Below are 55,063 nucleotides of genomic sequence, written 5' to 3'. Positions count from 1 at the left end.
AATAGCTCCCGTATTTCATGATTCTTTTAAAATCAGTTGGTTATAAATCTTCGCTATGTTGATTTTATGACCAATTATTTGGTAGAAATCGTGATGCTGATAAAGTTTTTTATAAACAATAGGTTATAATAAGAGTGTTCCCCGCGTGAGCGGGGATAAACCGCTGCCTGTTGCATCGCGTGCAAGCTGCGTGGAGTGTTCCCCGCGTGAGCGGGGATAAACCGTCTCTGGAAATGAGTTATCAGCGCCAGATTGCGTGTTCCCCGCGTGAGCGGGGATAAACCGGGTTGTTTTTCGAGTGATAACAGTCAGTTAATGTGTTCCCCGCGTGAGCGGGGATAAACCGCGCGATTTCTCCGCCTCTGCCTGTGCGACATAGTGTTCCCCGCGTGAGCGGGGATAAACCAGCTGCAGACTCTGCCGCGTGATTCCAGCCCGTCGTGTTCCCCGCGTGAGCGGGGATAAACCGGAAAATGAGCCAGCAACCAACAGGGCTAGCAGTGTGTTCCCCGCGTGAGCGGGGATAAACCGTGACCTGATGCAGTTCGCCAGTGATGCAGTGAGTGTTCCCCGCGTGAGCGGGGATAAACCGTTTATAGAACCACTCAGCAGTTTTGCGTTTCAGTGTTCCCCGCGTGAGCGGGGATAAACCGAAAAACACCGAGTATCGGTTTCTGCTGGCTGCGTGTTCCCCACACAAGCGGGGATAAATTGCCTGCCGGCGAGGTGTGCATCAGCAGCTTATTTTCGCTTAGGGGATTTCCTGAAAAAGGCGTGCGTGCAGGTATTAGTGCGCGCCGGGGCGGCGTCTGCGCAACACGACAATCAGTGCACCAACTAATCCTGCGGCCAGAAGCACAATCGGCAGCACCATTAAAAACGTCATCACCAGATCTTCGTGGCGCTTAACGAAGGGAATCATGCTGAGCGCATAGCCAAAGCTGGTCACTACGCCGACCCATACCAGTGCGCTTAGCCAGTTAAAAAACTGAAAGCGACGATTTGATAGCCCGGAAATGCCGGCGATAGTTGGCAATAGCGTACGAACAAACGCCAGGAAACGCCCGGCCAGCAGCGCCAGCAAACCGTGGCGATCGAACATGCCGGAAGCCCGGTGGTGATATTGCTCGGGCAACTGCTGCAGCCAGCCGCGAACCGTCTGCGTATTGCCAAGCCAGCGTCCCTGAAGATAACTAAACCAGCAGCCCAGGCTGGCGGCGACGGTCAGTATGAGCATCGTGGGGATAAATTCCATCACGCCGCGAGCGATAAGCGCACCGGCCAGCACCAGCAGGCTGTCACCAGGCAGAAAAGACGCGGGTAGCAGGCCGTTTTCCAACAGCAGCGTCAGAAACATTACGGCATAAACGATCCCAACGACGTGGGGGTCCGCCAGCGCGGAAAAGTCATGCTGCCAGAGTGCAGCAATGATGTGTTGAATGACGGCCATGGATTACCCTATGGAACAAACGACTGCGTGTGCCGCTCTATTGTACCCGGAAAACATTGGGAAACCTTGTTCGGAAACGTAGAAATTGCGCGTTTTCGGCATAAGGCCTCTATTTAACGCTCCATGACCGTCAACTTTACGCGATACGCTGCAATCCTGCTGCTAAATCTGCCCTGAGATCTTCAACATTTTCTAAACCAATATGTACTCGTATAAGCGTTCCGCTGAAGCTAACGTGGCCTTCCGGGCGCATGTTCGCCAACGCTTCTGGCTGAGTCGCCACGATCAGTGATTCGAAACCACCCCATGACCACGCCATGGAAAAATACGCAAAGTTATCCAGAAAATGAGCCATCTCTGCGTCATTCAGCCGCTTACGCAGTGTAAAAGAAAAAAGACCGCTGCTGCCGAGGAAATCCCTTTTCCAAAAAGTATGACCAGGGCATTGTTCCAGCGCAGGGTGAAAAACATGCTCAATTTGCGGTTGCTGAGCCAGCCAGTTTGCCAGCGTAATACTGCTTTCTTCATGCTGGCGCAGGCGCACGGCCAGGGTGCGCAGCCCGCGGCTGGCAAGGTATGCCGTATCGGCATCTACCATTTGCCCCATCAGGTAGGCATTTTCACGAAGCTGCTCCAGGCAGCGCGCGTTGGCAACGGCGGTGCCAATAAGGGCGTCGGAATGGCCAATCAAATATTTGGTACCCGCCTGAATAGAAATATCCACGCCATGTTCCAGCGCCCGAAAAAGCACGCCTGCGGACCAGGTGTTATCAATGGCAATGATGGCATTCGGCGCTTTACCGCGCACGGCGCTAACAATGGCAGGAACATCATGCACTTCCATTGTTAATGACCCCGGTGATTCCAGAAATACCAGCCGTGTATCCGGGCGAACTTTATCAGCGATGCCCGCACCAATGAGCGGATCGAACCATTCCGTCGTCACGCCTAATTTCGTCAATATTTTGGTACATAGCGCCTGCGTGGGCTCATAGGCGGTGTTAGTGACCAGGATATGATCGCCCTGCTCGACAAACGCCAGGATAGTATTCGCTACCGCCGCGGCGCCGCAGGGGAACAGCACGCAGCCAGCGCCGCCTTCAAGCTCGCTCATGGCTTCCTGCAGCGCAAAATGGGTTAGCGTGCCGCGCCGGCCGTAAAATAATGCGCCGCTGGTGCGATTAGCCGTCGCGCGCTGTTTATCCGCGACGGTATCAAAAATAATCGATGATGCGCGCTGGATAACGCTGTTGACCGATCCCTGAGTGTAGCGCCGGCTACGCCCGGCCTGAACAAGGGCTGTTTCGAGTTTTTTGGAGCTCATGGCTTTCCCCGTTTGAACGTCTGGATGTCCAAAGTAGGCCAGGACGGACGGGTTAGCAATAAAAAAGCATTAACTGGAAGGTTAGCTTTACGATTTTTAACGCCATTTAAATTATGAATAGTGGATGTGGCTGATTAAATAGTAATGAGAACTACTATCAATTCGAGCGCTTTTTGTTATTATTACGCGCAGTGTTTCATAAATTCAGTCCTGGAGTACAAACGTGACAGAGAACTTAATGCAGACGGATCTTTCCGTCTGGGGAATGTATCATCATGCCGATATGGTGGTTAAAGCGGTGATGATCGGCCTGATTCTGGCTTCCGTTATTACCTGGGCGCTCTTTTTCAGCAAAGGGGCCGAGCTGCTGGGCCGTAGACGCAGGCTGAAGCAGGAGCAACGCCAGCTGAGCGATGTGCGTTCGCTTAATGAGGCCTGCGAAAAAGCGGCGACATTTAGTGATAAAAGTGTGACGGCGGCGCTGATCCGAGAAGCGCAGGACGAGCTGGCGCTCTCTGAAGGCAGTGATGATAACGAAGGTATTAAAGAGCGTACTGGTTTCCGGCTGGAGCGGCGCGTGGCCGCGATTGGGCGTTATATGGGGCGCGGTAACGGCTACCTTGCAACCATTGGCGCTATTTCTCCGTTTATCGGACTTTTTGGCACGGTATGGGGAATTATGAATAGCTTTATCGGTATTGCGAAAACGCAAACTACCAACCTTGCCGTGGTAGCTCCGGGGATTGCTGAAGCGCTGTTGGCGACTGCTATTGGCTTGGTCGCGGCGATTCCAGCCGTAGTAATTTATAATGTTTTCGCGCGCGCCATTGGTAGTTATAAGGCTACTCTTGGGGACAGCGCAGCGCAGGTACTGCTGCTGCAGAGCCGGCATCTCGATCTGGCCGCCAGCGCGCAGGCGCGTCCGGTATCGCAGGCTGCGCATAAACTGCGCGTAGGATAATGCGCTATGGCAATGCGTTTTAATGAAAATCTCGATGACCACGGTGAGATGCATGAAATTAACGTCACGCCGTTTATCGACGTAATGTTAGTGTTGCTGATTATTTTTATGGTGGCAGCGCCGCTGGCAACGGTTGATGTAAAAGTTAATCTCCCCGCGTCTTCCAGCCAGCCTCAGCCGCGCCCGGAAAAACCGGTTTATCTTTCTGTAAAAGCCGATAAGACCATGTTTCTCGGGAACGAAGCCGTGACGCGGGAAAATATGATAGATGCAATAGAGCGGGTGACGGAAGGAAAAAAAGAAACGACCATTTTTTTCCGGGCGGATAAAACCGTGGATTATGAAACGATGATGGATGTGATGGATGCACTGCATCAGGCCGGGTATCTGAAAATAGGTCTTGTTGGTCAGGAAGTTAGTAAAACGTCGCATTAATATCGGATAAGCGACAGCGATATCTGTGAAAACGCGGTTCTATTTAGAGCCGCGTTTTTTTATGGCCGGCACGCTAGCGTTGAATTCGCAAGGCTCTGTGAAATTATTTGATGTGTCCATGTTAGATAACTCAGGCCGTTTTTTAAAAGTGAGCCATCTATGGTTGCCTGGGGTTAATGAGAGAATGTGCCGAAGAATATAAATATGACTGTATATAACTCTTTGAATTAATAAAGTTGAGTTGGTGAAATGTGATATCGATGGCTTTTTGTTTTTGTCATTTCTTTAAAATCAGTGGGTTAGTAAAATTTATATTGTTTGTTTTATAAGCATTTTTTTGGTGGAAATAATAATGCCAAAAAATATAAATATAAACAATAGGTTACGTTAAGAGTGTTCCCCGCGTAAGCGGGGATAAACCGCTTGCAGCCTTCGAACAGCTTGATCAGAGCAAGTGTTCCCCGCGTAAGCGGGGATAAACCGGCCCATTAAGAAATAAGAATAATCGTCTGAATGTGTTCCCCGCGTAAGCGGGGATAAACCGCGTACCTGCGGGAAGCTGTTGATGGATGGATCGTGTTCCCCGCGTAAGCGGGGATAAACCGATGGGGCGGCGGATGACATTACCCATCTTGCTGTGTTCCCCGCGTAAGCGGGGATAAACCGCATCTTCTTGAGTCTGGTAAAGATGTCCCTGGGTGTTCCCCGCGTAAGCGGGGATAAACCGTCCACGATCGACAGTGGGAACTGGACGATAACGTGTTCCCCGCGTAAGCGGGGATAAACCGGTCAATTTCGTTAACCGCTTTCCATGCCTCATCGTGTTCCCCGCGTAAGCGGGGATAAACCGGCTGTCTACGATGACGGTTTTGCCGAAATTAAGTGTTCCCCGCGTAAGCGGGGATAAACCGTACGGTACGCGCACGGCTGGCAGGTTGCCGATGTGTTCCCCGCGTAAGCGGGGATAAACCGTGACCCGACAGAGCCGTTTTGAGTTGTTCTAAAGTGTTCCCCGCGTAAGCGGGGATAAACCGCCGGTGATCGACTTCAACAACACAGACTGGATGTGTTCCCCGCGTAAGCGGGGATAAACCGCATGTGATTGCATTGTTGCTGGAAGATGCAAAGTGTTCCCCGCGTAAGCGGGGATAAACCGCTGGTCTAACGGCTCAGAACGGCGCTAAGCGGGTGTTCCCCGCGTAAGCGGGGATAAACCGCCCGTTATCACTTAATGCGAGCCGGTGGTGTTTTTCATTTGCAGTTTATGTGAGCCGAAATTTGCGCTGATTGCGAGCCGGGGAGATTTCGGCTGCCAGCTGTTACAACTGGCTTTTAACCATCAGGGCCGCTACAAATGAATGTTCAAATGTGGACACCATCAGGGGAAGGCATGCATGAAGGAAGTGCGCCAGCGTCGAATAGTTCAATTACTTGATAAACATCATCAAATGACCACTGATGACCTTGCGCTGGCTTTATCTGTCAGCCGCGAGACTCTGCGGCGCGATCTGCGCGCATTACAGCAGCAGGGGGCGATTTTACGCACTCACGGTGGGGCGTGCAGTACGCACGACGGTGCGGTGCATATACCGTCATTTCATCAGCGTGTAAAAAGCCATCACGTGCGTAAAGCCGCGGCGGCTGGTCGCGCGCTGGCATGGGTTGATGAAGAAATGACGCTGGCGCTGGATGCCAGCACTACCGGTTGGCACCTTGCGCGCCAGCTTCCGGATATTCCGTTAACGGTGTTTACCAATAGCTATCGTATCTGTTGCACGCTGGCAAAACATCGCCACGTTCGGGTACTTCACAGCGGTGGCTGGCTGGATCGCGAGCAGGGCAGTTATGACAATCCCGCACTGCTGGCGCTGCTGCGTCATATTGATATCGATATGTTTATATTCTCTTGCCTGGGCCTTGCGGCAAATGGGGATATTTGGGAAGCCGACGTTAAGGATGCGCACTATAAAAAGTTGCTATTATCCCGTGCGACGCAGGCGCTGCTATTGGTGGATAAAAGCAAGTGCGGGCGCACAGGCGATGTTTGTATCGGCCATGTTAGCCAGCTTGCGGCGCTGATAGATGAAGATGAAAGTCTGATGATAGAAAATCGGGAGTAATTGTATAGCCTCCCGTTGCAGAGCAGATACGCAATAACGCCCCGGAAACGCCCATGGACTGGCGAAGCGCACTGGCTTCTCAGCGCAAAGACGCGCTATCTCATAACGCTACTGCAGGCGGCAAGCTTAGGGCAATATCTTACCGGCCGGTGAATGCGTGTTGCAGGAGAGAAAATAATCGCTACGGTGATATTCCCGCAAACGTAAGCCGGGTTATTTTCGCTACTGTGTAGCGGCTGAATGCATATTGTGTGGCTTCACTCTGCCAGCGCTAAGAATGCCTCTCCGCCCGCAGGTTCAGGCTGCGGGCGGAGAGGTATGTTCTTACTAACTGTCCGAGGACGCCTGCCACAGATTGATATTCCCGTCGACGACGTGGGTATCTATCTCCCGCAGCTCCTGCGCGCTGAAAGTTAAATTCTCCAGTGCCCGAACATTCTCTTCGAGCTGCTCCGGGCGGCTGGCACCGATTAGCACAGAGGTTACGCGCGTATCTTTAAGCAGCCAGCTTAGCGCCATTTGCGCCATACTTTGCCCCCGGCGCTGCGCCATCTGGTTAAGGAGATGCAGGCTGTGCAGGTTAGCGTCGGTTAACATCTTTTCATTTAGTCCGCGCATTTTATTGGCATCATGCTGCATACGTGATCCGCTGGGTACGCCGGTGAGATATTTGCCGGTCAGTAGTCCTTGCGCCAGCGGTGTAAATGCGATACAGCCAGCTCCGGCCTCATCCAGCACATCCAACAGCCCGCTTTGATCGACCCATCGATTAATCAAATTATAAGATGGTTGATGGATTAACAGCGGAACCCTGCGTTCGCGCAATAATTTCGCCATTTCGCGGGTGCGTGAAGGCGAATAGGATGAGATCCCAACATAAAGCGCTTTGCCGCTGTGTACGGCATGCGCCAGCGCGCCAGCGGTTTCTTCCATCGGCGTGGTTTCATCGACCCGATGCGAATAAAAAATATCGACGTAATCAATTCCCATACGCGCGAGGCTTTGGTCAAGGCTGGCCAGCAGATATTTACGAGAGCTTCCGCTGCCGTAAGGGCCGGGCCACATCTCATACCCGGCTTTGGTAGAAATAATAAGCTCGTCGCGCAGTCCGGGGAAATCTGCTTTCAATAGACGTCCAAAATTTTCTTCGGCGCTGCCCGGCGGTGGCCCATAGTTGTTGGCCAGGTCGAAGTGGGTGATCCCTAAGTCGAAGGCGCGACGCAGCAGCGCGCGCTGAGAATCGAGGGTGTGCTGGTGGCCGAAGTTGTGCCACAGGCCGAGAGACAGGGCAGGAAGCTGCAGGCCGCTACGCCCGCAGCGGCGATACTGCATGCGGGAATAGCGTTCAGGGTTAGGGGTCCAGAGCATGTCGTCTCCTTTATTTTTGTTCTGTTGCCGGATTTCTATAGTAAGGGTAACCCCAGGTACTGTCAGCCGGGCGGTACGCACTTTCGTGAATGAAAAGGGGAAAGGCTTGCTCATTAAAGCAAGCGACGCAGGGAGCGCGGGGGCCGACTCCCTGCGGTCTTATCAGGGGAGGTCGTGGCGTTTATCTTCCGTGCGGGAAGTAAAATCGCTGGCGTCATGGCGTTCGTGCAGCTGTTCTGATAGCGGCCCGGTGAGGCGATTGACCATGCGGCCCCGCTGTACCGCCGGGCGCTCAGCAATATCCTGTGCCCAGCGTATAACGTTCTGATACGTTGCGGCATCCAGGAACTCTGCCGCGCCGTAAACGCTGCCCAATACCAGGTTCCCAAACTAGGGCCATGCGGCGATATCGGCGATAGTGTAACTCTCCCCGGCAATATAGCGATGACGGGCAAGCTGTCTGTCCAGTACGTCAAGCAGACGTTTAGTTTCCATTGTGAAGCGATCGATAGCATATTCGATTTTCACCGGCGCGTAGGCGTAAAAATGTCCAAAACCGCCGCCAAGGTAAGGGGCCGAGCCCTGCAGCCAAAAGAGCCAGTTCAGCGCCTCAGTGCGTTCCGCTATTTCTTCAGGAAGAAACTGCCCGAACTTTTGCGCCAGGTAGAGCAAAATGGCGCCGGATTCAAACACGCGCACCGGGGGCGCATGGGTTTTATCGAGCAGCGCCGGGATTTTTGAGTTGGGATTAACGGCGACAAAGCCGCTGGAAAATTGCTCCCCTTCACTGATACGAATCAGCCACGCATCGTATTCTGCGCCTTCAATACCTTGCGCCAGCAGCTCTTCTAGCATGATGGTAACTTTTTGTCCGTTGGGTGTGGCGAGGGAGTAAAGCTGTAGCGGATGTTTTCCTTGCGGGAGTTCTGCATCGTGGGTGGCGCCCGCGATTGGGCGATTAATTGCGGTCCATTTGCCGCCATTTTGCTGGTTCCAGCGCCAGACTTCCGGCGGTTGATAATCCTGCTGTAACATGGTGCCTGTCTCCTTGCTCGTGAGCGTGAAGTGGATAAGCATTTATGTTAATAAAGTGTAGCAGATAGCCTGGTAGAGGCCGATGCAGGGTCAGGCTTCTTGTAGCGTGATATTTGGATGATCGGCAATGATTTCCATGACTATTTCAAAATAGGTGGCACCCTGGCCGCTTTCCAGGGCGTCTAATTGTTGCTGAATATACCGGGTGTTGTAACGCTCCGGCTGCGCGATTTTGTTCTGTAAAAAACGGCGCGTAGTATCCAGGCCCAGCGCTGCCCGTGAATGGGCAATATCACGCCAAATTAGCGTTGCGGGTTCATTTCCGCGCAGCGCGCCGTAGCCGCCGTATAGCATGTCATTTAACGCATCGAGACTTTCCGCTAATTGCCAGCTTTCGTCGGCCATAAATTCGCGATTGACCTCTTGGTAAAATGAGGAAATATCGTGAATGCGGCTGCCGTGTAGCGTGAAAGTTTGGTTCATCATCACTCCTGATTTATTAAGGACATCCGCGCGAGCCTAAGCCATTGAGGTGCATTTAGCAATTGAGCGGTGGTGCGGTAAATGCCTTTTATTTCCCCCGGTGATAGCGATTAACAGTACCGCTACCCTGCGTTAATTACTCAGCGGCGCTGAGCCAGCAATATTTGTATTTGGAATGACGCATCGCTGCATTTAATTTTATATATGAAACTAAATTGGTTTTAAAAATCTGTTTTGTTTTTATAGCGATAAGCCGTGAGCAGCTTTATAATGGCCGCGGAAAAAGCTTTTCCATCAATCCATTATTCGAGCTAGTCAACCCTTTCCGGCATTTCAGGTGCTGAATGAGGCAAGGAGTCATTTGATGCTTTTCTATGCAATATATCTCTGCGCGTTCGCGCTGTTTTGTTTCTTAATCTACAAAATAAACAAAAAAACAACTTCTATATCGAAAAGCGTCTTTAGCGCAATAGTGATGGGGGCGGGGCTTGGCATTACGCTACATTTTATTCCCGAAGCCCACGGGAATACTATTATCAGTTGGCTGGCAGTGGTCGGCAGTGGCTATATTAGTTTGTTAAAAGTTGTTGCCATGCCGCTTATTTTTATTTCCATCCTTTCTGCCATTAATAAATTAGAAAATGCCGCCGGGGTTGGCAAAATGTCGCTCACCCTTGTTGCCTGCATGATGGGGCTGGTAATGATGGCCGGCTTGGTGGGGGTTGTCACGGCGCGGATGCTTCACCTGGATGCCAGTGCTTTTAGCCATCTTCAGTCAACGCTGACCGATGCCGATGTGGCGAAAACCTCAGGTGTTTCTCTTCCGGCTCTGATAGCATCTTTAGTTCCCTCTAATATCTTTCTCGATTTAACCGGAGCGCGCAGCGTTTCCGTGATCGGCGTAGTTATCTTCGCGCTATTGGCCGGCGTTGCGCTCCTGAAAGTAAAGCATGACGCACCGGAAGCCGGCAGAACGCTGAATGTAGGAATCGATGCCGTTCAGATTTGGGTTATGAAAATGGTCAGGATTGTTATTGCGCTTACGCCCTATGGCGTGATGGCGCTAATGGCGAAGGTTTTCCTCTCCTACCATTTGGCGCAATTTGTTAGCCTGCTTGGATTTATTGTGGCGTGTTATCTGGCGGTGCTGGCGATGTTTGTGGTGCATGGTCTTATTATTGCCCTCACCGGCGGCAACCCGATAGGCTATTTTAAAACGGTTTGGCCGGCCTTAACTTTTGCTTTTGTTTCCCGCAGCAGTGCAGCCTCAATCCCTTTGGCAATAACCTCCCAGGAGAGATTAGGGGTACCTGATACCATTGCGAATATGGCGGCCTCTTTTGGTTTAAATATGGGGCAGAATGGGTGTGCGGGAATCTATCCGGCAATTATGGTGGCGATGATTGCGCCGACACTGGGTATTGATCCGTTATCCCCGCAGTTCTTATTCGCGCTGTTACCAGCGATTGCGCTGGGCTCTATTGGCGTGGCCGGCGTCGGCGGTGGCGGCACATTCGCTGCACTTATCGTTTTATCGACGCTTCACTTCCCAGTTGCGCTGGTAGGGATTTTTATTGCAATTGAGCCTATTGTTGATATGGCGCGTACTGCGCTGAACGTTAACGGCTCGATGATTTCAGGCTTACTTGCGACAAAATTATTATCCCGGCAGAAAAAAACGCTGCAAAAAGCTCCTCAGTAAATATTTACAATGTGAAGTTAACTATTTATTTATTACCCGAGGTCTGTGCCTCGGGTTTTTTATACCGGATACCATATCCGGTTTGGTGTTAGAAACCGCAGTTATATTGCTAATTATAATTCGCGGGAACCTGTAATTTGAGCCGGTCAGATTCGTCATTTCGACGTTGGCGGTGTATAAAACTCTCTCCTGGAGTGTGTTATAACCGATTTATACGCGCTGCCCAACGTCAAACCGGTTTCATCAATAACGCCTGGTGGATCGTCTTTAAGTCATTGATCTCATTTTATTGCAGGCGCTTTCTAATATTATGGAAAACTCAGCCGCTGATAATTATTGATTACGTTTTACGCGCATCATTTCAGGATAATAAGCGCGATTGATAATAATTAGGCCCTCATAAATTAGGCAATCATTGAGTCTGGAGAGTTCACTCGCTGCGGGAAGACATTTTTCATCTAATGATACGTCCATAACCCCGAAAAGTGGAGATGCTGTAAACGTATATAATTTTTCCAGAACAAAAAGAGTCTCATCGTGTAGCCCGTTAAATGTACTCTGTCCTGGCTCGCGCCATTGCCTGTTAAAGGGAATGAGTAAGAATGGGTTTCCTAGCTGTAGAAACGCATTATGCTGACGCTCAATCAGTCTGTTCAGGTTACTGTCAGTATTTTCATAAAGCAGTCCCATAGCAATTTCCATAAATCCTCCACTGGTTGTAACAATAAATAAAATGGATACAACATATATTTTTAAATAAAGATTAAAACTGTATTTTTATCAAGATGCATTTTATAGCATTATATCATTAGCGCATGAATTCTTAGTCCATGCTAGTGGCTAATTACTATAAAATCTATAGGTATATATATCAAAAAGTGTAGTGCTTCGTCCCGACAAAATTTTGAATTGGTACTAAAAATGATAGGGAAAGATAATGATTGATATTGATAGATATCATTTTATATTAGTGATTACATCTATTATTTTAAAGATAGATAAAATTATGCCTGGCAACAAGATAATCCCTTCTTAAGTTATTACCAATAGTGGTAATCTTATAGTTATATCCTGCTTGTTATTTAAGAGCAGGCGCTGTTAAGTTATATGGCTCTGATTGGCTCATTTTCCATTTTCCCCGGAGGACTGTCATAAGGTTATCATTATTGTTATAACTTGTTGTTTTATATGTATTAAATATTGAAAATAAGATGGTTTTAATTTTCATTGTAGTCAATATAAAGTCTTTCTTACATTTTTTCTGTTGCAAAAACTATTTGATTTAAGAGTAATATTTCTCTTTATGTATTATAACTCTTAAAAAGATATTATCGATCAATTTAATAGAAACGATAGGTTATAAAAATTAAGGGAATGAAAAGGTAATCATTTTGTGAGCTTATTCTTTTTATGGATTATCTCATGTGGTATATATGATTGCGTTGGTTAATAATTGCATTTTAAAGGATGCTCTCCATCATAAGAAGGAGGATATTGTGCCTGTAGATATAGGGTTGGGATGCTCATTTTCACTTGAGGATGGCAACATTTATAGAGAGAATGGCGAAGCAATTGCCATCAAAGGTATTCGTCAAGAGGTATTTAAATCCCTGGTCGAAAATAAAGGTAAGTACGTCAGTCGCTGCGATATTATTAAAGCAGTATGGGGGAAAGATGACTTAACGATATATAATGCGTCACTGACTCAACAAATCTATTTACTCCGGAAAGATCTTGAGCCGTTGGGTTTGAAAGAGTATTTGGTATCTAATCCACGCTATGGATATCGTTTGAATACTCCACCAGCTTTAGTCAGGAAAAAGAACCAGGGGGATGATTCTGAGCCTATAGAACGCAGAAAGAGGTCGTTACTACCGGGCAACATATATCATTGTAATTTTAAAGCAATTACATCAATGGTTATCATATTAATATTGGTGTTATTAATGGCCTTTTTTATCTATTGCTAATATTGCAGGAATTCACTTTTCATCAATTATTGAAACTCTCTGTTGTAATACCACTGTGGCTCTAATGCATTAAATATGATGCTTCCCGGCGCGGGTGAATACTTAAAAATTAAACATGGATGATTTCTCGCGCATAGGTTCTGAAAAAAATTAAGCATATAATTGCGCTGGCAATGTGCATTTTTGCATCACTCTTATCAGTTTTCCTGCTTATACTTTTTAGTAGTATAAATATTAGTGGGTAAAGTGAATGCCCGAAACAAATCCTTTGTTAATGATTAACCCATTTCAGCAAAATAATGCCCGGGATATTTCAGAAGGATATGCATAATTTTATCAGACTATTTTCCCACATAAATAGCCTTTAGTTGTTTGCTTGGAAAATATAGATCTGAGTGTAATGATAAGAGAGCGTCTTTGATGATATCAACAGTATGCAAGTGAATAATGACTTATCATAGTAAATCATATTGTTAGTTCTTTACTCCCGAAATTTAAAAAAACATGTTCTACTTTTTATAAGCTTGCCATGGGTAATTAATTTTATGACTAATTAAGGAGGAGTTATGGTTATTAGCGACCGCGGTATATCGTTAATTAAAATGTTTGAAGGATGCCGGCTTGATGCCTATCAGGATTATGGTGGTATCTGGACTATTGGATACGGCTGGACGCAATCCGTCGACGGGGTTCCCGTTGGCAGAGGAATGCGTATCGACCGGGATAAAGCTGAAGAATTACTTCGAGGGGGGTTAGTTAACTATGAACGAGAAGTAACCAGGCTGGTAACAGTCAGCATCAATCAGAATCAGTTCGATGCATTAACCAGCTTTAGCTACAACGTAGGTATAGATGCATTTAGAAAATCGACTCTGCTTGAAAAGTTAAATGCCGGTGATTACTGGGGCGCAGCGGAACAATTTTTAAACTGGAATAAGGTTAAAGGTGTGCCATTGCCGGGATTAACGCGGCGACGGAAAGCAGAAAGCGAGCTGTTTCAGTCATGATGAATTTGCGTGGGAGGCTTGTAATAACCGGGCTGGTTATCGCTGCAGCGTCTCTTCTATTTACCAGCGCAAAATATTATCGCGCACAGTATTTGCAGGAGAAAAAACATAACCAGCTTCTTGGTGCTGAATTGGTCGAGGTAAAACACACCCTTGAAGCGCTGCATCTACGAAATAAAGCATTAGCGGAAGCCGATGCCCGCTATATCAGGGAGCTGGACAATGCAAAAACAACAATTGAAGAGTTGGAGCTTAATGTTGCTACTGGCCGTCAGCGGCTGCAGCTCGCGGCAACCTGCCCGCGAGTGCCGCCAGCCGCTCCCGCCTCCGGCGTGGATGATGGTGCCACCCCGCGACTTACTCATGCCGCTGAACAGGATTATTTTGCCCTCAGAGGCGGCATTACAGCGGCGACAATCCAGATAAAAGCATTACAGGAGTATATTCGTACTCAATGCCTGAAATAATAGAACAGTTTTAAATGCTATTTTCTGATTATTTTATTTTAACTTTTCACAGGCTTCAAAATCGCCATGTAAGTTCAGGGAAATTATATGATTAATATAGTGAATACCCAATTGCTGGGCTATTGTTTACTGGCATCTGCGTGGGGCGGCGGCGTCAAGTTTTTACAAATGATGAAGAGAAAAGGGCGCCAGCCTTTACTCTTGTTATTTATTTGCCAAATCATGACGTCGTGCTTTGTAGGTTTTATTTTTTTTGTTTTTTGTCAGGCGGAATCTATTGCTGCAATGAGTACGCTTTCAATCTGCGCACTGGCAGGGAGTATTGGCGATCGGGTCCTGTCAGAATTATGGAAAAGAGTAGGCACCCTGCGCAATCGAATTAGCTAGCTTTTGATGCTCCCGATAGGAAGCAAACCGTGGCTGGTCTTTTGATATTCACCAACGGCATTGACCGTGCCGTACGGCCTAGGCTTTAAAGGAACTTAATGGCGATGCCCAATGGAGCAGGCCGTATTGGTACTTTATTTTGAGTTAACTTAATCAGACGGGTTGGCGTGATATAAATTGGTATTATTTTCAATTAATAATATTGGCTACTGCGGAGGAGATTGAATAGTTACAGTTAATTAAACTTCATTATGTATTTTTCATCTCTATTATTGCCACACGAAAATGCACGCTGAATAACTTCAGTCCATAATTCACTCCTGCCCGCAGCGGCAAGATCGGCGCTCTTGAGTATTAAACGTTAAGCATTATTGCGTAGAAAGCTTCAAGGAATACCTATTGTGTAATATTACTGGCGCTGACGGTTTTATAATGAATACCTCATTAGGGTAGCTGGCTACCCTAATGAGGGCAGAGGATGCGCGCTATGGCTGATGTTTGAGGTAAGGCTGTCGGCTTTGTCGTGAAAACTGGCAAACTTGGCCAGTCGGATTAATGTCTATTATTGCTTATTGAGCGAGGCAGCGGCTGATTCTCCACCGGGTATTATGAATAAGTAATAAATTTGCAGGCTATTTTTTTGTATTGCTCACTGTCTGGATACAGCGTTTGTTCCCCTTTTGCTGCGCTATGCGGCCACCGTCGCGTATAACAGGGCGGTGAGTATCATCATTAAGGCTCCTCCTGGCATGGTGTTACGGCTTGGTCCAAAAAGCGCAGATAAACTGAAGAGAACTCCTATTATCGCCAGGAGGCAATAGAAAATAATCCCCGCCCTGGTTCAGAGCTTTGGCATGCCGCCAGCAGGGTAACGAGCGTATAAATACACGGCAGCAAAGAGGCGAATATCGATATCAGGATAATAGCCTGCAACTGTGCTGCCGGCATGAATTAAGCGGCGATCGTCAATCCCACGGATATTAATACGCCGATAAAGATTAAACCCTTCATCGGCACATCGTTTTTGTTCACCGTGGCAAATATTTCTGGGTTAGTCTCCGTTTCGCGCCTGCTTTGGGCGCTGCAGACTGTAAAATCAACCTACTATTGCTGTGCTGGATAGCGCTATCTGCAGATGAATACTCTCGGATGTTAATGTGCCAGTAAGGCGAAGATGATGATATACGTTTACTCCAGTTTTGCCTGTCGTAGCATGAGTTTGGCGCCCCACGTTGTCAGCGCGACAATTTCATCCTGATCCAGCCCGAAGGTATCTTTGAGCACCGTCATCGCCTCGGTACCGTAGAGCACTGACATCAGCATAATCAATTTTTGTATTTTCTCGGCAGGGAGCTGGGATTCCAGCGGTGCCAGGGCGTCAGTAAGCGCTTCCCGGCGGTTACTCTTTTTGAGCAAAATCTCGTGCTCTTCACACTCCTTTTCTTCATGTCGGGCCTGCCAGCGTTGCTGTGAAATACGCATTGCATCACGCATTAGCCCTTCATGGGAGTAAAGTTCCCCGTATCCCCAGCTTAGTAATCGGGTGATATTTTCTTCAGCATTATCGCCCATGGCAGGCCTTTCAATAGACCCGATTACCCGTTTGACAACATATTCAACGAACTCGCTGTGAGTCGAAAAGTAGCTTCGCAGGGTGACTTTCGCATACTCGGCTTCGCGGGTTATCTCTTCCGGGGAAGGAAATTTATCTTCCTTATAAAGTTTAAGTGCCGCGTTAACCAACCGTTCAAGGGTTCGGCGTCGCACGGGGGACAAGTTATTTTCGTCGAAAAGCTGCATTTTTTGGCCCGGTTAATAAAAAATATCACAAGTGATAAAAATAGCTTGAATGATATAAAATATTAGCCTAATTTCGTATTGCACGATATCAATCAATATTTCAGCCCTCATCACGGAGTGAGTTGTATGGCCAAGTTTGTGTATGTCATAGGGACTGCGGATACCAAGCTGGATGAGCTAGTCTGGCTGAAAACCCGGCTGCACGCCGCGGGTGTGAATGCGCGTATTATTGATGTATCTACCGCAAGCGCGTCAGCGTTATACGAAAATGGCAAGATAGATATTTCGTCATCGCACATTGCCGGATACCACCCGGAAGGTAGCTCGGCCGTCTTCTGTAATGAACGCGGCCAGGCGATCGCCGCGATGTCTGTGGCGCTAAAGCGCTTTTTACAGAGCACGTCTGAAGATATCTCTGGCCTGATAGGCATTGGAGGCTCTGGCGGCACGGCCCTTATCACCTATGCGATGAGGTCAATGCCGATAGGTATACCTAAACTGATGGTGTCCACTATGGCGTCCGGTGATGTCGGTTGTTATGTCGGTGGCTCGGATATCGCCATGCAGTATACCGTAACGGACCTCAACGGCCTCAACTACTTGTCTCGCACTATTCTAACCAATGCGGCCAATATGATAGCCGGCGCGGTCAGCCATGTTGCTGCCCCGGTGAAGGCCCAAAAACCGGTTCTCGGTGTGACGATGTTTGGGGTGACCACGCCCTGTATCAACCAACTGATACCTGTTCTGAATGAGCAGTACGATCCGCTGGTATTCCATGCTACGGGCAATGGTGGAACATCGATGGAGCAACTGATTGCAGATGGTGAGATAGCGGGGGTTATTGATATCACGCTGACCGAAGTCGCTGACCTGCTATTTGGCGGCGTTCTGGCCTGCCAGGAAACGCGACTTGATAGCATTGCCCGCACTGAAATACCGTGGATTGGCAGCGCCGGTGCGCTGGACATGGTCAATTTCGGAGGGGTTAGCAGCATACCTGAGCGTTATGCTCAGCGGCAGTTTGTCGAACATAACGCTCAGGTGACGCTAATGCGCACAACACCAGAAGAAAACTTCCAGCTCGGGGTATGGATTGGCCGCAAGCTCAATCAATGCAATGGGCCGGTACGCTTCTTACTACCAGAAGGCGGATTTTCCGCGCTTGATGCGCCTGACCAGCCGTTCTTCGATCCGCAGGCAAGACGGGCTTTTGCTGAAGGACTCGAATCGACTGTAGTTCAGACCAGCCAGCGGCAGATTATCAAAACGCCTCACCATATTAACGCACCTGAATTTGCAGCACTTGTGATTGAGACGTTTAACGCAGTCATGCGACACCAGGGATCCTCACATCACTCAACGCCAGGGAAACTTTAATGAATAATTACAAGATGCTTGTTGAAGGTCTGAAGCAAAAAGTTGCTCGTGATGAACCGATTATCGGTGCCGGCGCTGGCACCGGCCTCTCTGCGCGTAGCGAAGAGGCCGGCGGCGTCGACCTGATAGTCATTTACAACTCGGGGCGCTTTCGCATGGCCGGTCGGGGTTCTCTGTCTGGCTTGATGCCATACGGGAATGCCAACCAGATTGTGCGGGAAATGGGTAACGAAGTTCTGCCCGTGGTTAAGTCTACGCCGGTTCTTGCTGGCGTATGTGGCACCGATCCTTTCTGCAATCTCTCGCCGTTCCTGGATGAGTTGAAAACCCAGGGCTTTGCCGGTGTACAGAACTTCCCGACCGTGGGCCTTATCGACGGTAACTTCCGTAAAAACCTGGAAGAAACCGGAATGGGGTATGCGCTGGAAGTGGATATGATACGTTTGGCGCACCAGAAAGGAATGTTGACGACACCGTACGTCTTCAGCCCGGATGATGCGGTAGCGATGACCCAAGCCGGCGCGGATATCATTGTCGTGCATATGGGCCTGACCACCGGTGGGGATATCGGTGCGGAGACCGCTCACGATCTTGACTCCTGCATACCTATTATCAATGCCTGCGCCAGGGCTGCGAAAGAAGTGCGAGACGATGTGATTGTGCTGTGCCACGGCGGGCCTATCGCTGAGCCGAAAGATGCCGCGTATATCCTTGCGCATTGCCCTGAGTGTCACGGCTTCTACGGCGCCAGCTCAATGGAGCGCCTGCCAACGGAAAAAGCCATTAAAAATACCGTCGAAGTATTTAAACAAATAAAACGGCATTAATTCTCTATTTAATTTCGGAATAATAAACGGGGCGAAGTAATAATGGCGTCCTGAAAATAATAATCTTAGGCTACATACGCCCATGTGGATAGTTTATCCGCGTGGGCTTTTTTATGGCCGCGGGGAGGGTCCAGTGGATTTGTTTGGATACCTGCTGCAACAAGAGAAATAGCGCACTGGAATGACCAGAACTCCCTGGCCCGGAAAGCAAAAACCCCCGCCGAAGCGAGGGTTTGGAATAAGTGGTGCCGGACTCGGAATCGTAGTTTGTGTTAACAATATGAAATAAATGTAGAATAATCATAATCACCTTAAGTATACCAACTAATGTACCATCAGTTTATAAGTGTGATTGCAAATAAAGTCAATTATATTCAATTGGTTATGACAACATACCCTGCCAAATCTTACTGAACAATCTTCAAGTCTGGACTGATTGTTCAGCTGCTTTTCCCTGCTCTATTCAATAGATTACCGTCACCAAATCCGATATGTTTACTCATAACATATCAAAGTGATAAGTAAAGCCAGAAGGATAGATGCCACATGACCAAAGCGGAGATCGCCAGCGCTGTTAATGAATGGTTCAACATTGAAAATTACAGCGTCCTACAAAATTTGACAGTAGAACAACTTTTTCAAGAGATAGAAAACAGGATTGTCGCCTATCGTATGGAACAAAACCGGGCTGAGTTGTCTCCCGAAAACCTTAGTAGGCATCAGAAATATTACGAAGAGTTGATTGAAGGTAAAGTCGTATTTGGTGATGTTTTCGGTGGACCAGAAAAAAGACTATCTTCCAGCTATGCCATCAAGCCTGTAACACACCAAGGGCTATGGGAGGTGGCGGGTTATGTTGCTGCTTTCGATAAATACGTAAACCCGGAAGGAAAACCCCTACCACATATGGAAGTCTCGCACTATCTGAAGGAAGCCGGGGTAAACAACGAAGGGCTGATGCTGGTTCAAATTAATCTGGCAGAAACATCACCCGAAGAAATCATCAATCACCTGAAAGTCATGGTTCCTGAGTGGAAACAGCAGCTACAGGCTCCTGAGCCTCCAGCCAGAGATTTTCGCTTTGGGGTCAGCAACCTTAAAAAAATACTCGATTACAACATTATCCCCACCATGGACCTGCTGTACTGGGCGCAGGATGAAGAGGTCAGGATTGGTATGCCACAACTGACCAGCTTTTTATACCCTGATGAGTTTAAAGACGGTATCCGTGATGTTGATAAGGTGAAGTCAACAGATCATCCTCTGGCAGTTAAGTATCTGACAAACCTTGCTCACTATCGCTCTTTTGTCGATTTTACATATAGATACGACGACAGAAGACACTGGAATATTCAGGATCTAATCAGAGCGGAACTTGGTAAGGATGAGCAATCCGATCAGGACTGATCTTCCAAAAGGCGGTGTTTTGCGCAATGTAAAAATCGCCTATATTCACTAAGGCTGAACATACCCTATTTTTCCCATTCCAAAAATCTGCGTAAAAAACTTATCCCTGAACGTCCCTCCTAAATCACAAGAAAAATCCATACAATTATCTCATCGAACAACACAGGAGATAAATATGGTTCAAATCAAAACAGATAAACATCCCAAGCTTATTCGTTTACCTGAGGTAATGAACAGAACTGGATTCGGGAAAACATGGATATATGAGCTTATTAAAGCGGGCTGCTTTCCCGCACAGATAAAAACAGGTGTAAGAGCAATCGCCTTTATTGAAAGTGAGGTGGATGCGTGGATTGAACGAGCTATTCAGGCATCACGAAAACAAGCAGTTTAACAAATATTATCCATATAATGATCTAAGGAGGTTTTATGTAAACATAAGAAAATAAAACTGTTGTAAATAATATCCCTTACCAAAATCATACAGATTTCTGTAGGGGGACGTTCACTTAAAAATAAAGAAGGAAATAAAAATGAGTAAAGCAATAACAGAAGTCCACGAAATTAAAGTTTACAATGAATCTACCAGATTATTCCTTGTGAAGTCATTTTATTGCTATGAGCTTTATATCAGTAATATGCAGGAATACATGGGCGATAGATTTGTTAAAATGGTTGAAGACAGAATATATATGGATGATGTTTTTGACAAGGTAATAGAAAACAGTAAGGAAGGATTTAATAAGTTTCTTAAGGAGTGTAAAAGCTCAGGCTCTCTCAGAGATGTTTTATTCGATGAGGTCAAAGTGAATCTGAGACATATGCACAACGTTATTTTTAACTCAAACTAATGGTCATGTGGTCAGTATATGGCCCCGCAAGGGGCTAATAATCAACTCAATAAAGGAACATTTAAATGAATGATAATATTGCAATATCAGTAAGTCTGCTATATGAGCAAACGCCTGAAATATTCTGCACCATCCAAGCAAGCGTCAGTACGTTCATTGCGCTATGTGGGTATTCAGCAGAGGAAGTAATGGATGATGAAAACCTTACAGACGCACTGAACAGGTATGTTAATAACGAGCTTGTCAGTGAAATGGATTTAAGATACGGATCAGTGAACATTAATCTTGTTTATAAAAAGTAGTTATCTCTTTATCCCTATTCCGGGGCTAAATAAAATAAGTCAAACAAATATGTAAAAATGAGGATTAATTATGTCTAAAGAAACTGTAGTAACAAATAAGTCTACACAGCTGTTCCTTGATCTTGCTATAAGATCATTGGAGGCAAGCTGGAAGCTTTTTCAGGAAGTGAATGGAGATGGAGACGCTAATGACTATCTTGATGATCCTGATTTCATGAGTCCATTTATTATGAACATCATTGACCATATTCAGAATAACTTTGAGAGATTTACAACCCAAGAAGGTGATAGTGGGAGTATTAATGAAGTTAACTTCGAGCAGATTGCTGTTGTGTTGGTGTGCCATTCAGAACGATTCAGGAAATGAGTTCTAAAAGTTGCCCCGCAAGGGGCTAACTAAAAAACAGTAAATAAAAACAGGAGCCAAAAATGATTGATGAATTTCATGTAATGTATATGTATAAAAAAATCCAATCAGAAGCTGCTACTACCGACATCAAAACACTGGAACAGTTTTTGAAGAAGTTCCGCAAAGTTGTTGCGGAGCGTCGGGAAGAATACTATCAGGAGATTGGTGAGAAGAAGGCACAAAAGCTAAGGGCAGAAAGATTACAACGGTTGCTTAAGAAAATGGAGCGTGATCGTGTATCACCACATGAGTTATAAAATAAAACCACCATATTGGTAATATACTGCCAGTATGGTAGTTTTATTCTAGATAGAAAATTTTCGGCGCTTTGTTGCTGATGCATTAAAATCAGAAGATATATCTGAAAGTTGCTCAAGACTTTGCTCAACAGAACGCTGGAACTCAATAGCAGCTTCTGTGCGCTGTTTTATGACCAGAGCGACGAGTTCATCAGGGCTTTTCTCAAGTAATGACTTTCGGTAGATAATGGACTCCTGTACTTTTTCAAGCTTTCTTGACGCAAGGGCTGATGCGTGACTGACAGGGTTGAGTTCTTCAATAAATTTCTCGAGCAACGATTTTTTCTTCCTGTCTAATCTCAGAAGTTCGGCATGCGCCGATTTAAATTTCTTGGCTTCACTCAACGGTGAACCATAGGTTCTTATCCTGCGATATTCCTCCCTGTATTCAGACATCGTTGGATATTTTTTTAATGCTTTGATGGTGTTCAGATACTGAATTAAATCATCGTTGTCTAATTTTACTTTCCTCATATATACCTCGTAAATAGAATAGTGAATATATTTATATTACGAGATATAGTGTAAGTGTCAAATTACAGCATGGCGTTTAAATAATGTCTATGGCTATTCTGTTTGTTCAAATAAGTATTCAGGTGTCTCATCAGGGCGCTGTAGTTTCAAATTCCCATTATTCATAGATGGTTCACTATTGCTGTCCATATCATTACTTTCATCAGTTTCTGATCTGAAAGTATAAACGTTATCAAATCTTTCTTTATCATCAACAACAAATCCCTGTGCTTTTTTGACATTAGGTCGTTGTTTGGCATTTATAGAATGAGCTTGTCCTTTGAGGAATATGTTAGAGTTCATAAATAGATCTCCATCTTTATCAATGATAATCCCTTTCTTTTTGAGTTTTTTAAAGACAAGAGACATGTTTGACTTTTTAATGTCCAAGTCGCGGCATAGTTTTGCCTGTGAGATATGAAAGCAGTTTCCAAACTCCATGATATTTAATATCCTTGCGATAACTTTCAGTTCATTCTTTGAAATATCAAGTTCTGCGAGTTGCTGGAAGTTTTTCGTAAACATATGAACATAATCAACATCTTTCTTTATAGATTTAATATTTTCCTTTCTTGAATAGATGTTGGTCGTATCTTTATGTGTGCTGTGATAATGCTCAAATATTAACACCTTTTGTTCACTGGTGAAATAATGGTCATCAATATACTGTGTTAGCTGGAAGGGTGATAAATCACTGAGGGCGTTAAAATCGATCTGTGTCATTGTATTTTTCCTTTTGTTATTATTTTTATTAATACATAACAGATTAAACACTATCATCAATAACAAAGTCAAAAATAAGTGGAAAAAGTTTTGAAATAATGGAGATCTATCCACAGATCATGGACCATAGAAATGGTCATGGTACACAGACTGGAATAAGTTTATTGAGAGTGGAATGTCCGCCAGTTTTAAATAATAGTTTCAGTATGGAACTATAGTTATAGTTTTTGCTAACAGGGGTTATAGGAAACTATAACCTGAGTTATAGATATCGATAACCTGAGTTATAGGAAGCTATAACCTTTTTTCTGTAATCTATTGTTTTACAATGGAAATAACGGCTGTAATATAATAATAAGTTTAATATAGTAAAAGGGGATGTGTGCCTGTTGAATGGCACCTGTTGTTTTATGGATGGCACTGAAGGTTTTCAATAAAGAAAATGAGTGGCATTGGATTTTTCTTAATTGATCTGTTCAGAAACATTTTACGTTGAATTTTGCGTTGAAGTTTGTTCGTGCCTGATGAAAATGGCACCTGTGGTGTTATCTGCGTGATTTTCCTTACTCTGTTATTACAGCGAAGTGATTGTTTTCTACAATCACGAACCGCTGCTGTTGCTGTGATTGGTTCAATAATTATTCTTTAACGTTATTGACGTCTTCGACGTGATCTTTTTTTGGATAAATCCATCATTAACAGGGATGAACCCTGTTTCAGCAATGTGATTGTTTTGGACAATCACGAAGTGCTGCTGTGGATATTGTTTTTCTGTAAACTTAAGAATAAATGCTATATATCGAAAAAAGGATCCTTTCCATATTGCAATCAAATAATGGAAAATGTGTTAGCCATTAAATCCCGTTGGATATCAGCGTCAGGGCGTAGCCGTGCGGCAGCACATGAGCGTTAGCTCATAGGATAAATATCTTTTCAAAAGAGAGTAATAAACAGGCAGTAAACCTGTTCTGAAGGGGAAGTTAAATTGGATTTTCTTCAAAAGGAAATGGTGTTTTTTATATAAGACAAGGAGAAGCATACAATGAAAACTATAAAAATAATAAACATCTTTAAAGCGAAAGAAAATATTCCCTTTGTGACCTGTTTGATCACAAGCATGGAGGAAAATGAAAAAGGAATAAATCTCACGCTGGAAACAGGAACACCGACTACAAATGGTCAAAATTGGAAGATAAAAGAGTTTGATACTGTTCAAGGGGCTTATAAAGGTAAGGAAACCTCGTGGGTTGTGACAAAGGAGTCGCAAGATACAATACACTCTCACCCAATAGATGCTGACGTAGCAAGGAAACTTTTGAAATGATGAAAAATACAGTATTCTAGGAACCGATTTTGATCTTGATCTTATAAAGATATTTGATGAACTATCGGCTATTGATTTTTCGCAGGGTATAGAATCACAAGTAATGGTCTTAGATGAGGATTTATTACAATTATCATTTAAGTCTGGTGTTATTGTTGATGTTGGTTGGTATCCCGCGTTTGAAACTAATGGTGAATTTATTATTAATCGAATATCTAATGGTTGTTGGGAGGCTCCGGAGTCTAAATATAATGTGGGATGGGATAAAGAAGAACTAATATCGAAAATTAAAAAAGCAATTGGATGAAATGATAAATAGTTCAGTACATTTATGCCCCTGTTGCCATAAATATGAATATTCGGAAGTCGGGAGCTATGAAATTTGTCCGGTTTGCTATTGGGAAGATGATCCTGTTCAAGAAGAAGATCCAAGTTATGGTGGTAGGGCTAATGTAATGAGTTTGAACGAAGCCCGTAAAGCCTATGCTGAAAGACGTAAAGTCAAATAACAATTGACGCTGATTTAATTAGGCAGCACAACAAACCATGAGTGCTGCTTCGTTCCTTATCCCTCCGAACATCCAGCCAAAGCCCCCCAACTGTGGCGTTCCATTGCTGACCACCACTATCAATCAATTGATATAAAAGATCGATAATTTATTATTGATAGCTTCTGGCGATTAAAAACGATCTATCGATCGATTATTCAATTGTTTTAATCGATCGATATCATATGTTTGATAGTCTATGGCTATTGTTTGATTTTTATCGATCGATTTAAACGATATGACGAACATTAAAAATAATTCAATTCTATCAATTGGTTAAACAGACTGTTTGTGGGTCGGGTGCGATCCGCTTCGGAGTAGGATCTCTTTTCCTTTCAATCCTGCCACGAACAGTCAGTTCATTAACGTTGATGGAATATGAAGATGAAAAAAATCTTACTCATGGCAGGCGCTGCGTTAGTTCTGGCGGGGTGTGGTGAAAAAGGTGACTTTGAGAAAGCGATCAACGCCAAAATTGGTCAATCGAAAACCTGTTTTTCACTCCGAAACAATGACGTCACATTCCCTGTCCAGCTCTCCAAACCGCGATTTGATGAAACAGGGACTGGAACAGGGTCTGTGATCCTCGACGGTCTCGTAGAACAGGGCTTAATGGCCTTTGTCAAAGGCTGGGATAACAACACGCTTGGGATAACAGATGAAGGTAAACAAGCCAAAATCTGGGATGCCAAGGAAGGAGTTTGTATTGGTCGCCGCGTTGTTGATGAAGTGAAGGAATGGACCGAGCCGGGCAACGGTAATCAGAAAGTTGTTCGCGTCACCTATACGTGGAAATTAACTGATGTTCCATCATGGGTGGACAAAAGCACATTCTCTGGAGTGAAAGGGATGAACGGACCTGCTGATGGTGCCATGAATCTTGTTAAAACCAGCAATGGCTGGAAAGCGCTCTAAGGGGGCTATCATGGAAAACAAAACTATCCAGTGTCCGTTTTGCCTGAAAGAAAGTCAGAGAGGCGTCTATGTCTGCACCGGCTGCATGGCGACGGTTCTGTATGGAGCCTACCCCGGCTGGTATGCTTTCGTGGTTATATTATTGACCTTCGGCCTGTCTATACTGATCGGAATGTCTGCAGGAATGGCTGGGGCGACTATTAGCCTACCAATAATTTCGGCTGTTGGATTTATAGCTGGTAAGGCGATATTCTCTGATAATGTTGTATTCAGAAGAAGGATGTAATTTAACTTATGTTATTCTTAAAGCCGCATCGTTTTATGACGATGTGGCTTCATGTACTACCAAAAATGGGGAGCCTGATGATTGTGTTGTACTATTGTAACACTTAATATAACATTATATTGCTTACAAATTCCATGAAGTTAAGGTAGACTAATGAATGATAATAATGTAGATAAAAATAGTGTTTCTTTATCATGTCGGGATGAAAAAAAGAAAATTGGTGATGTGAACCTGAAAGGCATTATTGACGGAGTTGAAATTAACTGTACTGTTGATTTGTCATTTCATAAAGCTAAGGAAAGTGAAAATGGTGAAACAAAAAAAGAAGTCCAAATATTAACGAAAGCGCAGTGGGTGATCTATTTTATTCTACCTCTCCTTGTTGTTATAGTTGGCTTTTTTATTGATTCGTTTATAGATGCAAGTCATCACCTGACTCTTTTTATATCACCACTGGCATTTGGTATTATAATACATAAGATGGTGATGAATAGTTCGAATGTGAATATCCATTATTTCAAAAAGCTTGTTGATACAACGGGATTGGTTTCTTCAACGTTAAGTGCAAGTATTCTAATATTCAAAACGATTAATGTTGAAAATCCATACATTAGTATGCTGGATTCGTTGAAAGACGCTGGAGTGTTCAGTTCAATTATATTTTATATTATAATGGCACTCGTGTATATTGTTGTCTGGATATTTGCGACATCGATAACTATTAAGTTAATGATCACATATGATGAACTAATAGCAATGAAGAATAAAGCCTAAGATAAGAGAGGCGGTGTTTTATACCGCCTATTTTTTCATAAATAATTTGTAGTTTTTGAATAGGGGGAGAAAAATAATCGTAGTAGCTAACCATAAAGCCAACGTTATGCCACATAACATCGATAGTATGGGGATGTTTTTATTTCCATTTATGAAATATATTAAAGAAGTACCTATGGTAGTTATAAGCGTCAGGCAGGATAATAAAATGTATATTGCCATTGGATAATTTATCTTTTTCATGTTTCACCTTTGGTATTGGATTTTTTTAATTTAATAACATATAAAAACAATCCGTCAAGGGAATTGCTCATAAGCTACTCTGCCAGATAACGTGCGTAGATACGCAGCTAATAACCACAATTCTCGGTTTCTGAGCCATCAGGATTGAAATTCTTAGAGTTGGAATATCTGAGTTACGCTTCATTAACCTGAAGCTGCATGAGTGTATATCACTTTCAGGAAGCTCAGTCCGGATTGCGCTATCTGGACAATCGCCAAACATCATAAACAACTAAACGGACTGAACTTTGTAGAGCTTAGCACCTATTCGACGCGACGAATAATATCCTACGCAGAAAATCATTTACTAAAATTCGATAAAGTCAAAAAATCTTATCAAGAAGAGGAACTTTCATACTGGCTTCAAAGGGAATAATTTCAGCTTTAGCAATGTTTAATTTTTGGAATGGATCCTGACTAAGGCGTTCTTCCAAAGATTCAAGGCTGTCACATTTGGCAAGTATAATGCCACCGTTTCTTGGAATTCTCCTGCCCGAGGCAAGAAACACACCATCCGAGTAACCCTTTTTAAGCCATTCAACATGGGCTGGTATCTGCGCGTCAACTTCTTCCAGTGATTTTATATACGTTAAAACAACTACATAAACAGTACTCATTTTAAATTCCTTACAAAAATTGGGTTTAAAAATAATACCACCAGAGTAACCAAAGTTAAAGTAATTAGATTGGTTCTATTTCCAGTAGCCCGGAGGCTTTGATTTTGACACATTACTTCCTCTGGCTTGTAGGGATGGCATAGAAGGGGTTAGATCCTTGCTGTGATCGATTTCTGGTTGTTCCTGCTTCGGACGGCTTGGGAAACGGGTGATCTCGTCAGTCGTTGGCTTGTAGTCATCTTGGTTAAATTTAGCTCGTTTCTCATATTCAGGGCGTAGAACATGACGGCCTAATACCTCATCAAAGACGTAGTTTTCAGCAATACGCTTATCATGTTCTTCACTGATAATATCAACTTTAGTTTTGCCTGTTTTAGCCCATATAAATTTACCCCTGATAAAATCAACCAAAAGGGCTGTAAAGCGTTTAAAGATATTATCCTGACGCGGAATAGTCTGTTTCCTTTTAACACGTTCAGGAGCGCTTCTGGATGCCCTGTTTGGGTTTTGAGAGGAGGATGTTTGCAGAATAGTATTTGATCCAGAATCAGAAATACTGACCGATGGTTTTTTACCAGCAACAACTTTACTGACTTTTGTTTTATCACGGTAAGATTTAACGCCACGCATACGAGTATGAGGAGCTGGTGCTACCAATACAGGTCTTTGATTCTCATCAGTAGAAGAGCCGGAGTGTGTTTCAGGTAATACGATCTCTTCTGGTTCAGCAAGATGTGTAATCGTAAAACTTCTGACATCAATGACGATTTCAAGGTCAAGTTCACTGAATGTTTTGTAGACTTCAACCGCTTCCTGCTTAGCTGCATCACGAACAGCCTGTTCTGCGGCTCTTTGCTCTTGAGCTGCTTTACTACGCCATTTGGCACTGTGGATACGTTTCATTGCAGGGCGATTTGTTTCGGCAGCTCTGGCAAGCCATAATGCTTTTTCTTCATTATCCAGAGCAACCGCTGCTTTCTCTAATGCTTCCTCATGCTGGGCCAAAAGGGAACGATGATCAATACGCTCTGATGAACCTGCAGCAGCGAGGTAGCTGTTAGCCATCAATGACCATGATTCACGCCATAAAACAGACATTTTTCTGTCGTTCCAGCTTCTTTCTTTTTTACCAAAGCCTTCCGGGCCTATGGTTTTTAATGTCAACATAACGTGAGCGTGTGGGTTATCGCTATCAAGATCATGAAAAGCGATATCAGCAATCATTCCCTTTTCTACAAAATTTTTTTGACAATACTCAAGGACAAGCTTTTTCTTGTCATCATTATTTAACTCGGTGGGAATAGCAACATCGAAATAACGGGCGGTTTGACCGTTATTCTGGCGCTCGACTCTTTCAACTTCATTCCACAATGCTGTAGAGTCTTTTACGATATGTTCTGGAGCATTAACTGGTGCTAATATGAAATGCCCGTACAAATCAGTACGGCGACCATAATCATAGGTATCACCTGTTCTTTCATCTGTGATTCTGCAACGAGCATGATAGGCAGCTTTCGCAACGGAAGATCTCCCCTCACTTCGTTTCACAATTTTAAAATCAAGATGAAAAATAGCCATACAATAAAAACAACCTCAATATAAATTTAAATATCAAACCAAATATGAATCTCCAATGTGACTATGCTGGTTTTAGTTTTTCGTAAGAAAAACTCTGGTGTTGACGTTGACCTTGGTTTTGTTTTTAGCCTGCGGCAGGCAACCGTCGGTAGACCCCACACACTGCGTAGCAGTGTATAGGTGGGCATTGCTTTATTTTTATATCTCCTAAAGGAGCTAAAAATAACGACAATGTATAAAGTTTTCTTACTCTTAATTAATAACACTAGATTTAATGCCTGTGAAATTAACATGGCTAGAATTGGATGAACGGCTGAGGTAGCGTAGTTATATTAAAAATATTTTTTTATATAGCGCCCGTAAGGGCAAATGGAGTTCTTTTCTCTCCCGCCGTAAGGCGGGAAAGAGGAGTTGAGATAAAATAGTAAAAATAACAGATGCTTTTATGTGTTGCACATTTCACAGGTTAAAATCAAAAAACAGAATCAAAAGATAACAAATGAAAATGTTTTCATTGATTTAATAAAATAAGTAACGGGGAGAGTATTAGGTATTATATGTTAGTGGTTGCACTCGTTTGTGTTGCATGATTTTATTTTTAGCTTACTGACATTTTATTTTTAAAACCAAAATGCCATTTTTTCGGGATAAATCCCATCATTAACAGGCAAGCCTGTTCAACTACTGATTGTTTACAACAATCATACAGCGCAGCTGATAGGACTTTCTATGATTTGAGTTTTCTGATACTTTTATTTTTCCCTCTATAATTCAAAGTGAGATGATCAATGAGAGTAAAATCTATACTGGTAGCTTTACTGGGTTTTTTGCTTCTACCAGCACATGCAGCAGAACTTCCCTCCAAAGTTCAGGGTGTGGAAGTTGGTGAGCTAACTTGTGCGTGTGAAATGAGTCAAGAATCTAAACTCATTACAGGCGAAAAGTTGTTAAGTAAGGTATCAATAGCTTGTCGTATCGATAAAAAACAAGCTATCAAAATGGTAAAAATGTTGTCATTGGTTCCCGAAGCAAAAAATTTAGCTTATAATTGTTATGATATCAAAAGAGATTATAATAATTTAAATAAATCTTTGAGATAACTTTTTAAAGCTCCTCTATTGATATTCTTCTAGTATTTGATACTAGTAAATGAGTAATCAATAGAGGATATTAAAATATGAAAAAGGTTTTTTTAATTATAAGTTTAGTGTTTTCAAGTTATATATATGCTTCACTAAAGCCAATAGAAGCTGATCAACTAAATAGTAGAGCGCTTATGGCAGAAGCTGAATATAATTTACTACCGCTATCACTTGTTTTTGTTGATGGTAAATACAACAAAATCTATGTTGATGAGAAATACGACCAATATTCTCCGATATTTCAAGACAATCGAATCGACTATTTCTTTGCCTTAAAGAGAAACGGCAGATTGGAAGAGGATATAAAGAAAGGTAAAGACTACATAGCAAATAACTCTTGCGAGGAAAATCAAAGCTCGTGTATTTATATTATGAAAAGAATAACAGACATGAATAAACTTGCTATAATGGTTAACAATGGCTATTCAAAGAGTGAGATAAAAAAAACATTATTCAACCAGAAAGAACTAAATTACAATAAAAAACTTCTAATGAATAAGTATATTGAAAAATATAATACAATAATGAATAATAATGCATGTGAAAAAGGTATTGCAGATAAAGAGTAGATTTATCAGGGGTTTTATACCTATAGTGGTAATTCAAATTGTTAATATATGGTTCTCGCATGAAAAGATTCTGGTATTATTTATAAAAATTTAAAACAAGTTCGCACAGACACTTTCTAATAGTGTCTGTGTAACAATACAACAACTTCTGTATAATACAAAAGACCAAATAAAGTAATAGCATTTCTTCGAAACGCTTTGGTGTTAATTACTAGATCCAGAAGATTGTCTATAGTAGTAAAGCTAGATTTTAGATATTTCACATGCACGCTCCTGCTGTTAATAAAGTTAATTTTGTCTGTAAGTTGGTCTTTGTTTATTCTGATTCAATCTATAATTCAAATTACTTTATGTCAAATTAATTGAGTTAAGTTTTAATGTAAGTTCAACATCACCCTTGTTTTTATACATTGCCTAAATACAAATACAAATACAAATACAAATACAAATACAAATACAAATACAAATACAAATACAAATACAAATACAAATACAAATTCGAGAGGTTCACCTCATTTTATGGAACGCTCATTTAGAAATGATTGTCGATTGCCAGTTAGTTGGGGATATTATGATTATTAAGGTAAGCAAAAATGCTACTATAGTAATTTCCAATGTAACAAATAAGTGGATGGTATTAAAGTATTGAAGATTGATGATCAGCAATATACTACTGAGCATTTCTTAGTGTGATTTATTCGACGTGAATGTTGTATATGGTCTTTTCTTTTGGAAGAGGTTCCCAAGGTTGAGCATACTGAAGTTCGATTTGCGATAAACCTGAGGAAACAGCAATAAAATGCATTGTCGTTTTACCACCACAACCCAAAATTTTTTTACTTGATCGTTGCTGTTGTTCCATTTGTTTTAACGGAAGCGATACCTGTATCGCGGGATTGCTTAGATGCGTACATCTGGCTGGTGCCAATTACCTGATGATTGGCCGCTTTTAGGTTAAAATAAAACTTTCCATTAGATGAATCTTTCAGTTCGTATCGTTCATTAAGTTGGCAGTTTGCCTGAACCGATGCGATACCATTTTCTGCAGAGTTTTTGGTAGTGTAAAGTTCACTGGTCAGGATGACTTCTCCATTACCAGCTTTAAGAACAAATTTATACTGACTATTAACGCTTTTATCTAATTCGAACCAACCAGCCATATTAACTCCTTTAAAAGATATTTATTACACTGCTATTGATCAAAAATTATAACTCTGGAAGCCAGAACTGGAGAGTTAAAACGTTTGTTTCTCCCACCCTCACATTATAGAGGCAAAGCTCTACCATTGTTCCTTCAATATTTATCAGTGGATACAATGTGTTTAGCGTGGTCCCTAAACTATTATTCCAGTTGCAAAGAGTCATTTTCGAGCTATTTTCACCATCAGGAGAAAAAAAGACCGTTTGCTTTTCTCCTGAGTCATTGTATTCAACATTGAGTGTTAACGTTTTTGCTTCTGCCAGTTCCGGGAATTTTTCAGGTGTTAAGCTTACCGAAACAGATAAAATTTCAGTTGATGGGATAACGTAAGTTCCTTCACCAAGAAGTGTACGGCCTCCAAGGCGTGCTGTGATAGTCATAGTTCTTACCTGTTAGTCATGTAAAAGAAATGAATTGCAGCTTATACTTTAAGTATCAATGTTGATTTCGCTTCACTTTCCCATCTTTGAGGATAAATGTAATTTCTCCATCCCAGAACTCTGCAATGAATACCTGTTCTCTTTCTATTCCAGATTCTTTGAGTAGGTTATCGAGCCACTCTTCGTCTTTCTCAATCCCGTTGAGTTCTGAAAGGCGTGCTCTTCCATCTTTCATAAGAATTATTGACGGCATTTTACCGCCTTCGCAAACCACAGACAGAGAACCACTTGGCTCTATTTGTGCATAGCGTATTTCCTGAAATGAATGTACGCCCTGAGAGTGGAGTTGAGACGCGACATTGATGATATCTATTTTATTTCGACGCCTGAGTATATTTTCCATCAAAAACTTTCCGTTTTTAATGATCGGGATTGGCTCACCAATGGTAAATGACCTGAAAAACCAGACGTGTTTACTTACCCAATTGAGTAAAGAAATAAGAGCAACACCAATAAACAATGTAATGATGTATTGATGCATAGGTATAGCATCACTGTATATAACGCCACCTATAATCCCGCCAAGAACAAAGTTCCCGATGAAGTCAACTGGAGTCATTTGTGAAAGCTGGGTTTTGCCAGAAAAGTTCAGATGAGATATGACAACAACAAACCCGATAACAAACTTAAGCAGAACAATCCCGTAATATTCCATGTTTAAGTCCTTGCCTTTGTAAGAGGGGCATAGCCTATGCCCCTCTTTATAACTTTAGCTTTTAACTTTGTTGTAGATGTATAGAACAACGATAGCGCCAATTACTGCCACGACGAAGCTACCAAAGTTGAACCCATCAACCTTACCGAATCCGAAGAACGTGCTAATGTAGCCTCCTACAACAGCACCGACGATCCCCAGAATAATGGTGACGATAATCCCTACGTTTTCTTTACCCGGCATAATCCATTTTGCGATGATACCAGCGATAAGGCCGAAGATAATCCAAGATAAAATACCCATATTGCCTTCTGTAATTACTGTTTGTTTTCAGTTGGGGTAGAATCAGCTTGTGCTGGGGTATTATCCTTTTTCATGCTGTCTTTGATTTCTTGGGTCTTAGCCGCAGCATCAGTTGCCAGCTCGTTAGCACCGGAGATGGCTTGTGCCTTGATTTGTTCAGCCTTCTCTACTACTTGATCGCTTTTTTGTTTAGCATCGGCTTTCACTTCATCTCCTTTGGCTTTAGCCTGATCAGCTAAAGCTTGTGCTTTAGCGTCAGCTTCTGCCTTGATGGAATTTGCCTTCTCAGTGAGTTGATCTGCTTGCTTATCGGCTTCCTGCTTAACAGCATCAATATGCTTATCCGCTTCGTCTTTAATGGATGAAGCTTTGTCAGCAGCAGCATCTTTAATCTGGCTGGCGGCTTCCTTAGCTTGATTAAGGTTGCTATCCACTTTCTTATCCGCGTCATCACAACCAGCAATGAGAAGGGTTATTGCTGCAGCCAAAATCGTTTTGTTCCATAACTTCATAGAGAATCCCTCTTTTATTTGTTTTTGGTATAAAAGTAACAGTTCTTTGTAGAGCAGCTTTACAGTTGCTAGTGTTCGCAACATTATTTTTATTTTATCAAATATAATGACATATTGAGTCAGGTCAAGAAGAGACCTGTTTTCATTTGAAATGCCTTTGATTTTCGAAAAAAACAATAGTTAAGTAATGGTAATTTAATCAATAAGTTGGCAGTTAGTCATTGTGTTTAGAACAGGAGATTTTTATGGGCAATTTATTTACGCGTATCTTATTTGGAGCAAGATGGATAATGGCTCCGGTATATCTGGGACTATCTGCCAGTCTGATAGTTTTAGCCTATAAATTCTTTGTAGAGTTGTATGAGATAGTGTCGAACGTAGCTCATTACAACAATGAAGAAATAATACTTAGCCTGCTATCACTTATCGACTTCGTTCTGATAGGGGGATTGCTTGTTATGGTGATTTTTTCCGGGTATGAAAACTTTGTCTCGCGGTTGAATGTAAAAGGGGCAGATAATGAGTTGTCATGGATAGGCAAGATGGATGTGGAATCTCTAAAAAATAAGGTTTTCTTTTCAGTAGTTTCAATATCTACTATCCATTTACTGGGTGTTTTTATGGAGTCAAAGAATATTCCTAATGATAAAATAATCATGTATATGGGGCTACAACTTTGCTTTGTTATCACTGCCCTGTTAATGCAGGTATTAGAGAAGCTGTCTAAAAAGTAATTAGCAAAACATTCGGGTGAGCTAGCTTACCCGAATACTATTTATCAGAAATACTCAAATTTTATCTTTCAACAACCTTGCCTCAATCTTTCAGATGTTTAATATAACTAGACAATATTAAATATCTTTCTTCCATTACCTTTACTTAATCATAAAACGAGTTTATTTATGAATTAACGAATTAAATAATATAAAAGGAGTTTGTAGTGGAAAAAGAAGATAATGTATTCATTAAAAATAAAGAAGGTAAAAAGCTTAGAACAGAAAAAACAATTAAACAAAAAATAGCCTCAGCACAGATGCGTCTGAATCGCTTGAAGAGTAAAGAAAAATCTCTATCCAAGAGCGCAGAGACACGCTTAAAGATCATTTTGGGTGCTGAAGTAGCTAAAGCTGCGGGCTGTAAAGTAGAAGAGGTGGATAAAGAGTTAATATTAGGACTCATATTACAATTGACGAATATTAGCATTGAAGATAAAGCAAGATTAAAATTACGAGGAAAAAGGTTTCTTGAGGATATGGTTGGGAGGCAGAAATGAAGTGCCTATAGCCGTGAGAAACCTCTATATAATTTGATGCGTTAGCTTGACATGTAAAATCTTATGATTTATTTAAATGATAGGTGTTTTATTCTATGTTGATGTTCCGAGCGCCCCAATAAGCTGTGAGCCGAGCGATCCAGAGTGAATAGGATAGAAATAAAAATGCTATTATCTATCTCTGGCTCTTTTATAGGAAACAGCAACGGGGAAAGGAGTGTCAACTAATAGCAGCCTATACAAATGCTCTCTGGTTGTTACATACCATATATTGACATTCAGTAATATACCATGAGATATAAAAAAGATAAGATATTAGGAGCTTGGTTTGATCCTATAATTATGGAGGATTAAATTTATTTGTGATTGGTGATAGCAAATATATTTTTAATAAACATTAAAATATATTTGACAATCTGCATTTAATATTATATTTAATAAGGGTTCCTTGAGAACATTCACTTCATTAAGTGTCTGATTGCCCCATATATGGGGAGTAGTTTACAGCCCAATGGGCTGATTTATTTGCCCCAAGTGTGGGGATATGTATTCTCTCCAATGGAGAGTTCCCTTCAAGGGAAAAGGAAAGGGCCTTACGGCCCTTTTCCATAAAAAAATGTTATCATCCAACTTGTTTAATCAGTTCGGCTATTCTGTCTGCAGAAAATTGTGTTCTAAACTCGACTTTGACAGATTTACTTATTTGACTGAATAGTGCTTGTGCATGTTTTATCTTACGTTCTTCTTCAAGTCTTAAACTATCCTTCCCATCTACATTTTTTGTTTCGATAATAAAGTTTAAGTAATCACCTTTTTTTGTTTTGACAACATATGCAAAGTCAGGGGAGTACGTGTATCCACCTGCTACCGGGATCTTAATGGAGTTCTTCGGTATCTTTGTAAAAACAGCTACAGACTGGATCTCTCCATCTGTTATGTTGAGCCTTTCAAGCTCTGAGTCATAAAAGACTTCTTCAAAAAGATAAGAATCCAACGGTGGTTTTGTGTTGTCATTCAATATGCCAAGATCACTTGATAATACCTCACTCACAGGCTCACCGTCTGCATTAGTGAACTTTGTAGGATGAATTGAACCTGAAATCACATTATATCCAAGGCTGAATTTGTTAAATGAATTGTTCAACAAATACTTGCTAAAACCAGATTTAATCTTTCTGATTGTTTGAATGTTCAGGTATTCAGTGATATTGATAGTGTCTTTTATATCACAAAAAACCTTATGTAAGGTGTCGTGTTTAGCAAAAATAGTTTGTGACAAGTTATCAAGAAATTCCCGATAGCTCATTGTGTTTAGTTTAGCAAAGTTATCATCGTCACTGACGATACTTTTCGACATTGCCATATCATTATGAATATAAATTCTATCAATGCGAGTATGAACGCCTGATTTAGTGAATCTTTTTGTTTCTTCGAGCATAAATGACTTGAAAATGGATAAGAATTCCTTTTCGCTATTTATTTTATACTCAATCACTGCTTTTTGATTTATCAAATCCCATAATTCTTTCAGCTCACTGAACTTACCAACACGCATTTTACTCCGTCTTTTTCCATCAGTGGCTTTTTTAATTTTGCTTGGTTTCACTCCTGTAGGGAATGCTGCCGGATATTTAGCTTTTAAGCGGCTATAGGCATATGAACCTTTGAAGTTTTCATTATCATCAATGATCCCATCATCAAAGATTTCATTCATGAGTGTTCTGGATGAAAGCTCAGGATACTGAGATAGTATTTTATCCTTAAGTTCTTGAGTAAACTTACTTGGAACTGTTTCTTTGAAAGAGCTATCGTTGACCTCTTTGACAAGAGAATCGACGAAATCTTTTTCTGTAAAATCAACATAATAGTTGAGATTAAAATTGCGGTCTTTCACACGGCACATGTATTCATTCACTGGAAGACGTAAACCACGCCCTACCTCTTGAAGTTTAGATGTGGTGCTACCGCTCGAACGGAGCTTACAAATCTGAAAGACATTTGGGTTATCCCATCCCTCACGCAACGTCCATTTAGAGAAAATGAAACGGCGAGGATTTTCTAAAGATAATAAACGCTCTTTGTCATGAAGGATTTCGTTGATTTCTTGTTCAATTTTATCATCCTTATCACTATTATCTTTTGAAAAATAACCACCATGAACAGAAGATACATCCTTAACAGTTTTTTCTAGGTAGTTTCTGTAAAACTCATCTTTTTCTGTTTTTAACAGTTCATTCGCTTCTGCCAAAATGAACGCTTCAAACTTAGTTTTCAGGCTTCCGGCAATATCATTACCATCACGATACCCTTCAATGTCATCAATGAAGAATAGAGTAAGAGGCTTTATACGTGGTCTTTGTGTCAGATACTCTTTTTCTAACTTAAAGTGTTCTTTGACTGCTTTAAGCATCATGTTATCAGCGAGCGTCTGATCGTAAGAGTAGGGGTTTATTGAACTACCAATTTTTAGTTCAATACCATTACTCAACACTGCCGTGCTCTTGTTCAAGGCATCCAGCGTTAAATCATGAATTGCACTATGTGTTTTAGATAGTGATTCATCTTTTGCTAATCTGAATGTTTTTTTGTTCCCATTTTCATTAAGTTCAAAAGTGGCTTCTTTCCCATCAGATTTAACAAATCTGAGGCTGGCACTACCATCACCAATCATATCTTCAATATAAGCTTGAATACCTTTAACGAGATCTTCATTGAATGCGTCCACAGCTGTTAGACGATAAACTAAGTTTTTATAGCCCTCGCTAAAGGTTGCGCCATATCGGATAATATATTGAGCGTTAAATTTCTCAATGTTTTCCCATGTTTTTTTACCTGTAGGGAACTTATGAGGTTCATCAATAATAATTAATGGTTTAACCGCACTAAGAGCAGCAAATGGTGTATCAAACTGATTATCAAGCAATCCAACATCATAAGTGTCAGTTAAAGACTTAGAGTTAATCATCCCTGAGTTGATCACAAGAACGTGTATATATTTCTTATTGAAATTACTTGCTTCAACAAAATCATGGATAGCTTGAGGCATATACGATTTTGTATTTTTACCCGAACTTTTCTGGCTTTCAACAGCGTAAGTCTTTAGTTCACGCTCGTAATCGTCTCTAAAGTGTTCTTTTAAAGCATCGCTTTTTAAAAAGTTAACTGTTCCAGCTTTGATAGATAGGGTAGGAACAATGATGATAAACTTGTTAATACCAAATGATTTGTTCAGGTCAAAAATTGTTTTGGTGTAAGTATATGTTTTACCTGTACCTGTCTCCATAGAAACATCAATTACGTTGCTTTTAGCATCGTAATTATCTTTTGAATGCTCAATACCATTGAACTCCTGAACATTTTTTATGTTGTTGTAGTATTGTTGTTCAGATAGATTCAGTTCTGGATTAGCTAACAGGCGAATAGCAACATGATCCGTCTGACGAGGTATGGCGGAAACAAAAACATTCATGACCGCATCAACGCCAGCCTTTTGATGAGGTAAGTTCTTTTCGAATGTGAACCCTTTAGACATGTTTAGTTCCTCACCACCAAATCCAAATCAATTGATTTTTTATTGGCATAACTTTTTAATGCTTCATTAAGTTCCATCTGTTTCGCACTTTCGAAGTTGCTGCCATAAAATACGACTTTGTTTGGCGCAAAGTCTTTGTCCATATCTAACTTTTGAAGTAAAGCTTTCAGTGCTTCACTGGTAAAGTTTGGCGCAATCAGATACAGGCGACCATCGCATAAGTGTGCTTTGTAGCCGTTAAGATCTACATCTTCAATTGGTGTTGTTAACAAGCTGCCATCATACACACACCATGTAGTCAATAGGGTGTCATACTGTTCAGGAGTCAGTACAACATCATCAAAGAAAGTAAGATTAGAGAGGGTTAGTTCTGATTCATTTTTTGCACGGAAGTCGTTAACTGTTTCAAATATTTTGAAGCCAAGATCTCCATCATAATCGGGATTTTCTTTTTTTAACTTTTCTCCAGCTTTGATGATACGATCTTTGGTTATGTCGAAGATGGATTCATATCCTTCTTTATAAGCTTGTTTCTTTTTATCTGTTTTTTCATCTAATTGAACACAAATGAAGTTTCTATTCTTTCCATCCTCCATATTTAACTCTAGAATACCATGAGCTGTTGTTCCAGAGCCTGCAAAAAAGTCAAGATAAATATCATTAGCTTTGGAGTTTACCGAACCAAATAGTATTTTTATTAAACTTGTTGGTTTTGGGTAAGAAAAATATCCTTTTCCACCAAAGAGGTTTTCAACCTCAACACCACCATCACTTTTGGTTGAAATAATTGATCTGAGTAAAAACTCTTCAACTTCATCTAAAAATTTCACCGAACTTGGTTGGGTGTTTTCTGTACAAGCAAACCAAATTCCACCACAGATGGTGCTACCATCATGTAGTTTTTTAATGTCTGTATATTTTCCATCTATTCTTTTCGCAATTTCGTTAAAAGTTTCTTCTTTCCAGCGCCAACCTCTGTCTGGGATTTTTACAGGATTGTTAGTTAAAGGGTGTAAAACTTCATATGTAGGACCAAATGAATCTGCATTAGGCCAGCTCATATTAATTTTACCCCATGGCCTGTAATCTTCATTCAGACCATTGTAAAGTGTAATTCCGCGGTCATATCCATTAGAACTATAGAATTTTTTTAGTTGCTGCTCTGCTCTATCTAATGGTACCTTTTCTTTTTTTAATTTCTCAATGAATTGATATACATCATCGATTCCATCTTTCCGCATCAAAAACTCTTTGCTTATTTCATTAGTCTTTGCATAAGCAAGGATGTACTCATGGATGTTCCCGATGCCTTTATCATTCTTTGGAATGCGTTTATTCCATACGATATTTTCTATGAAGTTTGCTTCACCAAATATTTCATCACAAATGGTTTTCAGTTGGTTCAGTTCATTTTCATCAATCGAAATAAAGATCACACCATCTTCGCGTAGGAGTTCGCGAGCAATATAAAGACGAGGATAAATGAATGTAAGCCATGCACTATGACTACTTGAACCTTTGACAGTAAAATCGAGGATACGGGTAGCTTCATCAAGATCAATACCTGCAAGTGCAGAAAGCTGTTCAGGTGTAAACTTGCGATCATCGTTATATGCGAATCCATCCTTACCTGTATTGTATGGAGGATCAATGTAAATCATCTTCACCTTTTCAGCATAAGCATTAATCATATGCTTCAGTACTTCGAGGTTATCCCCTTTGATCAACAGATTCTGACTGTTCTTGTTCTCTTCAAGTTGGTTATGGTCTTTATCTTCGGTGAGCAACGTCTTCGGTGGTAGGTTAGCCAACAGCCGGGCATAGGACTTACCCAGCCAGTTTAAGCTGTATGACTCTTTAGAGAGTTCAACATCTGATGATTTGATGATCTCAAGCAGCTTTTCTTGAATAAACGCTCCGTTTTTATCAAAACACTGCGGAAAGTTAGCCTTCAAAACAGCAACCTGCTTACTGTTAGCAGTTTCAACTTCTGAAAAAAGCGTTTCTTTTTGAATATCCATTTTAAACCTGATTATTTATTGTTCGATTTAGTGGTATTTTTGATTGAAGCTTCACTTAAGCCTATGCGTAGTAGTTCTGCAGCTGCACCATCTATGCTTTTGAAGACTCGTGCTTCGTAAGGCTGTCTGGAACTACTTAAGACTAATGGCTTACCTTCCCATTCTGAACCATCAAAAATCACGGTATACTCCCCTTTAGAGCCTTCTATTGTTGCTCTATCAAGTAGACCTGATTTGACTCTTTCCTTAGCCATCGAGCTAAGGATAAAATTTCCACCATTAAGACCTGATATCATGGTTATTCCTCGGTATTTAATACTGCTACGATATCAAATATTGCTGAAAAATCATAATAGAATGGTGTAGTAGCCATCAACCTATGATGGCTATTCAAATATATTCAAAACAAGGGGTTACATGCTGTTATGTGATGGGTTATCAATCGGTTAGGCTTGGTTTTCTAACCCAAAACGATCACCTGTGGGCAAACTCAAACGGCCTGACTGCTCTTTCTCGATTGGCATCGAGATAGTCAGCCCACCACTGTAGCATTAGCCTACGCTCATCGAGATGTTCAGCAAGATGGATGTAAGCAGCGCGAACATGGTTACGCTCCTGATGGCTCATTTGACGTTCTACAGCATCTTTTGACCATAAGCCGGATTCGATTAAGGCACTACAGGCCATAGAGCGGAAACCATGTCCACAAACTTCTGTTTTGGTGTCATAGCCCATTTTACGAAGCGCATTGTTGACGGTGTTTTCACTCATTGGTTTATAGGCATAGTGATCGCCAATGAAGATGATTTCCTGATCGCCACTGAGCTTCTGAATTTCTCTCAGGGTTGCTATTGCCTGCTTGCTTAATGGGACAAGGTGAGGGGTTTTCATCTTTGAGCCACGGCTGGAGTGTTTTACCCCTTGAAGTTCGTCACGTTCTGCAGGTATCGTCCAGAGCGCATTCTTGAAATCAATTTCAGACCAGCGGGCAAAACGCATCTCACTTGAACGAACAAAAGTCAGTAAAGTGAGTCGCACAGCAAGGCGGGTGAGCAGTCTTCCTCTGTAGCTCTCAATGCGGCTCAGAAGCTCTGTAATGCGTTCAAATGGAAGAGCCGGGCGATGGACTCGTTTTGCTGTTGCAATGGCACCTGCTAAGTCCTGTGCAGGATTACTATCGATAATACTGTTATGGACAGCATATCGCATGATAGCGGTGATACGTTGCTGGAGACGAGCAGCAATCTCAAGATGCCCGGACTTTTCAGCCGCCTTAATTGGTTGGAGTAGGTCACGGGTTTTGAGGTCGGTAATGTTTCGTTTACCAATAACAGGGAACACATGGTTGGTAAGGCTGTTCAGCACTCTCTCTGCGTGAGTTTCTGACCAGTTGATGTTGCTTGCATGCCAGTCTCTGGCAACGGACTCAAAAGCAAGAGCGCCGCTTTGCTCTACCTTTTCTGTTTTTTTCTTTTCGGAGGGGTCGATACCAGCAGCAATTAATCTTCTGGCATCATCTCTACGGTTACGGGCATCAGCAAGAGAGACCGCAGGGTAGACCCCAAGAGCCAGTAGCTTTTGTTTTCCTGCAAAGCGGTATTGTAGACGCCAGTATTTGGAGCCATTGGGATGAATAAGAAGATGCATGCCGTTGCCGTCAGTGAGCTTTACAGGCTTGTCGGCGGGCTTGGCATTTCTTACCTTGACATCAGTGAGAGCCATCGTTTACCCCTCCCTGTGATGGTACAAAACGTATCGAACTAACAATACCAACAGATATACCATCAAGGCAATGTGGATGTTGATGAATGTTAATGAACGTCAGGGAAGGGGATAAAGTAGATAGTTTATTGACTTTAAAAAGAAAAACGGACGTCAATGGACGTCCGTGTATGAATAAGTGGTGCCCGGACTCGGAATCGAACCAAGGACACGGGGATTTTCAATCCCCTGCTCTACCGACTGAGCTATCCGGGCAACGGCCCGCATTAAACCGTAAAGCGCCGTATGCGTCAATGGGTTTGTCGCAAATAGGATGCATTGGTTGGCGAACTGCGCATTTTATTTACACTACGGGTTAAGACGCTGCATAGGCTATCAACTTTTTATGTGTTTGCTGACAGGCCTGCCTGATTTATTCTGTAACGCCAACGCCAACGCCAACGCCAACGCCAACGCCAACGCCAACGCCAACGCCAACGCCAACGCCAACGCCAACGCCAACGCCAACGCCAACGCCAACGCTGCTACGGTATAGCGCGGCCGGGTCTGTTTATCATCTTACAAACCCGGCGAGAAAAACCGCCTGTGGCGCCTGACAGGCTCTATTAACGCGTTCGGCGATAGCTGCGCTGTGCGGCGTTAACCTTCTGCAAATAGCGCCGCGATTCGGCAGACGGATGTTTCGATGTCAGCGTTTGATAAACGCCATCCGGCGTCAGGCTATTAATCAGGCTAAAGGCGCGGGTTTTATCGCGATCGAATACGCGCAGCACGCTGCCTGCGCCGCCGTTATAGGCGGTAATCACCGCGTAGCGTTTTGAGGTTTGATTATCGATGCCGGAAAGGTACACATCGCCCAGCATTGCTAAATAGGCGGTGCCGGTATCGATATTATTCGCCGGATCGAACAGATAGCTTCGGCTTGGTTTCCCCCATTTGCCTCTTGCCCGGAACACATCCAGCCCGGCGGTATGCTGCACTACTTGCATCAGGCCCAGCGCATCAGAATTGCTTACGGCGTAAGGGTTAAAGCTCGATTCCGTTTGCATAATGGCGAGGATAAGCGATTCATCCACCCCGTATTTTCGGGACGCCTCGCGCACCAAATCAAGGTACTTGTGCGCACGTTTATCCAGGTGGTTCGGCACCAGATTCAGCTTCACGCTGTAGATAATATGCAGGCCGCTATTTCTGCGCTGCAGGCGGTTTTGCAGCAGCCAGTCGGCAAAGCGTTTAGCCCGCCATTCCCAGCGAATAGGTTCGCCGTTATTGTCTACGACCTGGCCATAAAGGAACGGCTCTTTTGATATATGGATATCGTTGGCGTCAGAATATAAATCGACGCTGCCGGGGTCATCGCCCATCAGAAGTGTCATTACAATCGCCTGGCGTAAATGTTCCAGCGGCTCGGTTCCGTCTATCGTTTCAACGGTCATTGTCCCGGCATCGAAATTAATATGGCTGCGGGTTTGGTAGCCGTCGGTATATTTCACATAATCCTTAGGGCCGGCGATCAGTACTTCATTAAAGCCCCAAATATTTTCGATATTGTGCGCAAACTGCCCCATGAGAATATCGAAACCGTTGGTATCTTTGACCCATTCTTCGTGAAAACCGTCCGTTTTTTTATCGGAGCAGGAGATAAGCAGGGGAGCTAAAAGAGCCAGCGCTAACAGTTTTTTCATTGTTTTCGACGCATGATTAAGAGTTTACGGAACAGCATCGCGTTAGTTATCCGGGCTTAACGCCCGGTATGTTAAGCGGCCGTTTATTCAGCTTCAGGCGGCGTATAGCCTTCAATATGCACATCTTTCTTATCAAAAAGAAAACTCACCATCTCTTGCTCTAATAGTTTGCGATGCTCAGGGTTCATCATATTGAGTTTTTTCTCGTTAATGAGCATTGTTTGCTTTGCCTGCCACAGCGCCCAAGCCTCTTTTGAGATGTCATTATAGATTCGTTTTCCGAGTTCACCGGGGTAGAGCTGAAAGTCCAGCCCTTCGGCTTCGCGTTCAAGATAGGTACAAAAAATAGTGCGGCTCATGATAAATCCTCATTAACAATGCGGTGAACGGAAGGCGGTTCACTGCGTAATTGGTGTAACAGGCGCTCAACCGGCGCGGCCAGACCTACGGCAGGAGGGCGGGGTAAGTTATACCAAAGACCCGCACCTTCATCCATGCAGCCGCCGCTGTGGGACACAGAAAGCCACACGGGAATAATATCGAGATGGAAATGGCTGAACGTATGGCGAAACGCGGCAAGCTGCACATAATCGGCGCTTAAGCCGCGCTGCGCCAGCCAGCCCTGGAGTTCCTCTTCGCGGGTAAATTGCGGGAAACAGTACAGCCCGCCCCACAGGCCGCTTGGCGGGCGCTGATTTAAAAACACGTCGTCGCCATGCTGCATCAACAGGAACCAGCCGCTGCGCACCGGCAGCGTCTGCTTAGGCTTTTTACCCGGATAATCGGCCCATGTACCCTGAGCGTAGGCCTCACAGCCGCCGCTGAGCGGGCACAGTTCGCATTTTGGGCGCGAACGCGTGCACACCATTGCCCCCAGATCCATCATCGCCTGGTTAAACTGCGCGGTGCCGCGCGCCGGCGTCACTTCTTCGCTTAATTGCCACAGGCGGTTCTCAACCTCTTTTTTGCCCGGCCAGCCCGCGATGGCGTAACAGCGCGCCAGCACGCGCTTCACATTGCCATCCAGGATAGGGTAGTGTTTATCCAGCGCCAGAGAGAGAATCGCCCCGGCGGTGGAACGGCCAATGCCGGGGAGTGCGGCTATCTCGTCAAAATTTTGCGGAAAGGTGCCGTGATGCTGCCGGGCAACGATCGCGGCGGCTTTGTGGAGATTGCGGGCGCGGGCGTAATAGCCCAGCCCGGTCCACAGGTGTAATACATCGTCCAACGGCGCTGACGCTAAATCCGTCACCTCTGGAAAACGCTGCATAAAGCGCTCAAAATAAGGGATAACCGTTGCCACCTGCGTTTGCTGAAGCATCACTTCAGACAGCCAGACTTTATAGGGCGTTTTCTGCTGCTGCCAGGGAAGGGTTTTTCGCCCGTATTTGTCGTACCAGTCCAGCACCAGACGTGAAAACTGAAGCGCTTGCATCATGGCTGTATCATATTCCGCACCAAAGAGTTGGGGCATGATTCCAGCACAGAGCAGACGGCGCTGTAAACCGGAACTTTCCTGTGCTTGCATCCCGGGACTATCTTTGGATAATGCCCGTTTCTTTACCACTTATTCAGGCAGACACTGACATGATTAACGAGGTCATCTCCCCGGATTTTGATGAAAACGGCCGCCAGCTGCGCCGCATTCGCAGCTTTGTCCGCCGCCAGGGCCGCCTGACGAAAGGGCAGCAGCACGCGCTGGAGCACTACTGGCCGACGATGGGCGTAGAATTTAGCCCGCAGCCGCTGGATTTTTGCGCGCTGTTTGGGCGTGAAGCCCCGGTCACGCTCGAAATTGGCTTTGGCATGGGCGCATCCCTGGTGGCGATGGCGAAGGCGAATCCGCATCAGAATTTCCTTGGGATTGAGGTTCACTCGCCGGGCGTTGGCGCCTGTCTGAGTCAGGCCGTGGAAGAGGGCGTGGAAAATCTGCGCGTAATGTGCCACGACGCGGTGGAGGTGCTCGAAACAATGATTCCGGACAACTCGCTCACCATGGTTCAGCTTTTCTTCCCCGATCCCTGGCACAAAGCCCGCCACAACAAACGCCGCATCGTTCAGCCGCCTTTTGTTGAAAGAGTAAAAGGCAAATTAAAGCCCGGCGGCGTATTTCATATGGCGACTGACTGGGAACCTTATGCTGAACATATGCTCGAAGTAATGCGCTCGGTCGATGGCTACCAGAATCAATCGCCAACTGGCGATTATGTACCGCGCCCGGCGACGCGTCCGTTAACCAAGTTTGAGCAGCGCGGCCAGCGTCTTGGCCACGGCGTATGGGACTTAATGTTCGAGAGAGTAAAATAATGGCGAAACAGCGTAGCCGTCGTTTGCGTAAAAAAATGCATATCGACGAATTTAAAGAAGTCGGCTTTTCCGTGGCCTGGCGTTTTCCTGAGGGAACATCAGAACAGCAGGTAGATAGCGCGCTGGACGCGTTTATCAATGATGTTATCGAGCCAAACGGGCTGGCCTATGACGGCAGCGGTTATCTGGCGTGGGAAGGCTTAATTTGCACCCAGCAGGTTGGGCAATGCACCGAAGAGCATCAGGCGCTGGTGCGCGCATGGCTGGAAAATAAAAAGCTGGAAGAGATCCGCCTAAGTCCGCTGTTCGACGTGTGGTGGGATTAATAACAGGAGACGGCGCGCTACGTAAACGCGCCGTTTTTCTTCGCTGAAGACAAGGAATAGCGAATATGATGCGTAAAGCGCTAATGGTTGCGCTGCTGGCGACGGCGGTACAGGCTCATGCGGACTATAAATGTAGCGTATCGCCGCGTGATGATGTGGTGATTGCTGCTCAGTCCGTGCAGGTAGTAGGCGAAAACGGCAACCTGGTTATCGCCCCGGATGGCGGCGTGCAGTACAACGGCAAAGCGCCAGCGCTTACCGGCGCTCAGCGCGAGCAGGCCCAGGATTATCAGCAGGCGCTGCGAGATGCGCTGCCGTGGATTGATAACGGCGCCCGCAGCCGGGTGGATAAAGGGCGCGCGGCGCTGGATAAAATCATTACCCAGCAGGCGGGCGAGGACAGCAATATGCGTAAACGCCTGACCCAGCTTGATAGCCAGCTCAAGGCGCAAATGAATCGCATCATCGAGCATCGGCAGGACGGGCTAGCCTTCCATTATAAAGCTATCGATCAAGTACGGGCCGACGGCCAGCAGCTTGTTAATCAGGCGATGGGTGGCATTTTGCAGGACAGCATAAACGAGCTAGGCGCGAAAGCGGCGACGTCCGGCGGCGGTAACCCGCTGCAGGGGCTGCTGGGAAGCCTGGGCGGTATGCAAAATGCGATTCAGCAAGAGTGGAAGAGCCAGGAAAAAGATTTCCAGCAGTTTGGTAAAGACGTCTGTTCGCGCGTCACTTCGCTCGAAGCACAGCGCAAAGCTCTGGTAAACAGCCTCAACGCTGGCTGATATTTCATGCGTCTCACTGGCGATCGTCAGGCGGTCGCCAGTGCCTTTCTCAGGTTAACAAACGGCATTCTTCAGATGTTTTCACGGATGCTTTTCATCGCGTCGTACTGGCGTATTTTCCCGGCGATGCCCGCATTATCAGGGTAAAAGCGCGGATCTTCGCAGCGCATCTCGTAGTAATACAGTTCAGACATTAAATCTAATAGCAAAAAGAGCCGCACGCAGTTGTCGCGGGTGGCAAAATCCCCGTCGCTTAACATGTGTGCCGCTAAATGGCGGTTAAAACCGGCATAAGAGACGCCGGCGCCCGTAGGGTGAAATAAATGATTGTCGATGATTTGGGCGCACACTCTGGAAAATACGTCATAAAACAGAGGGTTGCCGGGTAAAGGCTGCCGCTGATGTCCGCGTGCAAAAAAAGTTCTCAAATCGGCGAAACTGAGTTTTTTACCGCCTTGCTGATACCCGCTCCAGCGCAATATTATGCCTTCGATAACGGGCACCAGCGTTAAAAACGCGCTAATTACATTGCCGCTATAAAACGCCAGCGCGGCGGCTTCGATGTAGCGTGCGAGCGGCTTAAAAGCAGAGAAGGCCTCAAAGCGCCCCTGCTGCTGCAGCGCCCGCAGCCGCGTATCCATAATGATGGAATCAATGAAGGAGATCGTTTGCGCTTCATTCGCAGGCATACTCTCCGCAAGACGTTTGAGCTTTCTGAAATCAGCCATAGTAGCGAAGCTCGGCAGGCCAAGTGCAAAGTTTGCCAGCGCATCGTTTAATTCGATAATGTCTTTTATCTCATCGCAGTGCGTGAAGGCGCCGCGCTTTTTTCGCTCCCGCTCCGCGCGCACTCTGTCCGCCCGCGCCTGTTCGAAGTGCTGCTGATACAACATAAGGCTAACCCGGTGCCACTCCTGATTATCGCTGATAAAACGCGCTTTTACCTGTGCCAGCGAATCGCCGGCATCCAGACAGGCTTTGCACTGCTGGGCTTTATGCATCGTTTTTGACATCGCGTAGACCTTTTTTGCAGCAGAGACATATTTTGTAGGCGATGCGGTGCGGGAAAATACCGCTAGCTGGCCAGCATCACGGCCTGAGGCTCATTCTGCCAGGAACAGTTCCAGCAGCGAATTTAAAAATAGCTTGCCGCGTTCGGTGACCTGCCAGTGGGTAGGCGATTCAACGAGATATCCCTGGGCGAGGGCGGCGTCGATTTGTGGGCGAATTTTGCTTTCCGGCAACCCGGTATAGCGTGAAAAATCGCCGCGCGGCGCGGGTTCCAGCAGGCGAAAGCGGTTCATAAAAAACTCAAACGGTCGCTCGGTCAATTCGACTTCATGCTGGCGACAGCGATAGTTGCCCTGCATATAGCCGCGCGGATGCCGGGTTTTGGCGGTGCGCACTATTCGGCCGTCAGGGAACGAGATTTTGCCGTGCGCGCCGCAGCCTATCCCTAAATAATCCCCAAAGCGCCAGTAATTGAGGTTATGACGGCACTGATAGCCCGGTTTTGCATACGCGGAGGTTTCATATTGCTGGTAGCCCGCGTTGGTCAGCAGTGTGTGGCCCTGCTCGTAGATATCCCACAGCGCGTCGTCATCCGGCAGCGCCGGGGGGCGAGAGCCAAACAGCGTATTAGGCTCAATGGTTAATTGATACCAGGAAAGATGCGGTGGATTGAGGGCAATGGCCTGTTTTAAATCGTCCAGCGCCTGAATGATAGATTGCTCCGGCAGGCCGTGCATCAAATCGAGATTGAAACTGCACAGCCCCAGCTCGCCTGCCAGCCGCGCCGCGCGAATGGCCTCTTCTGGCCCGTGAATTCGCCCCAAACGCTGAAGCTTTGCCGCATCGAAACTTTGTACTCCGAGAGAAATGCGGTTAATCCCCGCGCGCTGATAGGCGGAAAAGCGTGCGGCTTCAACGGTGCCGGGGTTGGCTTCCATAGTAATTTCCGCCTTGCCGTCAACCGGCAGGCGCGCCCGTACGCCGTCCAGCAGCGCCTGCATTGCTGCTCCAGACAACAAACTCGGCGTGCCGCCGCCGATAAATATCGTTTCTATACATCGGCCCTGCGCGTAGGGCAAATCGGCGTCCAAATCGCTCAGCAGATGGCGCACGTAATCGTCATGCGGCACTTCGCCCTTCAGCGCATGCGAATTAAAATCGCAATAGGGGCATTTTTGTACGCACCACGGGATGTGGATATACAGGCTGAGCGGGGGATTAACCATGACGCAGGGCGTCCAGCAGTTGAGTCAGCGCCTGCCCGCGATGCGAGCGCGCGCGTTTTTCTTCTTGGGTTAATTCAGCGGCGGTTTTCCCTTCTGAGGGAACATAAAATACAGGATCGTACCCGAACCCGCCGGTGCCGCTAGAGCGGTGAGCGATTTCACCTTCCCACTGGCCGTGACACACCAGCGGCGTAGGATCGTCGGCGTGCCTGAGAAACACCAGCACGCAGTGAAAACGGGCTTTACGCTGCCCGTCCGGCACCTGGGTCAGCGCGTCTAACAGTTTCTCCAGATTAGCCCGGTCGCTGGTCTCTGCGCCCGCGTAGCGCGCGGAATAAATTCCCGGCGCGCCGCCGAGGGCATCCACCGCTAGCCCTGAGTCGTCGGCAATGGCCGGCAGACCGGTAATACGGGAGGCGTGGCGGGCTTTCAGAATGGCGTTTTCAATGAAGGTCAGGCCGGTTTCTTCCGCGCTTTCTACGCCCAGATCGCTTTGCGCCACAATCTGCAAACCAAAATCTTCGAGCAGTGACGCCAGTTCGCGTACTTTGCCTGCGTTGCCGGTGGCGAGAACCACTTTTTGCATGAGAATACCCTGTGTCTTAATCAAGAAGCGCCGCGATGGGCGCCGGGATAACCTGAGGATCTGCGATCAGTAGCTGCTTATGGCGACCCAGTTCGCCTTTCTCCAGCGTAATCTGACTTTTCGCGACGCGAAATTGTTTGGCCAGAAACTTTATCAAATGCGCGTTTGCCTGGCCGTCTACCGGCGGAGCAGTAATGGCGACTTTGAATTCATCACCGTGTGCGCCTATCAGCGCGTCGCGGCTGGCTTTCGGCTGAATATAAAGCCGTAACACCAGCCCGTGCGGGGTTGCCGTTACCGCACTCACAGCAAATTCCACAGCCCCGGGAAAAGGTCCATTCCCAAATAATTCAGGAGGTACAGCACTAAAATGACGCCCATGCCGGAAAAATCAATGCCGCCCATAGCCGGGAGAATGCGGCGGATTGGCATCATCAGCGGCTCGGTGAGCTGCGCCAGCACAAATTCAAACGGGCTGCGTCCCTGGCTGACCCAGCTCATGAGCGAGCGGACTATCACCATCCAGAACACCAGCATGCCGGTCGCTTTCAGTAACGACAGCAGGCCGACCAGTAAATTCATCGGCGACAGCGACAGGGCACCGACCTGAATCAGCAGCAGCAGGGGATATTTCAACGTGGTCAATAAAAAAGCGACCAGCAAAGACGCGCTGTCTACCGGGCCGAGCGAGGGAATAACCCGACGTAACGGCCCGATAATTGGCTGGGTGATTTTCACAATAAATTGGGAAAAAGGGTTGTAGAAATCACAGCGTGACCACTGCATCCAAATACGCAGCAGCAGCACCATTACATACAGGTCAATCACAGTCTTGACCAGAAAAGTCAACGTCAACATGGCGTTCCTCAGTGTTTAAAGTATCTGGTGCGGCGGATAATCCCGCGCTCCGAAAATAGCGGTTCCAATGCGCACCATGGTGCTGCCTGCGGCGATGGCGGCGTCCATGTCATCGGTCATGCCTAAAGAGAGCGTATCTACCGTAGAAAAGCGCTGTTTCAGGCGCGTGAATGCTACCGCCATTTCACTGGCGACGGCAAACTGGCTTTGATAATCGCAGGCAGGGGCTGGAATCGCCATTAAACCTCGTAACACAAGATGAGGGAGTTCAGCGATGTTCGCCGCCAGTGCTTCTATCTCGTCAGGCGCGATGCCGGATTTACTGGTTTCATCACTAATATTCACCTGAATCAGCACATTGAGCGGCGGCATTGTTATCGGGCGCTGTTCGTTCAGGCGCATGGCTATCTTCAGACGATCGACGGTGTGACACCAGTCGAAATGCTCGGCTACCAGCCGGCTTTTATTCGACTGGAGCGGGCCGATAAAGTGCCACGTTAACCCGGAGATTCCGGCTTCGGAAAAATAGCGAATCTTCTCCACGCCTTCCTGGACGTAATTCTCACCGAATTGGCGCTGCCCGGCGGCAACCGCTTTTTCGATAGCGCTCGCAGGTTTAGTTTTACTGACGGCAAGAAGCGTAATGTCTTTAGAATCACGCTCGCATCGCCGTGCGGCCGCTGAGATTCTACTCTGAATCTGCGCTAAGTTGTGGGCAATATCGCTCATGGTTACAGGAGTGCCTGAAATGGAAAAAATTGTGGCCCTTAGTGTAAAGCATAATGTCTCGGATCTACACCTGTGTAGCTGCCAGCCAGCACGCTGGCGCAGGCAGGGGCGGCTGGAAAACGCACCGCATAATTCTCCGAAAGTTGAAACGCTGCTGACTGCCTGGCTGAACGGGCGGCAGTGGCAAACGCTAAAAGAACAGGGGCATCTGGATTTCGCCGTCACGTTACAGGATGGCCTGCGTCTGCGGGTGAATGCGTTTTATCAGCGGCAGGGGCTTTCTCTGGCGCTGCGCATTTTACCCGGTTCGGCAAAATCGCTGGCACAGCTGGGTACGCCCACTATTGTCACTTCGCTGCTGGAAAAACAGGAAGGGCTGATATTGGTGACCGGAGCCACCGGCAGCGGTAAATCAACGACGCTTGCCGCGATGGTCGATTTCATTAACCGGCACCACGCTCGCCATATTGTCACGCTGGAAGATCCTATTGAGCTGGTGCATACCTCGCAAAAAAGCCTCATCCAGCAGCGGGAAATTGGTGAACACTGCGCGTCATTTGCCGCAGGGCTATGCGGCGCGCTGCGTGAAGATCCCGATGTGATTTTATTGGGAGAACTGCGGGATCGGGCGAGCATACGTCTGGCTTTAACCGCAGCGGAAACCGGTCATCTGGTGTTAGCCACGCTGCACACCCGCGGCGCGGCGCAGGCCGTAGAGCGTCTATTAGACAGCTTTTCTGCCGATGAGCAACCGCGCGTGCGCGCACAGCTCGCCGGTAGCCTGCAGGCGGTGCTGGCGCAAAAGCTGTATTCGCTGGCGGATGGTGAGCGCGTCGCGCTTTATGAACTGATGATTAATATCCCCGCAGTAGCGAGCCTGATCCGTGAAGGTAAGCTTCATCAGCTTCCTGGCGTGCTGCAAACCGGGCATCACAGCGGTATGGTCACGTATACTCGCAGCCTCCAGGATCGCGAGGCGCGGATGGCCAGTGCCACAGCATTATAATCATAACGTTTCAAAAGTAGACGGTCGTAAACTTTTGGCGCGTTACGGCCGGCAATCAGATGCACGCAGGCAATGTCGCAGCATAATAAGCGCTGGAGGCGCAGCTTAATATTGAGGTAATCACATTTGAATAGGGGAACTTTATCGCGATGCGCGCCGGTTTTTAGCTTTAGAGCGTGCGGAGCCGCAGGGAGGAAAAAGATGATAGCAAAGCGTTTTTTAGTAACAGTATCTCTGGATAACGGATAACGGATAACGGATAACGGATAACGGATAACAGTCACATTCGTTCTAAAGATAACCATAAAGTTGAATAATACACAGCGCGGGGTCGTAAGAAGGTTAAGATACGTGGCCAGTAAAAAGAGTACGCTTGCAAAATGACGAAAAAACAGCGGTCAAAAGAGTTAATTGTTATGCAACAAAATATGCCGACGCCTATCACTGATAGCCAGAAATGCCCCAGTTGCCGCATTCAAGCTGCGCGGCCGGAGCAATATAATGAGCTGGTCACGCTTTGGGAGTCTTCCGTACGTGCCAGTCATGATTTCCTGTTACAGCAGGATATCGATGCGCTGCGACCACTGGTGCGCGAGCGCTATTTACCAGCGCTGTGTGTACATATTTGCTGTGATGCGACAGGTTCAATTACAGGGTTTATGGGCACTCAAGGCGACCGCCTCGAAATGTTATTTGTCGCCCCTTTGCAGCGAGGCCGGGGCGTTGGTCGTGCGCTTTTGCGCTATGCGGTACAGAATTTAAAAGTAACGTCGCTGGATGTTAATGAACAAAACGCTCAGGCCTGCGCGTTTTATCAGAGTATGGGGTTTTCTGTAACGGGGCGTTCGCCCCTGGATGGCGAAGGGCGACCGTATCCGCTACTGCATATGCAATTACGCCAGCAGGCGACACGGCCGCTAGTCGACCTTTAGCCATTTGTTTCAAAAAAGCTTTCCAGAATGACTACCGCCGAGGCGGAATCAACCTGGCCTTTTCCCAGAGCCCGATAGCCGCCGTTTTCAAACAGCGCTGCGCGGGCTTCTATCGTTGAAAGCCGCTCATCATGAAGAGACACTTTCACGCCGAAACGGCCATGAATGCGGTTAGCGAATTTGCGCGCCCGGGCGGTTAAAGGCTGCTCGCTGCCGTCCATATTGAGGGGCAGGCCGACGATGATTTCGTCGGGCTGCCATTCCTGTAACAATTTCTCAATTACTGCCCAGTCGGGCGTGCCGTCCTGGGCTTTCAGCGCGGCAAGCGGCCGCGCGGTGCCGGTAATTTGCTGCCCGATAGCGACGCCGATACTTTTTGTGCCAAAGTCAAAGGCGATAAGTGTAGCGCTTTTCGTCATGCGTGCCCCGCTTCGCCAGGCATAGCGAAAATATCGACGCCAATGAGTCTGGCCGCCTCGCGCCAGCGTTCAGCGATAGGGGTGTGGAAAATAATCGTCTGGCTGGCCGGCGTTGTCAGCCAGGCATTTTCCAGCAGCTCCTGCTCCAGCTGTCCCTTCTCCCAGGAAGAGTAACCCAAAGCAACCAGCACTTCTTTCGGCTGCGCTTCGGTTCCTAATACTTCCAGTACGTCACGCGAAGTGGTGATGGTGAGTTCATCCATAATCTGGATACTG

63 protein-coding genes, 1 tRNA gene, 1 pseudogene and 2 CRISPR repeat arrays (1 of these 67 running past the window's edge) are annotated in these 55,063 nt (G+C 45.0%); of the genes and pseudogenes, 32 read left to right on the top strand and 33 right to left on the bottom strand.

The features are described from left to right. Positions 1-134: 134 nt before the first annotated feature. A CRISPR array of direct repeats spans positions 135-653; the repeat unit is 29 nt; unit sequence GTGTTCCCCGCGTGAGCGGGGATAAACCG. Positions 654-787: 134 nt separating this feature from the next. Continuing rightward, a complete protein-coding gene (locus tag SFA31_RS00565) occupies positions 788-1,450 on the bottom strand; it encodes a DedA family protein (RefSeq protein ID WP_322836238.1) in 663 nt (220 codons plus the stop codon). Positions 1,451-1,586: 136 nt separating this feature from the next. Further along, positions 1,587-2,774, bottom strand: coding sequence for a cystathionine beta-lyase (gene metC / locus SFA31_RS00560; RefSeq protein WP_322836237.1), 1,188 nt, complete (start codon positions 2,772-2,774; stop codon positions 1,587-1,589). Positions 2,775-2,997: 223 nt separating this feature from the next. On the opposite strand from metC, the gene exbB reads away from it, so the two are divergent. The 3 genes from exbB to fucR all read left to right on the top strand — a co-directional run bounded on the left by exbB (position 2,998) and on the right by fucR (position 6,290). Continuing rightward, positions 2,998-3,735 carry a tol-pal system-associated acyl-CoA thioesterase gene (exbB, locus tag SFA31_RS00555; RefSeq protein WP_322836236.1) on the top strand — a complete coding sequence of 246 codons (738 nt, stop codon included), beginning with the start codon at positions 2,998-3,000 and terminating at the stop codon, positions 3,733-3,735. Positions 3,736-3,741: 6 nt separating this feature from the next. Next, positions 3,742-4,170, top strand: coding sequence for a TonB system transport protein ExbD (exbD, locus tag SFA31_RS00550; protein ID WP_322836235.1), 429 nt, complete (start codon positions 3,742-3,744; stop codon positions 4,168-4,170). Between the two features lie 393 nt (positions 4,171-4,563). Continuing rightward, positions 4,564-5,387: direct repeats of the CRISPR family, unit length 29 nt; unit sequence GTGTTCCCCGCGTAAGCGGGGATAAACCG. A gap of 177 nt (positions 5,388-5,564) precedes the next feature. Further along, on the top strand, positions 5,565-6,290 hold the full coding sequence (gene fucR, locus SFA31_RS00545) for an L-fucose operon activator (RefSeq protein ID WP_322836234.1): 726 nt from the start codon (positions 5,565-5,567) through the stop codon (positions 6,288-6,290). 327 nt (positions 6,291-6,617) lie between these two features. Here the strand turns inward: fucR and mgrA are convergent, their stop codons facing one another. From mgrA to SFA31_RS00530, 3 genes and pseudogenes are all read right to left on the bottom strand, one after another. Further along, complete coding sequence (gene mgrA / locus SFA31_RS00540) at positions 6,618-7,658, bottom strand: L-glyceraldehyde 3-phosphate reductase (RefSeq protein WP_322836233.1); 1,041 nt, start codon at positions 7,656-7,658, stop codon at positions 6,618-6,620. Between the two features lie 162 nt (positions 7,659-7,820). Further along, a pseudogene (yghU, locus tag SFA31_RS00535) lies at positions 7,821-8,693 on the bottom strand (glutathione-dependent disulfide-bond oxidoreductase). A gap of 90 nt (positions 8,694-8,783) precedes the next feature. Then, positions 8,784-9,176: a barstar family protein gene (locus SFA31_RS00530; protein WP_322836232.1), complete on the bottom strand. Its 393-nt coding sequence runs from the start codon at positions 9,174-9,176 to the stop codon at positions 8,784-8,786. Between the two features lie 364 nt (positions 9,177-9,540). Here SFA31_RS00530 and SFA31_RS00525 point away from each other — a divergent pair, with 364 nt between their 5' ends. Beyond that, positions 9,541-10,878: a cation:dicarboxylate symporter family transporter gene (locus SFA31_RS00525; protein ID WP_322836231.1), complete on the top strand. Its 1,338-nt coding sequence runs from the start codon at positions 9,541-9,543 to the stop codon at positions 10,876-10,878. A gap of 333 nt (positions 10,879-11,211) precedes the next feature. On the opposite strand, the gene SFA31_RS00520 is transcribed toward SFA31_RS00525, so the two are convergent. Next, a complete protein-coding gene (locus SFA31_RS00520; RefSeq protein WP_322836230.1) occupies positions 11,212-11,580 on the bottom strand; it encodes a hypothetical protein in 369 nt (122 codons plus the stop codon). A 731-nt stretch (positions 11,581-12,311) separates the two neighbouring features. Between SFA31_RS00520 and SFA31_RS00515 the strand changes: the two genes are divergently transcribed. From SFA31_RS00515 to SFA31_RS00500, 4 genes are all read left to right on the top strand, one after another. Beyond that, entirely contained in the window at positions 12,312-12,848 is a 537-nt protein-coding gene (locus SFA31_RS00515) for a winged helix-turn-helix domain-containing protein (protein WP_322836229.1), read from the top strand. A 566-nt stretch (positions 12,849-13,414) separates the two neighbouring features. Further along, positions 13,415-13,855, top strand: a complete 441-nt coding sequence (locus SFA31_RS00510; RefSeq protein ID WP_322836228.1) for a lysozyme — start codon at positions 13,415-13,417, stop codon at positions 13,853-13,855. Continuing rightward, positions 13,852-14,322, top strand: a complete 471-nt coding sequence (locus SFA31_RS00505; RefSeq protein ID WP_322836227.1) for a lysis protein — start codon at positions 13,852-13,854, stop codon at positions 14,320-14,322. Before SFA31_RS00510 ends, SFA31_RS00505 begins: the two co-directional genes overlap by 4 nt. 87 nt (positions 14,323-14,409) lie before the next feature. Beyond that, positions 14,410-14,709: a phage holin family protein gene (locus SFA31_RS00500; protein ID WP_322836226.1), complete on the top strand. Its 300-nt coding sequence runs from the start codon at positions 14,410-14,412 to the stop codon at positions 14,707-14,709. Positions 14,710-15,897: 1,188 nt separating this feature from the next. Here the strand turns inward: SFA31_RS00500 and SFA31_RS00495 are convergent. Continuing rightward, entirely contained in the window at positions 15,898-16,509 is a 612-nt protein-coding gene (locus tag SFA31_RS00495; RefSeq protein WP_322836225.1) for a TetR/AcrR family transcriptional regulator, read from the bottom strand. A gap of 126 nt (positions 16,510-16,635) precedes the next feature. Between SFA31_RS00495 and SFA31_RS00490 the strand changes: the two genes are divergently transcribed. The 8 genes from SFA31_RS00490 to SFA31_RS00455 all read left to right on the top strand — a co-directional run bounded on the left by SFA31_RS00490 (position 16,636) and on the right by SFA31_RS00455 (position 21,942). Next, a complete protein-coding gene (locus SFA31_RS00490; protein WP_322836224.1) occupies positions 16,636-17,889 on the top strand; it encodes a Tm-1-like ATP-binding domain-containing protein in 1,254 nt (417 codons plus the stop codon). Further along, positions 17,889-18,716 (top strand): phosphoenolpyruvate hydrolase family protein, encoded by an 828-nt coding sequence (locus tag SFA31_RS00485; protein WP_322836223.1) that lies wholly within the window; start codon positions 17,889-17,891, stop codon positions 18,714-18,716. The genes SFA31_RS00490 and SFA31_RS00485 overlap by 1 nt, the downstream gene beginning before the upstream one ends. A gap of 546 nt (positions 18,717-19,262) precedes the next feature. Beyond that, positions 19,263-20,123: a DUF6387 family protein gene (locus SFA31_RS00480; protein ID WP_322836222.1), complete on the top strand. Its 861-nt coding sequence runs from the start codon at positions 19,263-19,265 to the stop codon at positions 20,121-20,123. 175 nt (positions 20,124-20,298) lie between these two features. Beyond that, positions 20,299-20,517: a helix-turn-helix transcriptional regulator gene (locus SFA31_RS00475; RefSeq protein WP_038424695.1), complete on the top strand. Its 219-nt coding sequence runs from the start codon at positions 20,299-20,301 to the stop codon at positions 20,515-20,517. Positions 20,518-20,656: 139 nt separating this feature from the next. Next, positions 20,657-20,974 (top strand): hypothetical protein, encoded by a 318-nt coding sequence (locus tag SFA31_RS00470; protein WP_000030115.1) that lies wholly within the window; start codon positions 20,657-20,659, stop codon positions 20,972-20,974. A gap of 65 nt (positions 20,975-21,039) precedes the next feature. Beyond that, complete coding sequence (locus SFA31_RS00465) at positions 21,040-21,276, top strand: hypothetical protein (protein ID WP_274911401.1); 237 nt, start codon at positions 21,040-21,042, stop codon at positions 21,274-21,276. Between the two features lie 70 nt (positions 21,277-21,346). Further along, on the top strand, positions 21,347-21,643 hold the full coding sequence (locus SFA31_RS00460; RefSeq protein WP_000032534.1) for a hypothetical protein: 297 nt from the start codon (positions 21,347-21,349) through the stop codon (positions 21,641-21,643). A 62-nt stretch (positions 21,644-21,705) separates the two neighbouring features. Further along, the gene (locus tag SFA31_RS00455) at positions 21,706-21,942 is read left to right on the top strand and encodes a hypothetical protein (protein ID WP_023297909.1); all 237 of its coding nucleotides are present in this window, start codon (positions 21,706-21,708) and stop codon (positions 21,940-21,942) included. 48 nt (positions 21,943-21,990) lie between these two features. Here SFA31_RS00455 and SFA31_RS00450 read toward each other — a convergent pair whose 3' ends face one another. Continuing rightward, a complete protein-coding gene (locus tag SFA31_RS00450) occupies positions 21,991-22,458 on the bottom strand; it encodes a DUF4756 family protein (RefSeq protein WP_322836221.1) in 468 nt (155 codons plus the stop codon). A gap of 93 nt (positions 22,459-22,551) precedes the next feature. Next, positions 22,552-23,220: a DNA-binding protein gene (locus tag SFA31_RS00445; protein ID WP_322836220.1), complete on the bottom strand. Its 669-nt coding sequence runs from the start codon at positions 23,218-23,220 to the stop codon at positions 22,552-22,554. A gap of 1,042 nt (positions 23,221-24,262) precedes the next feature. On the opposite strand from SFA31_RS00445, the gene SFA31_RS00440 reads away from it, so the two are divergent. From SFA31_RS00440 to SFA31_RS00415, 6 genes are all read left to right on the top strand, one after another. Next, positions 24,263-24,544, top strand: a complete 282-nt coding sequence (locus tag SFA31_RS00440) for a hypothetical protein (protein WP_322836219.1) — start codon at positions 24,263-24,265, stop codon at positions 24,542-24,544. A 103-nt stretch (positions 24,545-24,647) separates the two neighbouring features. Beyond that, complete coding sequence (locus SFA31_RS00435; protein WP_322836218.1) at positions 24,648-24,851, top strand: hypothetical protein; 204 nt, start codon at positions 24,648-24,650, stop codon at positions 24,849-24,851. 1 nt (position 24,852) lies between these two features. Beyond that, on the top strand, positions 24,853-25,053 hold the full coding sequence (locus SFA31_RS00430) for a CPCC family cysteine-rich protein (protein WP_322836217.1): 201 nt from the start codon (positions 24,853-24,855) through the stop codon (positions 25,051-25,053). A 423-nt stretch (positions 25,054-25,476) separates the two neighbouring features. Further along, complete coding sequence (locus tag SFA31_RS00425) at positions 25,477-26,007, top strand: membrane lipoprotein lipid attachment site-containing protein (protein ID WP_080893865.1); 531 nt, start codon at positions 25,477-25,479, stop codon at positions 26,005-26,007. Between the two features lie 10 nt (positions 26,008-26,017). After that, positions 26,018-26,293: a hypothetical protein gene (locus SFA31_RS00420; RefSeq protein ID WP_322836216.1), complete on the top strand. Its 276-nt coding sequence runs from the start codon at positions 26,018-26,020 to the stop codon at positions 26,291-26,293. A 153-nt stretch (positions 26,294-26,446) separates the two neighbouring features. Next, a complete protein-coding gene (locus SFA31_RS00415) occupies positions 26,447-27,067 on the top strand; it encodes a hypothetical protein (protein ID WP_032260063.1) in 621 nt (206 codons plus the stop codon). A gap of 605 nt (positions 27,068-27,672) precedes the next feature. Here the strand turns inward: SFA31_RS00415 and SFA31_RS00410 are convergent. Further along, positions 27,673-27,966, bottom strand: a complete 294-nt coding sequence (locus SFA31_RS00410; protein WP_032260060.1) for a YciI family protein — start codon at positions 27,964-27,966, stop codon at positions 27,673-27,675. Positions 27,967-28,041: 75 nt separating this feature from the next. Continuing rightward, a complete protein-coding gene (mobQ, locus tag SFA31_RS00405) occupies positions 28,042-29,544 on the bottom strand; it encodes a MobQ family relaxase (protein WP_322836215.1) in 1,503 nt (500 codons plus the stop codon). A gap of 788 nt (positions 29,545-30,332) precedes the next feature. Between mobQ and SFA31_RS00400 the strand changes: the two genes are divergently transcribed. Both SFA31_RS00400 and SFA31_RS00395 read left to right on the top strand, forming a co-directional pair. Continuing rightward, positions 30,333-30,644 carry a hypothetical protein gene (locus SFA31_RS00400; protein WP_265824223.1) on the top strand — a complete coding sequence of 104 codons (312 nt, stop codon included), beginning with the start codon at positions 30,333-30,335 and terminating at the stop codon, positions 30,642-30,644. A gap of 77 nt (positions 30,645-30,721) precedes the next feature. Further along, the gene (locus SFA31_RS00395) at positions 30,722-31,255 is read left to right on the top strand and encodes a hypothetical protein (RefSeq protein WP_322836214.1); all 534 of its coding nucleotides are present in this window, start codon (positions 30,722-30,724) and stop codon (positions 31,253-31,255) included. A gap of 694 nt (positions 31,256-31,949) precedes the next feature. Here the strand turns inward: SFA31_RS00395 and SFA31_RS19010 are convergent. From SFA31_RS19010 to SFA31_RS00370, 6 genes are read right to left on the bottom strand one after another with little or no spacing between them, the layout of a single operon-like run. Continuing rightward, the gene (locus SFA31_RS19010) at positions 31,950-32,060 is read right to left on the bottom strand and encodes a hypothetical protein (protein WP_416208342.1); all 111 of its coding nucleotides are present in this window, start codon (positions 32,058-32,060) and stop codon (positions 31,950-31,952) included. A gap of 31 nt (positions 32,061-32,091) precedes the next feature. Then, the gene (locus tag SFA31_RS00390; protein ID WP_322836213.1) at positions 32,092-32,415 is read right to left on the bottom strand and encodes a YegP family protein; all 324 of its coding nucleotides are present in this window, start codon (positions 32,413-32,415) and stop codon (positions 32,092-32,094) included. Positions 32,416-32,461: 46 nt separating this feature from the next. Next, entirely contained in the window at positions 32,462-32,836 is a 375-nt protein-coding gene (locus tag SFA31_RS00385) for a hypothetical protein (RefSeq protein ID WP_322836212.1), read from the bottom strand. A 55-nt stretch (positions 32,837-32,891) separates the two neighbouring features. Beyond that, on the bottom strand, positions 32,892-33,551 hold the full coding sequence (locus SFA31_RS00380) for a DUF421 domain-containing protein (protein ID WP_108704835.1): 660 nt from the start codon (positions 33,549-33,551) through the stop codon (positions 32,892-32,894). A 54-nt stretch (positions 33,552-33,605) separates the two neighbouring features. After that, positions 33,606-33,854, bottom strand: a complete 249-nt coding sequence (locus tag SFA31_RS00375) for a GlsB/YeaQ/YmgE family stress response membrane protein (RefSeq protein WP_023344890.1) — start codon at positions 33,852-33,854, stop codon at positions 33,606-33,608. A 14-nt stretch (positions 33,855-33,868) separates the two neighbouring features. Beyond that, positions 33,869-34,366, bottom strand: coding sequence for an E3 ubiquitin--protein ligase (locus SFA31_RS00370; RefSeq protein ID WP_322836211.1), 498 nt, complete (start codon positions 34,364-34,366; stop codon positions 33,869-33,871). A gap of 245 nt (positions 34,367-34,611) precedes the next feature. On the opposite strand from SFA31_RS00370, the gene SFA31_RS00365 reads away from it, so the two are divergent. After that, the gene (locus tag SFA31_RS00365; protein WP_043015963.1) at positions 34,612-35,100 is read left to right on the top strand and encodes a TIGR00645 family protein; all 489 of its coding nucleotides are present in this window, start codon (positions 34,612-34,614) and stop codon (positions 35,098-35,100) included. A gap of 206 nt (positions 35,101-35,306) precedes the next feature. Then, on the top strand, positions 35,307-35,639 hold the full coding sequence (locus tag SFA31_RS00360; RefSeq protein WP_322836210.1) for a conjugal transfer protein TraD: 333 nt from the start codon (positions 35,307-35,309) through the stop codon (positions 35,637-35,639). Between the two features lie 622 nt (positions 35,640-36,261). On the opposite strand, the gene SFA31_RS00355 is transcribed toward SFA31_RS00360, so the two are convergent. The 5 genes from SFA31_RS00355 to SFA31_RS00335 form a co-directional block, all read right to left on the bottom strand. Further along, positions 36,262-39,171 (bottom strand): type III restriction-modification system endonuclease, encoded by a 2,910-nt coding sequence (locus SFA31_RS00355; RefSeq protein ID WP_322836209.1) that lies wholly within the window; start codon positions 39,169-39,171, stop codon positions 36,262-36,264. Positions 39,172-39,173: 2 nt separating this feature from the next. Beyond that, positions 39,174-41,192, bottom strand: coding sequence for a site-specific DNA-methyltransferase (locus SFA31_RS00350; protein WP_322836208.1), 2,019 nt, complete (start codon positions 41,190-41,192; stop codon positions 39,174-39,176). Positions 41,193-41,203: 11 nt separating this feature from the next. Continuing rightward, entirely contained in the window at positions 41,204-41,488 is a 285-nt protein-coding gene (locus SFA31_RS00345) for a hypothetical protein (protein WP_000623194.1), read from the bottom strand. 178 nt (positions 41,489-41,666) lie between these two features. Further along, positions 41,667-42,914: a tyrosine-type recombinase/integrase gene (locus SFA31_RS00340; RefSeq protein WP_322836207.1), complete on the bottom strand. Its 1,248-nt coding sequence runs from the start codon at positions 42,912-42,914 to the stop codon at positions 41,667-41,669. A gap of 179 nt (positions 42,915-43,093) precedes the next feature. Next, positions 43,094-43,169: transfer RNA gene (locus SFA31_RS00335), tRNA-Phe, on the bottom strand. A gap of 130 nt (positions 43,170-43,299) precedes the next feature. Between SFA31_RS00335 and SFA31_RS00330 the strand changes: the two genes are divergently transcribed. Continuing rightward, positions 43,300-43,449 carry a hypothetical protein gene (locus SFA31_RS00330; protein ID WP_322836206.1) on the top strand — a complete coding sequence of 50 codons (150 nt, stop codon included), beginning with the start codon at positions 43,300-43,302 and terminating at the stop codon, positions 43,447-43,449. A gap of 70 nt (positions 43,450-43,519) precedes the next feature. On the opposite strand, the gene mltC is transcribed toward SFA31_RS00330, so the two are convergent. The 3 genes from mltC to mutY all read right to left on the bottom strand — a co-directional run bounded on the left by mltC (position 43,520) and on the right by mutY (position 46,037). After that, complete coding sequence (gene mltC, locus SFA31_RS00325; RefSeq protein ID WP_322836205.1) at positions 43,520-44,599, bottom strand: membrane-bound lytic murein transglycosylase MltC; 1,080 nt, start codon at positions 44,597-44,599, stop codon at positions 43,520-43,522. 83 nt (positions 44,600-44,682) lie between these two features. Then, positions 44,683-44,958 carry an oxidative damage protection protein gene (locus tag SFA31_RS00320; RefSeq protein WP_322836204.1) on the bottom strand — a complete coding sequence of 92 codons (276 nt, stop codon included), beginning with the start codon at positions 44,956-44,958 and terminating at the stop codon, positions 44,683-44,685. After that, positions 44,955-46,037 (bottom strand): A/G-specific adenine glycosylase, encoded by a 1,083-nt coding sequence (gene mutY, locus SFA31_RS00315; RefSeq protein WP_322836203.1) that lies wholly within the window; start codon positions 46,035-46,037, stop codon positions 44,955-44,957. The genes SFA31_RS00320 and mutY overlap by 4 nt, the downstream gene beginning before the upstream one ends. A 149-nt stretch (positions 46,038-46,186) precedes the next feature. On the opposite strand from mutY, the gene trmB reads away from it, so the two are divergent. The 3 genes from trmB to SFA31_RS00300 all read left to right on the top strand — a co-directional run bounded on the left by trmB (position 46,187) and on the right by SFA31_RS00300 (position 48,020). After that, positions 46,187-46,906, top strand: coding sequence for a tRNA (guanosine(46)-N7)-methyltransferase TrmB (trmB, locus tag SFA31_RS00310; RefSeq protein WP_322836202.1), 720 nt, complete (start codon positions 46,187-46,189; stop codon positions 46,904-46,906). Beyond that, positions 46,906-47,232 (top strand): YggL family protein, encoded by a 327-nt coding sequence (locus tag SFA31_RS00305; protein ID WP_322836201.1) that lies wholly within the window; start codon positions 46,906-46,908, stop codon positions 47,230-47,232. Before trmB ends, SFA31_RS00305 begins: the two co-directional genes overlap by 1 nt. Before the next feature lie 65 nt (positions 47,233-47,297). Continuing rightward, complete coding sequence (locus SFA31_RS00300) at positions 47,298-48,020, top strand: DUF2884 domain-containing protein (protein WP_322836200.1); 723 nt, start codon at positions 47,298-47,300, stop codon at positions 48,018-48,020. Positions 48,021-48,091: 71 nt separating this feature from the next. On the opposite strand, the gene SFA31_RS00295 is transcribed toward SFA31_RS00300, so the two are convergent. The 6 genes from SFA31_RS00295 to SFA31_RS00270 all read right to left on the bottom strand — a co-directional run bounded on the left by SFA31_RS00295 (position 48,092) and on the right by SFA31_RS00270 (position 52,430). Next, the gene (locus tag SFA31_RS00295) at positions 48,092-49,033 is read right to left on the bottom strand and encodes a hypothetical protein (protein WP_322836199.1); all 942 of its coding nucleotides are present in this window, start codon (positions 49,031-49,033) and stop codon (positions 48,092-48,094) included. Between the two features lie 90 nt (positions 49,034-49,123). After that, positions 49,124-50,257 (bottom strand): radical SAM family heme chaperone HemW, encoded by a 1,134-nt coding sequence (gene hemW / locus SFA31_RS00290; protein WP_322836198.1) that lies wholly within the window; start codon positions 50,255-50,257, stop codon positions 49,124-49,126. Beyond that, positions 50,250-50,843 (bottom strand): XTP/dITP diphosphatase, encoded by a 594-nt coding sequence (locus SFA31_RS00285; RefSeq protein ID WP_322836197.1) that lies wholly within the window; start codon positions 50,841-50,843, stop codon positions 50,250-50,252. Before SFA31_RS00285 ends, hemW begins: the two co-directional genes overlap by 8 nt. A 16-nt stretch (positions 50,844-50,859) precedes the next feature. Continuing rightward, positions 50,860-51,150 (bottom strand): DUF167 family protein YggU, encoded by a 291-nt coding sequence (gene yggU, locus SFA31_RS00280; RefSeq protein ID WP_322836196.1) that lies wholly within the window; start codon positions 51,148-51,150, stop codon positions 50,860-50,862. Continuing rightward, on the bottom strand, positions 51,147-51,701 hold the full coding sequence (locus tag SFA31_RS00275; RefSeq protein WP_322836195.1) for a YggT family protein: 555 nt from the start codon (positions 51,699-51,701) through the stop codon (positions 51,147-51,149). The genes yggU and SFA31_RS00275 overlap by 4 nt, the downstream gene beginning before the upstream one ends. A 15-nt stretch (positions 51,702-51,716) precedes the next feature. Continuing rightward, on the bottom strand, positions 51,717-52,430 hold the full coding sequence (locus tag SFA31_RS00270; protein WP_322836194.1) for a YggS family pyridoxal phosphate-dependent enzyme: 714 nt from the start codon (positions 52,428-52,430) through the stop codon (positions 51,717-51,719). Between the two features lie 19 nt (positions 52,431-52,449). Between SFA31_RS00270 and SFA31_RS00265 the strand changes: the two genes are divergently transcribed. Then, positions 52,450-53,436 (top strand): type IV pilus twitching motility protein PilT, encoded by a 987-nt coding sequence (locus SFA31_RS00265; protein ID WP_322836193.1) that lies wholly within the window; start codon positions 52,450-52,452, stop codon positions 53,434-53,436. Between the two features lie 380 nt (positions 53,437-53,816). Continuing rightward, on the top strand, positions 53,817-54,368 hold the full coding sequence (locus SFA31_RS00260; RefSeq protein ID WP_322836192.1) for an acetyltransferase: 552 nt from the start codon (positions 53,817-53,819) through the stop codon (positions 54,366-54,368). Here SFA31_RS00260 and ruvX read toward each other — a convergent pair. Both ruvX and SFA31_RS00250 read right to left on the bottom strand, forming a co-directional pair. Beyond that, positions 54,365-54,787: a Holliday junction resolvase RuvX gene (ruvX, locus tag SFA31_RS00255; RefSeq protein WP_322836191.1), complete on the bottom strand. Its 423-nt coding sequence runs from the start codon at positions 54,785-54,787 to the stop codon at positions 54,365-54,367. The two genes, SFA31_RS00260 and ruvX, sit on opposite strands and share 4 nt — an antisense overlap. Further along, positions 54,784-55,063, bottom strand: the 3' portion of a protein-coding gene (locus tag SFA31_RS00250; protein WP_322836190.1) for a YqgE/AlgH family protein. 284 nt of this gene lie beyond the right edge of the window; the window shows 280 of its 564 coding nt (coding positions 285-564); its start codon lies beyond the right edge, outside the window; it ends in the stop codon at positions 54,784-54,786. The genes ruvX and SFA31_RS00250 overlap by 4 nt, the downstream gene beginning before the upstream one ends.

Origin of the sequence: Erwinia sp. HR93 (assembly GCF_034555055.1) — a bacterium.
In the GTDB taxonomy this organism is placed as follows: Bacteria; Pseudomonadota; Gammaproteobacteria; order Enterobacterales; family Enterobacteriaceae; genus Apirhabdus; species Apirhabdus apintestini.
Note: the sequence above shows the minus strand (reverse complement) of the source record. Positions and strands in the feature narration are given on the sequence as shown.

What these genes read in the sequence shown, in the direction of transcription:
- SFA31_RS00565 (WP_322836238.1), bottom strand. Translation starts at nt 1,450, where the DNA reads ATGGCCGTCATTCAACACATCATTGCTGCACTCTGGCAGCATGACTTT.
- metC (WP_322836237.1), bottom strand. Translation starts at nt 2,774, where the DNA reads ATGAGCTCCAAAAAACTCGAAACAGCCCTTGTTCAGGCCGGGCGTAGC.
- exbD (WP_322836235.1), top strand. Translation starts at nt 3,742, where the DNA reads ATGGCAATGCGTTTTAATGAAAATCTCGATGACCACGGTGAGATGCAT.
- fucR (WP_322836234.1), top strand. Translation starts at nt 5,565, where the DNA reads ATGAAGGAAGTGCGCCAGCGTCGAATAGTTCAATTACTTGATAAACAT.
- mgrA (WP_322836233.1), bottom strand. Translation starts at nt 7,658, where the DNA reads ATGCTCTGGACCCCTAACCCTGAACGCTATTCCCGCATGCAGTATCGC.
- SFA31_RS00530 (WP_322836232.1), bottom strand. Translation starts at nt 9,176, where the DNA reads ATGAACCAAACTTTCACGCTACACGGCAGCCGCATTCACGATATTTCC.
- SFA31_RS00525 (WP_322836231.1), top strand. Translation starts at nt 9,541, where the DNA reads ATGCTTTTCTATGCAATATATCTCTGCGCGTTCGCGCTGTTTTGTTTC.
- SFA31_RS00520 (WP_322836230.1), bottom strand. Translation starts at nt 11,580, where the DNA reads ATGGAAATTGCTATGGGACTGCTTTATGAAAATACTGACAGTAACCTG.
- SFA31_RS00515 (WP_322836229.1), top strand. Translation starts at nt 12,312, where the DNA reads ATGATTGCGTTGGTTAATAATTGCATTTTAAAGGATGCTCTCCATCAT.
- SFA31_RS00510 (WP_322836228.1), top strand. Translation starts at nt 13,415, where the DNA reads ATGGTTATTAGCGACCGCGGTATATCGTTAATTAAAATGTTTGAAGGA.
- SFA31_RS00505 (WP_322836227.1), top strand. Translation starts at nt 13,852, where the DNA reads ATGATGAATTTGCGTGGGAGGCTTGTAATAACCGGGCTGGTTATCGCT.
- SFA31_RS00500 (WP_322836226.1), top strand. Translation starts at nt 14,410, where the DNA reads ATGATTAATATAGTGAATACCCAATTGCTGGGCTATTGTTTACTGGCA.
- SFA31_RS00495 (WP_322836225.1), bottom strand. Translation starts at nt 16,509, where the DNA reads ATGCAGCTTTTCGACGAAAATAACTTGTCCCCCGTGCGACGCCGAACC.
- SFA31_RS00490 (WP_322836224.1), top strand. Translation starts at nt 16,636, where the DNA reads ATGGCCAAGTTTGTGTATGTCATAGGGACTGCGGATACCAAGCTGGAT.
- SFA31_RS00485 (WP_322836223.1), top strand. Translation starts at nt 17,889, where the DNA reads ATGAATAATTACAAGATGCTTGTTGAAGGTCTGAAGCAAAAAGTTGCT.
- SFA31_RS00480 (WP_322836222.1), top strand. Translation starts at nt 19,263, where the DNA reads ATGACCAAAGCGGAGATCGCCAGCGCTGTTAATGAATGGTTCAACATT.
- SFA31_RS00475 (WP_038424695.1), top strand. Translation starts at nt 20,299, where the DNA reads ATGGTTCAAATCAAAACAGATAAACATCCCAAGCTTATTCGTTTACCT.
- SFA31_RS00470 (WP_000030115.1), top strand. Translation starts at nt 20,657, where the DNA reads ATGAGTAAAGCAATAACAGAAGTCCACGAAATTAAAGTTTACAATGAA.
- SFA31_RS00465 (WP_274911401.1), top strand. Translation starts at nt 21,040, where the DNA reads ATGAATGATAATATTGCAATATCAGTAAGTCTGCTATATGAGCAAACG.
- SFA31_RS00460 (WP_000032534.1), top strand. Translation starts at nt 21,347, where the DNA reads ATGTCTAAAGAAACTGTAGTAACAAATAAGTCTACACAGCTGTTCCTT.
- SFA31_RS00455 (WP_023297909.1), top strand. Translation starts at nt 21,706, where the DNA reads ATGATTGATGAATTTCATGTAATGTATATGTATAAAAAAATCCAATCA.
- SFA31_RS00450 (WP_322836221.1), bottom strand. Translation starts at nt 22,458, where the DNA reads ATGAGGAAAGTAAAATTAGACAACGATGATTTAATTCAGTATCTGAAC.
- SFA31_RS00445 (WP_322836220.1), bottom strand. Translation starts at nt 23,220, where the DNA reads ATGACACAGATCGATTTTAACGCCCTCAGTGATTTATCACCCTTCCAG.
- SFA31_RS00440 (WP_322836219.1), top strand. Translation starts at nt 24,263, where the DNA reads ATGAAAACTATAAAAATAATAAACATCTTTAAAGCGAAAGAAAATATT.
- SFA31_RS00435 (WP_322836218.1), top strand. Translation starts at nt 24,648, where the DNA reads ATGGTCTTAGATGAGGATTTATTACAATTATCATTTAAGTCTGGTGTT.
- SFA31_RS00430 (WP_322836217.1), top strand. Translation starts at nt 24,853, where the DNA reads ATGATAAATAGTTCAGTACATTTATGCCCCTGTTGCCATAAATATGAA.
- SFA31_RS00425 (WP_080893865.1), top strand. Translation starts at nt 25,477, where the DNA reads ATGAAAAAAATCTTACTCATGGCAGGCGCTGCGTTAGTTCTGGCGGGG.
- SFA31_RS00420 (WP_322836216.1), top strand. Translation starts at nt 26,018, where the DNA reads ATGGAAAACAAAACTATCCAGTGTCCGTTTTGCCTGAAAGAAAGTCAG.
- SFA31_RS00415 (WP_032260063.1), top strand. Translation starts at nt 26,447, where the DNA reads ATGAATGATAATAATGTAGATAAAAATAGTGTTTCTTTATCATGTCGG.
- SFA31_RS00410 (WP_032260060.1), bottom strand. Translation starts at nt 27,966, where the DNA reads ATGAGTACTGTTTATGTAGTTGTTTTAACGTATATAAAATCACTGGAA.
- mobQ (WP_322836215.1), bottom strand. Translation starts at nt 29,544, where the DNA reads ATGGCTATTTTTCATCTTGATTTTAAAATTGTGAAACGAAGTGAGGGG.
- SFA31_RS00400 (WP_265824223.1), top strand. Translation starts at nt 30,333, where the DNA reads ATGAGAGTAAAATCTATACTGGTAGCTTTACTGGGTTTTTTGCTTCTA.
- SFA31_RS00395 (WP_322836214.1), top strand. Translation starts at nt 30,722, where the DNA reads ATGAAAAAGGTTTTTTTAATTATAAGTTTAGTGTTTTCAAGTTATATA.
- SFA31_RS19010 (WP_416208342.1), bottom strand. Translation starts at nt 32,060, where the DNA reads ATGCATTTTATTGCTGTTTCCTCAGGTTTATCGCAAATCGAACTTCAG.
- SFA31_RS00390 (WP_322836213.1), bottom strand. Translation starts at nt 32,415, where the DNA reads ATGGCTGGTTGGTTCGAATTAGATAAAAGCGTTAATAGTCAGTATAAA.
- SFA31_RS00385 (WP_322836212.1), bottom strand. Translation starts at nt 32,836, where the DNA reads ATGACTATCACAGCACGCCTTGGAGGCCGTACACTTCTTGGTGAAGGA.
- SFA31_RS00380 (WP_108704835.1), bottom strand. Translation starts at nt 33,551, where the DNA reads ATGGAATATTACGGGATTGTTCTGCTTAAGTTTGTTATCGGGTTTGTT.
- SFA31_RS00375 (WP_023344890.1), bottom strand. Translation starts at nt 33,854, where the DNA reads ATGGGTATTTTATCTTGGATTATCTTCGGCCTTATCGCTGGTATCATC.
- SFA31_RS00370 (WP_322836211.1), bottom strand. Translation starts at nt 34,366, where the DNA reads ATGAAGTTATGGAACAAAACGATTTTGGCTGCAGCAATAACCCTTCTC.
- SFA31_RS00365 (WP_043015963.1), top strand. Translation starts at nt 34,612, where the DNA reads ATGGGCAATTTATTTACGCGTATCTTATTTGGAGCAAGATGGATAATG.
- SFA31_RS00355 (WP_322836209.1), bottom strand. Translation starts at nt 39,171, where the DNA reads ATGTCTAAAGGGTTCACATTCGAAAAGAACTTACCTCATCAAAAGGCT.
- SFA31_RS00350 (WP_322836208.1), bottom strand. Translation starts at nt 41,192, where the DNA reads ATGGATATTCAAAAAGAAACGCTTTTTTCAGAAGTTGAAACTGCTAAC.
- SFA31_RS00345 (WP_000623194.1), bottom strand. Translation starts at nt 41,488, where the DNA reads ATGATATCAGGTCTTAATGGTGGAAATTTTATCCTTAGCTCGATGGCT.
- SFA31_RS00340 (WP_322836207.1), bottom strand. Translation starts at nt 42,914, where the DNA reads ATGGCTCTCACTGATGTCAAGGTAAGAAATGCCAAGCCCGCCGACAAG.
- SFA31_RS00330 (WP_322836206.1), top strand. Translation starts at nt 43,300, where the DNA reads ATGTGTTTGCTGACAGGCCTGCCTGATTTATTCTGTAACGCCAACGCC.
- mltC (WP_322836205.1), bottom strand. Translation starts at nt 44,599, where the DNA reads ATGAAAAAACTGTTAGCGCTGGCTCTTTTAGCTCCCCTGCTTATCTCC.
- SFA31_RS00320 (WP_322836204.1), bottom strand. Translation starts at nt 44,958, where the DNA reads ATGAGCCGCACTATTTTTTGTACCTATCTTGAACGCGAAGCCGAAGGG.
- mutY (WP_322836203.1), bottom strand. Translation starts at nt 46,037, where the DNA reads ATGATGCAAGCGCTTCAGTTTTCACGTCTGGTGCTGGACTGGTACGAC.
- trmB (WP_322836202.1), top strand. Translation starts at nt 46,187, where the DNA reads ATGATTAACGAGGTCATCTCCCCGGATTTTGATGAAAACGGCCGCCAG.
- SFA31_RS00305 (WP_322836201.1), top strand. Translation starts at nt 46,906, where the DNA reads ATGGCGAAACAGCGTAGCCGTCGTTTGCGTAAAAAAATGCATATCGAC.
- SFA31_RS00300 (WP_322836200.1), top strand. Translation starts at nt 47,298, where the DNA reads ATGATGCGTAAAGCGCTAATGGTTGCGCTGCTGGCGACGGCGGTACAG.
- SFA31_RS00295 (WP_322836199.1), bottom strand. Translation starts at nt 49,033, where the DNA reads ATGTCAAAAACGATGCATAAAGCCCAGCAGTGCAAAGCCTGTCTGGAT.
- hemW (WP_322836198.1), bottom strand. Translation starts at nt 50,257, where the DNA reads ATGGTTAATCCCCCGCTCAGCCTGTATATCCACATCCCGTGGTGCGTA.
- SFA31_RS00285 (WP_322836197.1), bottom strand. Translation starts at nt 50,843, where the DNA reads ATGCAAAAAGTGGTTCTCGCCACCGGCAACGCAGGCAAAGTACGCGAA.
- SFA31_RS00275 (WP_322836195.1), bottom strand. Translation starts at nt 51,701, where the DNA reads ATGTTGACGTTGACTTTTCTGGTCAAGACTGTGATTGACCTGTATGTA.
- SFA31_RS00270 (WP_322836194.1), bottom strand. Translation starts at nt 52,430, where the DNA reads ATGAGCGATATTGCCCACAACTTAGCGCAGATTCAGAGTAGAATCTCA.
- SFA31_RS00265 (WP_322836193.1), top strand. Translation starts at nt 52,450, where the DNA reads ATGGAAAAAATTGTGGCCCTTAGTGTAAAGCATAATGTCTCGGATCTA.
- SFA31_RS00260 (WP_322836192.1), top strand. Translation starts at nt 53,817, where the DNA reads ATGACGAAAAAACAGCGGTCAAAAGAGTTAATTGTTATGCAACAAAAT.
- ruvX (WP_322836191.1), bottom strand. Translation starts at nt 54,787, where the DNA reads ATGACGAAAAGCGCTACACTTATCGCCTTTGACTTTGGCACAAAAAGT.